This is a genomic window from Paenibacillus piri (genome assembly GCF_004354045.1).
GTDB lineage: Bacteria > Bacillota > Bacilli > Paenibacillales > NBRC-103111 > Paenibacillus_S > Paenibacillus_S piri.
Window position 1 is genome coordinate 346,028 of the sequence record NZ_SMRT01000004.1, and the last position, 56,353, is coordinate 402,380.

Here is a 56,353-nt window from a genome sequence, read left to right on the forward strand (position 1 = left end):
GTGATTGCGTCCGCGACCGAGCCGGCGAATCCCGCCACCACTTTACCACGGTAAAGCCTTCTCACTTTTTTGGCCTGCGCTTTCATCACCATACTGTTGCCGAACGTAACCTGACCGTCTCCGGCAATGGCGCCTTTGCCTTGATGGCGTATTGCAAAAATCGTCGTCGCGTGAAAAGTTTGCTCCATCCAATCTACCTCCAGAACGTACTTCGTTAAACAATCAGTCATTCAATAGAAAAACCTCGTTCGTGACGCACAACCGGGCAGCCGCGATGCAGAGGTTCGATAAAGAAGCTTTTATGAGGTTCAAAACATAATTATCGTATCACAGTACAGCTTTTACTTACAAGCGGAATTGTATTCGATTTGTGAAAAATTCTGAATTTTCTCAATTGCCCGCAAAGCAATCTTTTCATTTTTCAGTTTCTTGTTTTTTATTTTTTCATCCAGCGGCGGAAACAGTCCAAAATTGGCGTTCATCGGCTGGAAGTGCCTGAAATCGGCCGTAGTGATATAATGCGCCATGCTGCCCAGCGCCGTATCCTGCGGCAGGACGAGGCATTCCTGGCCTTTCGCAACCCGCGCCGCATTCAAGCCGGCAATCAACCCGGACGCAGCCGATTCCACGTAGCCTTCCACGCCTGTCATCTGACCGGCAAAAAACAAGCTGTCGCGATGAACAAATTGATAGGTCGGCTTCAGCAGCTTGGGCGAATTAATGAAGGTATTGCGGTGCATAACGCCATATCGGACGAATTCGGCATTTTCCAATCCGGGGATTAAGGAGAAGACACGCTTCTGCTCGCCCCATTTCAAATGCGTTTGAAAGCCGACCAGGTTATACAACGTCCCGGCCGCATTATCCTGACGAAGCTGTACGACTGCGTATGGCAGCTCGTTCGTATGCGGATTGATCAGGCCCACGGGCTTCATCGGACCGTAAAGGGCAGTCTGCTTGCCCCGCTTGGCCATCACTTCGATCGGCATGCAGCCTTCAAAATAAATTTCTTTCTCAAAATCTTTAATCGGCGCGACTTCAGCGGAAATGAGCGCTTCGTAAAACAGGTCGAACTCTTCCTCGGTCATCGGACAATTCAAATAGGCGGCCTCCCCTTTATCGTAACGGGAAGCCAAATACACCTTGCTCATATCGATCGAATCTTTCTCGATGATCGGCGCCGCGGCGTCGTAAAAGTACAAATATTCCTCACCCATCAATTCCTTCAAATGAGCGGAAAGCCCCGGCGAGGTTAACGGTCCGGTCGCAACGACCGTAATTCCCTCGGGAAGCGTCTCCAGCTCCTCGTTGCGCACCTCGATCAGCGGATGGCTGCGAAGCAGGGTGGTAACCTCCGCGGAAAAGCCGTCGCGGTCGACAGCCAGCGCTCCGCCGGCAGGGACGGCATGCTTGTCGGCGCTGCGCAGTATTAAAGAATTCAATATCCGCATTTCTTCCTTCAGAACGCCGACGGCATTCGTTAAGCCGTTGGCACGCAGCGAATTGCTGCAGACAAGCTCGGCAAATTTGTCCGAAATATGCGCCGGCGTCTTACGCACCGGACGCATTTCATATAAAATAACGGGCACGCCTTGGCTTGCAATTTGCCAGGCGGCTTCACTGCCGGCCAAGCCTGCCCCGATTACGGTTACTTTAGGCGTCTCTGACAAAATCTTATCCTCCTGATTCATCAACACGTACAAGCTAAAGCTTGCGGGCTATTCTTTTTCCTGCAGTTCTTCCTTGAAGTCGCAAGAAATGCATTGATGGAACGTACCGTTCTTGTTCCGCTTCTCGATCATCATCGAGCCGCATTTCGGACAAGGCTGCTCCACCGGCTTATCCCAGGACACAAATTCGCATTCCGGATAGCGGTCGCAGCCGTAAAAGATACGCCCTTTCTTGCTGCGGCGCTCGATGATCTTTCCTTCCTTGCAGCTCGGACAGGTTACTCCGATATCTTTGATGATCGGCTTCGTGTTGCGGCATTCCGGGAATCCGGAGCAAGCCAGAAACTTGCCGAATCTTCCCATTTTATAAACGAGATGGCGTCCGCATTTTTCACAAATTTCGTCCGATACCTCATCATGAATTTCGATTTTTTCCATTTCCTCTTCGGCAACTTCAAGCCGTTTTTCAAACGATTCGTAAAAGGAGCCGAGAACTTTGACCCAGTCTTCTTTTCCTTCCTCAACCTGGTCGAGCTCGCCTTCCATCTGCGCCGTAAACTCAACGTCCAAAATTTCCGGGAAATATTCGATCATTTGTTGAATGACCAGCTCGCCGAGCTCGGTAGGAACGAATTTTTTCTCTTCGATTGCTACATAGCCTCGCTTCTGTATCGTTTCCAGCGTAGGAGCGTAGGTGCTCGGTCGGCCGATGCCCATCTCCTCGAGCGCGCGAACCAGCCTTGCCTCGGTATACCGCGGAGGCGGCTGCGTGAAATGCTGCTTCGGATCGATCTGCTTTTTCTTTACTTTATCTCCCTGCTTCAGCGGCGGCAGCAGCTTATCCTCTTCCGTGGTGCCGTCGTCATTGCTTTCCACGTACACTTTCATGAAGCCGGGAAATTTCATTTTGGAGCCGACGGCGCGGAATACGGTATCGCCTGCCGCGATATCGACCGTCATCGTATCGAGCACGGCTGAAGCCATCTGACTCGCAACAAACCGTTCCCATACAAGCTTATATAAGCGGAATTGATCGCGGCTCAAATAATCCTTGATCGATTCCGGCTCTCTCATCACCGAGCTGGGGCGGATCGCCTCATGCGCATCCTGGGCATTTGCCGCTTTTTTCACATAGACGCGCGGCGTTTCCGGATAGAAGGCTTCTCCGTACTTTTGAACGATAAAATCTTTCGCTTCCTCTTGGGCAACCGGAGAGATGCGCGTCGAATCCGTACGCATATAGGTGATTAAACCTACCGTCCCCTCACTTCCGAGATCGATGCCTTCGTACAGCTGCTGGGCAACGGACATCGTCTTGGAGGCACGGAAGTTCAGCTTGCGCGCGGCTTCCTGCTGCAGCGAGCTCGTAATGAACGGCGGCGAAGGATTACGCAGCCGCTCTTTTTCTCTTACTTCATTAATAATAAACTCGGCTTTGTCCAAACCGGCAAGCACCGCATTGACTTCCTGCTCGTTGCCAAGCTCCTTTTTCTCGCCCTTCAGGCTGTAAAACTTGGCTTCGAACTCGGTTTTTCCTGCCAGCAGTTTGGCCGTAATGGACCAATATTCCTCGGGCACGAACGCTTTAATTTCGTTCTCGCGGTCGTAAATCAATTTGACCGCTACCGATTGTACGCGTCCTGCAGACAAGCCCTTCTTTACCTTTTTCCAGAGCAGCGGGCTTATTTTATAACCGACCAACCGGTCGAGAATACGGCGCGCCTGCTGCGCGTTGACAAGATCCAAATTGATTTTGCGCGGCGTTTTAAAAGCGTCCTTGACCGCCTGCTTCGTAATTTCGTTAAATACGACGCGGCATGTTTCCGTTTCATCCAGCTCCAAATAATGAGCCAGATGCCAGGCTATTGCCTCGCCTTCGCGATCCGGGTCAGCCGCCAGATAAACTTTTTTCACTTTTTTGCGGGCATCCTTCAATTCCTTCAGTACGGAACCTTTGCCGCGAATCGTAATATACTTGGGCTCGAAGTTCTTTTTAATTTCAACACCGATTTGGCTCTTCGGAAGATCGCGAATATGGCCCATCGATGCTTTGACAATGAACTTGTTGCCCAAATATTTGCCGATGGTTTTTGCTTTTGCGGGTGACTCTACAATGACTAAGGAATCCGCCATAGCCGTCCTCCCTCCCTTGGGTAATGGATAGATCGTACAATCGCGGCTGCTGAGAAGCAAGCCGGTTGTACGGATTTGTATTCGCTGCTTATTGCGAAACAGCCGGTTCGCAAGCTTCGCGCAACCGCTGCTCAAATTAATTAATCGCATAAATAGAACCCGGTAACTGTTCCACACGCTTTGTCAATAGTAAATTTAACAGAACTGAGTGCAAATGTCCAAAGTTAAATTGGGTTCGGGCAAGCAGCTCGTCGACAGACATCGGCTGATCCAGCAGTAAATCGACGACGATTTTCTCATCCGGCGACAATTGTGGCGCATTCTGCCTTATAGAATTACTATTTGCCGAATGGCTCCCCGGTATCCGGTACGGATATTCCTCCAGAATGTCCTGAACACTGCAAACGAGCTTTGCCCCCTGCTTGATCAACGCAAGCGCTCCCTGGCTTTTTGGCGAATTGATCGGTCCCGGTATGGCAAACACGTCGCGCGACTCCTCCAGCGCTTGATCGGCTGTAATGAGCGAACCGCTTTGCAGCGCCGCTTCGACGACAAGCACGCCTAGGCTGAGCCCCGCAATAATGCGGTTGCGCTGCGGGAACAAACCCGGATGCGGCTTCGTATTCAAAGGATATTCGCTGAGCAGCAGGCCATTTGACGCAATCATGTCGTATAACGGCTTATTTTCAGGCGGGTACACTTGCTCGATGCTGCAGCCCAAAACTGCGATTGTACCGCCATCCGCCTTCAGCGCTCCGGCATGTGCCGCACTGTCGATGCCTCTGGCCAGTCCGCTGACTACGCAAACACCGGCGGTTGACAGCGCTTCCGAAATGTGCTCGGCCGTCTTCCGTCCATAAACGGTCGGGGTTCTGGTGCCCACAACCGCTATGCACGGCTGGTTCAATAACCGTACGTCGCCCCGATAATAAAGCACCCAGGGGGGCTGCGCCGTTTCCTTCAATAGATCGGGATACTCCTCATCGAAACGCGTAAGCATGCCGATTCCCAACCGCTCGTATCGCTCCAGCAGCTTTTGCATCGGCTCCTGCGCGGCAAGCCTTAGAGCTTGCGCAAGGGCCTCGGCCCGGGACGGCGTCAAGCCGCGCGCCTGCCAGTCGGAAGCTTGAAGGGCAAGCGTCTCCGACAAGTCCGGAAACAACCCTAGTATAAGCTGAATCGTCCTCCAGCCGATCTTATCGGCGTGGTGCATGGCAATCAAAATGGTTCTATTGTTCATATAGTATATTACACTCCTTCTTTGAGAACAACTTTTGAAAGGGTCCCCCGCATTGACGTGAAGCTCTGAAGCCGATTCCGCCACCCCGTGTTCACCGGGTTTCATCAACAATGCAAGCAACTCTTGATATTACTTTTGGGGATACCCCCGCCTAAGACTCCCGGTTATCCAACGAAATATGCCGCGCACAATTTCTTAAACGAAAAAAAGCCCTCCGTTCCTTTAAGGAACAGAAGGCTGCTTGCCTATCGTATCGTTTATTTTTTAGTGATGCATTTGTCAAGAAGGCCTTTTTCTTCCAATACGCTGACGAGCGTGGAGCCCATCTCGGAAGGTGTCGGAGCTACTTTAATGCCGCAGCGTTCCATCGTCGCCACCTTCTCGGCAGCCGTACCTTTACCGCCGGAAATGATCGCGCCGGCATGGCCCATCCGTTTGCCCGGAGGCGCCGTTTGGCCGCCGATGAAGCCGACAACCGGCTTCTTCATGTTGGCCGCGATCCACTCGGCTGCTTCCTCTTCGGCCGTTCCGCCGATTTCACCGATCATAATGACCGCATACGTGTCCGGATCGTCGTTAAACAGCTTCAAAATATCGATAAACTCGGAGCCTTTGACCGGGTCGCCGCCAATCCCTACGGCGGACGATTGTCCGATGCCGCGGGTCGACAGCTGATGAACCGCTTCGTAGGTCAAAGTTCCGCTGCGGGAAACGACGCCGACGTGACCAGGCGTATGAATATAGCCCGGCATAATGCCGATTTTAATTTCGCCCGGCGTAATAAGTCCCGGACAGTTAGGTCCGATCAAGCGGGTTTTCTTGCCTTCCATATAACGGGATACTTTGACCATATCCAATACCGGAATGCCTTCCGTGATGCAAATGGCAAGATCAAGCTCGGCATCGACGGCCTCCATAATGGCATCCGCCGCAAAAGCAGGCGGTACGTAAATAACGGAAACCGTTGCGCCTGTCGCCGCTTTCGCTTGAGCGACCGTGTTGTACACAGGCAGCGAAACGACTTTGCCGTTTTCCAGCGTAATGTCGACGTTGGTGCCGCCCTTGCCCGGCGTCACGCCGCCGACCATTTGCGTGCCGTAATCAAGCGCGCCTTTCGTATGGAACATACCTACGGAGCCCGTGATCCCTTGCGTAATAACTTTCGTATCTTTATTGATTAAAATACTCATTTGATTAGGTCACATCCCTTGATTTTTTTCACGAAGAAACGCAGTTCAACAGCGTAAAGAATTAATTAAGAAACGAGAGCGACGATTTTTTGCGCTCCGTCCGCCATCGAATCCGCCGCTACGATATTCAAGCCGGATTCGTTCAAAATTTTCTTGCCGAGGTCAACGTTCGTACCTTCCAGACGGACAACGAGCGGACGGCTCAAGCCTACCTGCTTCGCCGCTTCCACAACGCCGTTTGCGATAACGTCGCACTTCATGATGCCGCCGAAAATGTTGACGAAAATTCCTTTAACCGCATCGTCGGAAAGAATGATTTTAAACGCTTCGGTTACTTTCTCCGCTGTAGCGCCGCCCCCTACATCAAGGAAGTTGGCCGGCTCGCCGCCGTAATATTTAATTATATCCATCGTCGCCATAGCAAGACCCGCGCCGTTTACGAGGCAGCCGATGTTGCCGTCAAGCGCGATGTAGCTCAAGTCGAATTTGGAAGCCTGGATTTCTTTCTCGTCTTCTTCCTCCAAGTCGCGAAGCTCGAGAATATCCTTATGACGGTACAAAGCGTTGGAGTCAAAGTTCAATTTGGCGTCCAAAGCCATCACATCGCCGCCGCCGGTTACAACGAGCGGGTTGATCTCTGCAATCGAGCAATCTTTATCGACAAAGGCCGCGTAAAGAGCCGTCATAAATTTAACCGCTTTGTTAACCAATTCACCAGGAATGTTAATCGCGTAAGCCAATTTGCGCGCCTGGAAAGCTTGCAATCCGATCGCCGGATCGATCACTTCCTTGAAAATTTTCTCCGGAGTGTGAGCAGCGACTTCCTCGATCTCGGTGCCGCCCTCTTCCGAAGCCATCATAACGACGCGTCCCGTACCGCGGTCCACAACGACGCCGACGTAATATTCTTTCTTAATATCGCAGCCTTGCTCGATCAACAGACGCTTCACTTCTTTGCCTTCTGGACCGGTCTGATGGGTGACGAGCACCTTGCCTAAAATTTCTTGAGCGTATGTACGAACCTCGTCCAAGTTTTTGGCAACTTTAACGCCGCCCGCTTTTCCGCGTCCGCCCGCATGAATTTGCGCTTTAACTACAACTACGGAAGTTCCGAGCTGCTTTGCCGCTTCCACGGCTTCGTCCACCGTAAAAGCGACTTTCCCTTCGGGAACGGCAACCCCATACTGTTTCAGTACTTGTTTGCCCTGGTACTCATGGATATTCATTTAGCAAAATCCTCCTATCAGTTATAGCTTGCTATAAAGAAATCAGAACCTGCGGCTTGTGCGCAAGCTCCGCATCAACACTTAGGAATCCTTTCGCTATTACGCATGCGGAATCCTGCCTGCTGCAGATAATGCAACAAAACCTTCATAATTGTACCACTTTTTTTCGACAGTTTCCTTAGTTTTTCAAGGAAAGCCGACTTTTTTCAATTAAACTTTTTTATGCCTCTGAAAAAATTCACGTATTATATCATTCCCAAGGAAATAAAAAGCAAAACACGCAGACCCAAAAGCGACGAGATGCTGCAAAGCTGATTCCGGGTACACAAAAACAAAAACGCATCTTTCCGAATAAACCAGAAACATGCGCCATGGAAAACGATTATATTTTTCGTTACGAATAGCTCGGATCGGTCGGGGTCACGCTTCTCGGTTCCCGCTCCGCCTGCTTAATAAACCGCATTTCGTTGCCCGTAAAGCTGCATACAAGACACTGGATCGTCGGCTCTGTATCTTGAATTTGCTGCGGCTCGGTTACCTCCTGAACGGTACCTGTTAAAGCGTCCTTCATGAAACGCTGCGAGAAACTTGAAATCATGCTGAATTTGACCCGGTTTGATCTACAGTTTGGACAAAAATAAGGCTTGTCCTGCATGGTTATCACCTCTTTACCTTGTATATCCAGTTTTGTTCGGGTTTAACCGTCTGAAAAGAGAATTGCCAAAACAGCGGACGGAAGGTACAATAAAAGCAATCATAGGACGGTAAGGAAGCACCTTTTGCCCATGAATCAATTTGGGGGAAGGTGCCTTTTTGTCATGTACGGTAAAGTGATGAGCGCATGCCTGCACGGCGTGGAAGGAAAGCTGGTCGAGGTGGAGGTCGATTTAAGCAACGGATTGCCGCAGATGAATATCGTCGGCCTGCCCGACAGCGCCGTTAAAGAATCGATGGAACGCGTTCGCGCCGCGATAAAAAATTGCGGATATTCATTTCCGCTGCAGAGAATTACGGTCAATCTGGCGCCTGCGGATATCCGGAAGGAAGGCGCATTCGACCTGGCCATCGCCCTCGGCATTTTATCGGCAAGCGGACAGCTGCAATTGGAGCGGACGGAACAGACGCTCATCCTGGGCGAGCTGGCTTTGGAAGGCTCCGTCCGACCGGTGCCGGGCGTTCTTTCCATGATGGCGAGCGCCAAGGAAATGGGAATTCGGCGCGTCATCGTTCCCGGTCACAATGCGGCCGAAGCGTCGCTTATAGCCGGTATGGATGTAGCCTCGCTCAACCATCTGAGCGAGCTGCGGCAAAGCGGCGGCGAGTTGTCAATTAACCACATTAATGTTTTAGAACATATACTAAACTCGGGCCAAAGCAACGAAACCTTTTACTCCGAAGACTACAGCGATGTTTCAGGACAGCTGCATGTCAAGCGCGCCTTGATGATATGTGCCGCCGGCATGCACAATATTTTACTGGTAGGTCCGCCGGGCACCGGGAAAACGATGCTGGTGAAACGGCTGCCCACCATTCTTCCCGATATGTCCGAGCAGGAAGCGCTCGATGTGACCAAAATTTACAGCGCCTCGGGAAAATTCGCCGACCGCAGCAGCCTGATCAGCAAGCGCCCGTTCCGTATGCCTCATCATACGATATCGGCTGCCGGGCTGGTCGGCGGAGGGACGGTTCCGAAGCCGGGAGAAATCAGTCTCGCACATCGGGGCGTGCTGTTTCTCGACGAGCTGCCCGAGTTTTCAAGGGCCGTGCTGGAGGTGCTGCGACAGCCGCTGGAGGATCGGCATGTCACGATCGGACGGGCCCGTGCCGTGTACCGGTTCCCGGCTCATTTTATAATGGCCGCATCCATGAACCCGTGCCCTTGCGGATTCCTCGGTGCGGAGACTGCTTCGCATGCTTGCACATGCAGTCCGTTAAAAATCGAACACTATCGTTCGAAAATATCGGGCCCGCTGCTGGACCGTATCGACCTGCAGGTAGAGGTGCCGCGCATCGACTTTGCGCAAATCGCAGATACGCAGCCCCAGCTTTCCTCGCGGCAGATGAAGGAGCAGGTAGACCGCGTCCGCCGTATCCAGCTTGAGCGGTATGCGCATTCTGGTATCCTGTTTAACGGCGAGCTGTCCGGCAAGCTGCTCAAAATGCACTGCAGGCTGCAGCCCGACGCGGAGCGGCTGCTTCGGCAATCGTTCGAGGTGCTCGGGTTAAGCGTCCGGGCCTACGATCGGATATTGAAAATTGCCCGCACCATTGCCGATCTCGAAGGCGATGAGCAGCTGAACGACAACCATGTGGCGGAAGCGCTGCAGTACCGCAGCCTGGACAAGAAAGTCACGCATATTTGACGAGCTCAGATGCGAATTCAGATGAATTGCGAAGCCTCCAACCAGTCTCGTCAACGTGCAGCTGTTCATTTTCGGGCAACAAAAAACGCATTCCCCGATGAAGGTTCGGAGAATGCGCAAGGCTCGGTCAGCCTGAGGCCGTGTCCTGTTCGGCATCGTCGGCCGCAGTGTCGGCAATTTCGGTCTCGCGGTAATAATAGGCAAAAATCCCGTCTTCCGTCGGGTAGTAAACATAATCCGTCTGCTGTTCCGGTATAAAATAATCTTTCAGAAACGTTCTCATTTTGGCAAACACATGTTTCACTCCTTCTTCGCGGCATCATTAATATATAAGTGTGCACAACTGTTCAGCCGAATATGCACGCATCAATGGCCGGGAAGAAGGATGGAGCGCAACAGGACGATCGAAAACGAAATCGCATTTGCGTATTTCAAGCGCCAATCCCGTTCACAGAAAATAAGACTGTCTCATAATACGAACAGCGAGATAAATTTTATTGGGATTCGGGAAAAAGGAGCGCGTAATTAATCAGTATCGTTGCAAGTCCCAAAACTTCAAGCACAACGATCTGCAGCAAGGGCAAATTAAAAGCGTTAGGAAAAATAATAAACCAGATGCCGATGAACAGCGGCAGCCCGTTCAGCCAGCTTTTACCTCCCGGAAACGATATCGCAAGCAATGAAAATAAACATTGGATTCCGCCAAGAATGAAGCATAAATACGTCTCCAAACCGCTCGCCGTCAATCCGAACATCCAAGGTGTAAGCAAAAACCATACGCCAATAAAGGAAGAGATCGCGTTTTTGACAATCATGGCCGGACACACCTCCATCATTTGCTCTCCTATTATATTTATATGCAAGCGATTTCATAGATGTGATTTTTATTATAAAAACAGGCTTCCGGCTGACCCAATCACGAAAAAGACATGGCTTGGGCCATGTCTTTTAGTAGCAATCCTATAAGTTTAATGCATGGAGAGAGCAATCCGCAGCCGCTTAAAATGCGTTGGTAAAATGCTCCAAAGCTTGCAGATGCCCTTCCGGATCCGTCATGACGGAGATCACGTCGAACCTCTGTTGGCGGTCAAGCAGCTGGTGCCGGTGCGCGTAATACTGCGCCGTCTCCGTTACCTTGCGCTGTTTCAAGGCATCGACCGATTCCTGAGGCGTGCCGAATTGCCGCGTCCCCGAACGGGTGCGCACCTCGATAAATACCAATAACGGCCCGTCCATGGCAATCAGATCAATTTCGCCGGTCCGGCAGCGCCAGTTTTGGGCCAATATCTCGTAATGCAACGAACGCAAGTGCTCCGATGCGAAATGTTCCCCGACGGCGCCAAGCTGTTTCCGGGTAAGCTTCCCCGTATTCATCGATATCAGGCCTCGTTTCTGATCTGCTGTCGTGCCCTGCCGTCCGAACGATAAATAAAGCTTAAAATTTCAGCCACCAGCTGATACAGCTCGGAAGGTATTTCCTGATCCAAATCCAGCTTGGATAAAACCTCCACCAGCGAGGAATCCTCTTGAATCGGAACGCCGTTGTCTTTCGCTTTCTTCATAATCGCATCGGCCAAATGACCCTTCCCTTTGGCGACCAATACCGGCGCTTTTTGATCGGGCGCATATTTTAGGGCGACAGCTTTTTTGATCGGGCTCGGATTGCCTTCCTTCATACGCGAACATCCATTCCTCTGTAAGGTTTCGTGCCGTAAACCGCCTTCACATGCGACGCGGCTGGATCCTTCCCCCCGCTTTCCGTCCCGGTCCCCTGCATGTGCTGGCCTTTTTCCGGATAAGGGCTGCATTTCAATGAAATAAACTGATAACCGATACCTGCAAGTCCGGCCATAATTTCTTCCCGCTGCGCTTCGAGCAGCTCCCGGATAAACGGCTGATCGTTCATGACGCGCAGGCTGACAATTTTATCCACAACCTGCACGTCGACCATCGTATCCCCGAGCGTTTTCATCTGCAGATCAAATACGAGGCGGCAGTTTTGCGCATCGATCATTCCGCGCGGCCCTTTGCGCGATTGAATATGAATCGCAGCCGTCTGTTCTCCATTGGCATTCATCAAGGGAACAAACAAGGTCATATGCGTAAACATGGATGTTTTATCGGAATTCAGCAGCAGCTGCTGACCTGTAATTTGCTGAACCGTCTGCTGCGCCGCATCTTTCACCGCGGCCGGCACGTCATCGGCCTGCAGCAGCTGGAGCAGCGCGCCTTTTAACGTCTCGGCCGACTTCTGCTGTTCCATGGACAAGGCGGCAGCAGCATCCTGGCCTGCAGCTGCCGGCGCCCCAATATCGGCCGACCTGCCATGCCCCGGATGATCGGGCAATTTGCCGATATGCAGCTCGTGCTCGACCCCCAAAGCTTTCATCATTCGCGAAATCCAATGCTCGCCGGTTCCTGCAGACTGGGGGGCGGAACCCGGCTGCTGCGGCAGCTCGCGTGCGAAGAGCGCGGGGCTGCCGCCATTGCTGTCCGACGCGTCCGGGACAGCGGCTGCCGCTCCGGCGCTCGTCGCTGGAGCGCCGCCAACGCTTGCAGCAGCGGGCGCCGGCTGCTGCAGCTGCTGCGCCGCGTCGGCTGCGGGGAGGACAATTCCCTGTCCTCCCGGGCTTGCCGCGGCGGCAGCGGCTCCGGCGGCGGCTTGTCCCGCCGCCGTTTGCGCAGCTGCGGGCGGACTCGCCGCAGCTGCGCCGGGCGCGCCGGGCGAAGCCGCCGGCGCCGCAGTGCCGGCAGCGCTTGCGCCGCTGCCGGAAGCATCCGGCGGCGCGGGCATGCCGCCGCCTGTATTTGCGGCGGCAGCCGGACCGCTGCCGCCCGGCGCTGCCGGCGCGCCCGCTAGCGGCGCGCCCTGGTCCGGCAAGCCGGCTGCGCCGCCGGCTTGCGCCGCTCCTTGGCCGGCGGCCTGGCTGCCGGCCGGTCCTGTCGCCGGCTGCGCGCCGCCGGCGGCAGCCGCAGGCTCCGGCGGGGGCAGCAGCAGCCCCGCCGATTTCCGCAGCAGCGCGATGACCTGCTTCGCGCTGTTCAAGGCCGTCCGTGTTGACTCGGACAACACGGGGCTATCGCCCAGCAGCTTGCTCATCTGCGAATCGAGCTGCTGCAGCGATTCATGAAAGGCCGGCCCGGCAACGGCCTGTTTAACCGCTTGGACGGTATCCGGAGTCAGCGGCAGCCCCTTCTGAAAAGCGACGACAGCAGCCGGCACCCAATCGTCCGTCTGCTGCGAAGCGGCCGGCAGCTGGGCCTGGAGATGCGTAAAAGCGTGCATCGATTCCTTGGTTAACGGAACGCCCGCTTGATGAAGCGTCTGGACCATTTGCCGGTTTGTCCCGTTGTCCGGCATGCCGATATTTTTCAGCACCTCGCCCAGCGAATCGTCGGCGATCTGTACCGCTGACGCCTCCAGCGGCTTTAAAAGCACTTGACCGGTCGCCGTCGTCTCCGGCTGCACCTGCAGCAGCGCAATTTGTCCCGGCTTCAGCGGCGTTTCCAGACGGGCGCGAACCTGCACGCCTCCGATATTCATCAGCGCCTCCTGATCGGCGATCAGCTGCAGCACCAATCCTTTGACGACTTCCCCCGCTTTAAGCTCCAACGTCTTCGGCTCTGCCGCCTGGACATCGCCGATGAAGCTGCGTATGAGCCCGCTAATATTCAACAACGCACACCTCCGATCTATTCGATAAGTTTATTATCGGCAGTATGAGTGCTACATTTCAGTGCCGCCGCAGGTTAAAACAGCTCCTGCTGTACGGCCTCGACAACTATGTTTTTTAAAAAAGTTTTGCGGTGAAGCGGCGTAGCCCCGAATTGCTGAATTCGTTCGCGGTGAAGCTTCGTGGCGTAGCCTTTATGTAAAGCAATTCCGTATTCCGGGTAATCCAGTTCCCACTGCAGGCACATGCGGTCGCGGGTTACTTTTGCGACAATGGAAGCGGCGGCTATCGATTGGCTCAATGCATCGCCGTGTATAACGGCCATCTGCTCGATAGGCATGTCCACTTTCTCCGCATCGACCAGCAAATAATCGGGAACGGGTTCCAGCCCCTCCACAGCCCGCTTCATAGCCAGCCGCGCCGCCTGTTTAATATTGATCCGCTCAATTGTCGGCACGTCCGCAATGCCAATACCGATAGCGACGGCTTCATCGGATATAAGCTCGAATAATTGCTCCCGCTTTTTCGGGCTAAGCTTTTTCGAATCGTTCACTTCTTCCAGTACAAGACCGGGCGGTAAAATAACGGCCGCCGCGACCACATCGCCGAACAGGCAGCCCCGTCCCACTTCGTCCACGCCAGCGATGCAGCGCTTTCCTTGGTCCCAAATTGACTGCTCGTATTCCAACAGCATACATATGACTTCCTTTCTTAGCCAAAACAGCCTGCACTGCCCATTATACTAGAAACGGCCGACGCCGAATACGGCCTTGTGCAAAATTGATCCCGAATCCCTCTGCGCAAAGATCGACATATCGTTTGATTGCGGTAGAGGCTGAAGGAGTCGGGTCTGTTATGAGGAGTCGGCTTTATCGAAGATGGCGTTGAGGTGACGAAGAAAGCTTTTGAGCCGCAGGCGATCATCCCGTTGCAAGGTCGACCGAATTAACAAAAAAAGCCACCCCGCAATGGAGTGACCGAATTATTGGGTTGTCGTTTCATCGGGAGCTTCCAGACTGATTCTCCCCATCTTGCCTGCGCGCAGCTCGCGCAAAATGGTCAAAGACGCCTTATCCAGATCGACGCGCCCGCCGCTCAGCAGAGCGCCTCTTTTACGTCCTATCGCTTCCATGACCTCGATCACGGCTTCGGTATCGCCCGGATCTTCCGGCAGCTTCTCGACGCCAAATCGTTCCTGTAGAGACGTTCCATAGTGAGCGCACAAGTAGCGTATCGCATACAATGCAATATCGGCCGTATACAACAGCTCTTCTTTTATTGCGCCGGTTACGGCAAGCCGCATCCCGACCTCCTGATCCTCGAACTTGGGCCATAAAATACCCGGCGTATCAAGCAGCTCCATCTCGCTTCCCACTTTAATCCACTGCTGTCCTTTCGTCACTCCGGGCTTATCTCCGGTGGCCGCAATTTTCCGGCCTGCCAGCCGGTTAATGAGCGTCGATTTGCCGACATTCGGAATTCCGACAATAAGCGCCCGGACTGCCCGCGGTTTAATCCCTTTGCGCAGCTGCGTTTCAAATTTGGCCGCCATCAGCTGCTTGCAGCGAGCCATAATCTCCTTCATCTGATTGCCGTTGGCCGCATCGACCGGCAGCGCCTGCAGTCCTTGTCCGGCGAAGTAGGCGACCCACTGTGCCGTTACCTCGGGATCGGCCAAATCATTTTTGTTCAGCAGCACGAGACGCGGTTTATTTTGCAAAATTTCATCGATCATCGGATTTCTGCTGGAAAGCGGTATTCGTGCATCCAACAGCTCGATCACGACATCGATCAGTTTCAGCTTGGCCTCAATCTGACGCCTTGCCCTTGTCATGTGACCAGGAAACCATTGAATCGTCATTGCGGTCACCTCAATTTTTCAATCTGTCAAAACTTTGTCTTACATATGTATAAAGCTGATTTTATTAAACGGCCAAAAAATCAAATCGGCCCTGCCCACAATTTTATCATATTCGATAAACCCGATATCCCGGCTGTCCGCGCTGTTCGAGCGGTTGTCCCCCATGACGAATACCGTTCCGTCGGCAACCGTTTTTTCCGGATAATTTCTTGTATTATAAGGTACCCCTTTTTTGGCGGCATCCTCCAGCGCTTGCTTCAGGTAAGGCTCGTCCAGCACTTTGCCGTTCACATACACTTTATCGCCGTCCACCTTCACGGTTTCGCCCGGCATCGCAATGACGCGCTTTATGTAATCTTTTTCCTTGGTGGCGTGAAACACGACCACTTCCCCGCGTTCCGGCTTATGCAGCGCATAAATGATCTTATTGACTATCAGACGTTCGCCGGTATGAAAATTCGGCTCCATGGACGGCCCTTCCACAATAAACGGGGCAAAAATCAACCAGCGAATAAAAAATACAAGAGCCGCGGCAATCAGCAGCGCTTTGACCCATTCCCATGCTTCATTTTTGAGCGGATTCGATTTCTCCATGGTTTGTTCCTGCTCCATATCAGACCTGCCCTTTCATCGGGATTAGTTGCCCAGGATAAACGGCTTCGCCGTCCTTACGGGACGGACGCGTTCGTCACGGTTGGCACAGCAAAGTATTTTTTTCAACCGAAAAAAAAACGAAAGGGAGCTTGCTAAACAAGCCCCCGTTTGTTTTCGTCTTAGCGAATCTCTTGAATTCTAGCTGCTTTACCGCGAAGACCGCGCAAGTAATATAGCTTCGCACGACGAACTTTACCACGGCGAGCCACCTCGAGCTTGTCAATCTTCGGGGAATTTACCGGAAACGTTCTTTCTACGCCTACACCGTAAGAAATTTTTCTAACGGTAAAGGTTTCGCTGATTCCGCCTCCGCGGCGTTTGATCACAACACCCTCGAATAGCTGGATCCGTTCACGGGAACCCTCGATAACTTTCACGTGAACCTTCACCGTATCGCCCGGACGAAACTTAGGCAGATCTTGGCGAAGCTGTTCCTTTGTAATTTCTTGAATTAAACTCATGTATGACTTCCTCCTTCCACTCAGGTGTTCATTCCGCCCTATGCTGTCAATTCTGCTGATGTTTATGCGTAGAGGACCACCGTAATCGGGCAAAAATGCCACAACGTTGTATATAATACCATAAAGGAGGGGCAAATACAACATCATTTCCCCCCTCCCAAACACCTCGGGGCTTCCCCACCCAAACCCTCAGGACTTCCCCTCCCAAACCCTCCCCGCCGGGAGGGCTCCAAAGGGCTGTGCCCTCTGGACTCCCCAGGTTCTCCCTTGATTCGGTTGAGCAGGGAACGCTTTCGTCCCTATGGGACACGCTTGGACTTTCCCCACCCAAACCCTCCCCGCCGGGAGGGCTCCAAAGGGCTGTGCCCTCTGGACTCCCATGGTTCTCCCATGATCTGGTTGAGCGGGGAACGCTTTCGTCCCTGCGGGACACGCTTTACGGTTGATCTCCCTGCTGGTGGAGCGCTTTCGTCCCGTTGGGACACGCTTCACTTTACATCTCCTGTACGTTGGAGCGCTTTCGTCCCGTTGGGACACGCTTGGATTTTCCCCTCCCAAACCCTCCCCAACGGGAGGGCTCCAAAGGGCTGTGCCCTCTGGACTCCCCTGTTCTCCCTTGGCCAGGTTGAGCGGGGACCGCTTTCGTCCCTGCGGGACACGCTTTACGGTTGATCTCCCTGCTGGTGGAGCGCTTTCGTCCCGTTGGGACACGCTTTACGTTAGATGGGAGCCCGTGCTTTTCGATTAAGGAGGTGGGCTATAAACAAGCTTATGGTACAGAAATAGTAAGGCTTGCAACTGCGGTTTAAGACGGCTGGGGCCATGTATTTGATTTTGTTTCGTACCTTCGATCTCAGATACTTTTACATATAGGGTAGTCACAAATGGGTCAAACCATACACTGTTATTCGGTCGTATCGGATAAAAGCTCGATTTGTTCCTCCAGCCATCGCTTTTCCTTATCGGACAGGGACACATGCTCCAGCAACTCGGGGCGTTTTCGCCACGTGCGCCAAATGGCTTGACGTCTGCGCCACTGTTCAATATTGGCGTGGTGGCCGGATAATAAAATTTCGGGCACTTCCCAACCGCGGAATTCCACGGGTCTCGTATAATGCGGGTACTCCAGCAGTCCCGTGCTGAATGAATCGGTCACGGCCGACGTTTCGTTGCCGAGCACTCCCGGCAGCAAGCGTACGACGCTATCGATCACGACCATCGCAGGCAGCTCGCCGCCGGTCAGCACATAATCGCCGATCGACAGCTCATCCGTTACCAAATGCTCGCGTATACGCTCGTCGTAGCCCTCGTAATGGCCGCAAATAAAGATAAGATGGTCTTCCTGCGACAGCTCCTCCGCCTTGCGCTGCGAAAACGGCTCGCCCTGCGGGCACATCAATATAATGCGCGGCTTGCGGCTCGCGGATAAAGCGCCGGTCAACTCCTCTACCGCCAGAAAAATCGGCTCCGCCTGCAGTACCATGCCGCCTCCGCCGCCGTAAGGGTAATCGTCAACCGTGTTGTGCTTATTACGGGCAAAGTCGCGGAAATTGACGGTATTCAGCTCGACGAGTCCTTTATCTCGTGCTTTTCCCAAAATACTGGCCGAAAATACGCCGTCAAACATCGCCGGAAACAACGTCAGGACATCCACCCGCATCAGTCGATTAAACCTTCCATAATATGTACCTTAACTCTTTTCTCCGCGACATCGACCTCCAGCACAACTTCGTCGATATAAGGAAGGAGGACGGGCCTTCCTTTTTCACGCTCGACAACCCACACATCGTTTGCGCCGGGAGATAAAATTTCGCTGATCGTACCGAGCTCTTCCCCTTCGTCCGTTATAACGGTACAGCCGATAATTTCATGATGATAAAATTCGTCCTCCGGCAGCTCGAATACGTATTTCTCTTCGACCTTCAACAGCCACCCTTTATATTTTTCCACATCATTGATATTATCGAAGCCTTTAAATTTAATGATAAACAGCTTTTTGTGCTCGCGCGCCGATTCGACAACGACAGGTAAGGTCGCATGCTTCTGAGGATCATAAAAAACGAGCGCACTTCCTTTTGCGAACCGTTCATCGGGAAAATCCGTTTCCGGAAAAATTTTCAACTCGCCGCGAATGCCTTGGGTATTGACAATTTTACCAACTGTAAACAGTTTATCGCTCATAAAAGCACCTCCGGCCATTTGAAAATAGTGAAACGCAGTACAGACAAGGACAAACGGCTCCGCCGTCCTCATGAATGGCGTGTTTGTCAAGGTTGTGCGAAGCCAGGTATATACCGTTATACTTTGAACTGAAGAAAAGAGCTAGGATTTCTCCTAACTCCCATCTTCTTCGTTATGAAACAATTTCAACCGAAACCCGTTTGCTTTCTTTCACTGCAGCCGAGGTGACGACGGTACGAAGCGCTTTGGCAATCCGTCCCTGCTTGCCGATCACTTTCCCGATATCTTCGGGATGAACCGACAGCTTATACGTAATGTCACGCTCGTTCTCGTCTACCAAAACATTCACTTCATCGGGATGATCAACCAACGCCTTAGCGATAACGGTTATAAGATCTTTCATAATGCCCTCCGAATCGGCAGATTACTTTTGCAGCTTGGACTCGTGAAACTTTTTCATGATGCCTGCTTGACTGAACAGATTACGTACGGTATCCGAAGCTTGAGCGCCGGTTTGAAGCCATTTCAGCGCCTTTTCCTCATCAATATTTACAGCGGCTGGTTGAGCAACCGGGTTGTAAGTACCAATCTCTTCGATAAAGCGACCGTCACGCGGGGAACGGGAATCCGAAACCACCACACGGTAAAAAGGAGCTTTGTGAGCACCGATACGCTTAAGACGAATGCGTGTTGCCATTGAAAATCACCTCCCACATAGAATAAACTGCTCTATTATTCGTTCCAGTCCGGGATCAGCCGAACGGGAACTTCATGCCTTTGCCCAGCTTGCCTTTCAAGCCTTTCATTCCTTTAGGCCCTTTCGGACCCATCATGCTGGAAAACTGCTTCATCATTTTGCGCATGTCGTCAAACTGCTTGATAAAACGGTTAACGTCCTGAATGGAGTTGCCGCTTCCCGCAGCAAGCCGCTTTCGCCGGCTCGGGCTCAGCATATCCGGATTTTGCCGTTCTTCTTTGGTCATCGATTTGACGATTGCAGCAACCCGCGCCATCTGCTTGTCGTCCACCTTAATATCTTTCATGCCCTTCATTTTTCCTGCTCCGGGCAGCATATCGAGTATTTGATCAAGCGGTCCGAGCTTCTTCACCTGCTCCATCTGGTCGAGGAAGTCGTCGAACGTAAATTCCGCGGTGCGCATTTTGCGCTCCATTTCTTTCGCCTTATCCGCATCGATGCCGGCCTGCGCTTTCTCGATCAGGGTCAGCATATCGCCCATGCCGAGAATCCGTGAAGCCATCCGGTCCGGATGGAACGGCTCGAGCGCATCCATCTTCTCGCCGACTCCGGCGAACTTGATCGGAAGACCGGTTACGGCTTTGACCGAGATCGCGGCACCGCCGCGCGTATCGCTGTCGAGCTTCGTCATAACCACGCCCGTCAGCTCCAGCAGCTTATGGAAGCTTTCCGCCACGTTCACGGCTTCCTGACCGGTCATCGCATCGACGACGAGCAAAATTTCGTCAGGCTTGATCGCCTCGACGATCTGCTTCAGCTCATCCATCAAGGCCTCGTCAATATGCAAGCGGCCTGCCGTATCGACGATCAAATAATCGTTGCCATTATCCTTGGCATGCTGCAGCGCGTTTTTGGCGATTTCCACCGGGCTGATCTGATCGCCCATCGAGAACACCGGCGCTTTGATCTGTTCGCCCAGCACCTGCAGCTGCTTGATCGCAGCCGGCCGGTAAATATCTCCGGCAGCAAGCAGCGGACGATGGTTTTGCTGAAGCAGCATTTTGGCCAGCTTGCCGGAAGCCGTCGTTTTACCCGCGCCCTGCAAGCCGACCATCATAATGACGGTAGGCGGGCGGTTCGAGCGCGCCAGCTTGCTCTGCGTTCCGCCCATCAGCTCGGTTAATTCTTTATTTACGATATCGACGACAACCATCGCAGGGGTGAAGCTTTGCAGCACTTCCTGCCCGATGGCGCGTTCTTTCACCTTGGCAATGAATTCTTTGACAACTTTAAAATTGACATCCGCTTCCAGAAGGGCGAGTCGAACCTCGCGAAGCGCTTCGTTCACATCGTCTTCCGTCAGCTTCCCTTTGCCTCTCAGCTTGCTGAATACATTTTGCAACCGGCCCGCTAATCCTTCGAATGCCATCCGAATTCACCCCTCGAGCGTTACTTTGAACCTTAATCTATAAGCATCGGCCATCAGTCTGCGAGATCAATCCATTCAAGCTCAATCTAAGCTGATCAACCGTTCCATCAACGGCTGCAATTGCAGCCGGCTTTCCGGATTCAGCTCGGAGAGCATCGACCGAAGCTGCTCGACCAGCTGCTGTCTTTGCTCATGCTTCGCCAACAGCTGCAGCTTGGCTTCATAGTCTTCCAACGCGGCTTCCGCCCGTTTTATATGCTCGTACACCGCTTGCCGGCTGATCTGAAATTCAGCCGCGATTTCGCCAAGCGAGTAATCGTCATAAAAATAGCATTTCAAAAACGTTTGCTGCTTCTCGGTCAAAAGCTTCTCGTAAAAATCAACCAGCATGTTCATGCGGTTCGTTTTGGCAAGCATATTGTCTTCCGTCACAGTGCCCCGCCTCCGTTAAGGTAAAACACTTTACAGCAACAGTACCTATCATACTCAAAACAGGGAACGATGTCAAGCGTCAAAGGTTGACAGTTGTATCGCACCCATGTTACGCCTTTTCGGTCTCGGTATCCTGCTCGCTTTCCGCCGCGATCCATTTGCTGAACAGCGCGTTGACGAACTGATCCGAGTCGAACGGCTGCAGGTCGTCCATTTTCTCCCCAAGCCCGACGAATTTTACGGGCAGCTTCAGCTCCTGGCGAATGGCGATGACGATGCCGCCCTTGGCCGTGCTGTCCAGCTTCGTCAGGACAAGTCCGGTCAATCCCGATTTTTCGTCGAACAATTTGGCCTGACTTAGCGCATTTTGACCGGTCGTGGCGTCAAGCACGAGCAGCACCTCATGCGGCGCATCCGGCACCTCGCGGCTGATGACGCGGTATATCTTGTTCAGCTCCTCCATCAGGTTCACTTTATTTTGGAGGCGGCCTGCCGTATCGCACAGCAGCACATCCACGCCGCGGCTTTTGGCCGCATGCAGCGCATCGTACATGACGGCTGCCGGATCCGAGCCCGCCTGCTGCTTGATGACATCGACTCCCGCGCGCTGCCCCCATACCTCAAGCTGCTCGATCGCTCCGGCGCGGAACGTATCTCCGGCGGCCAGCATGACCTTCTTTCCCTGCGATTTCAGATGGTGCGCCAGCTTGCCGATCGTCGTCGTTTTGCCTACGCCGTTCACGCCGACGACCAGAATGACCGTTAATCCCGACGGTGCCATGCACAGGCCGGGATTCTCCTCGCCCTTCAAGAGCGAGATCAGCATTTCCGATAGAATCGGCTGCAGGTCGCTCGGCTCCTCGATTTTCCGCTTGCGCACTTCGGCGCGCAGATCGTCGATCAGCTTCAGCACCGTATTGACGCCTACGTCGGCCCCGATCAATATTTCTTCCAGCTCCTCGTAAAAATCTTCGTCGATTTTTTTACGGCGGCTGAACAGATCCTCGACCCGCTCGACAAACACATCCCGCGTCTTCGTCAAGCCTTCTTTAAATTTATTGGTCACAGCCTCGGCTTTAGTCGAGATGCTTTCCTTCAATCGTTTAAAAAAACTCATCCGAGTCAAACTCCCTTGCTTCTGAATGTACGATGCATATTTTCCAAATTAGCGGGCCGGCCGATAACATGATGTTCCGCGTCAGCTCGCAATGATTGCCTCGTCCTCTTCCAGCCGGACGGACACAAGCTTCGATACGCCGCCCTCCTCCATCGTGACCCCGTACAGCACATCCGCTTCTTCCATCGTTCCTTTACGGTGCGTGACGACGATGAATTGGGTTTGCTGCGAAAACTCGCGCAAATATTCGGCAAACCGGGCGACGTTCGCTTCATCCAGCGCCGCCTCGACCTCATCGAGCACGCAGAACGGCACGGGCTTCACGCGAATGATCGAGAACAGCAAGGCGATGGCGGTCAGCGCCCGTTCGCCGCCGGACAGCAGCTGCAGATTTTGCAGCTTTTTGCCGGGCGGCTGCGCCACAATCTCAATTCCCGTATCGAGAAGGTTGTCCGGCTCGGATAAAATCAAGTCGGCGCGTCCGCCGCCGAACAGCTTGGCGAACACGACCACGAAGTGCGAGCGGATGGCATCGAACGTCACGCGGAACCGTTTCGCCATTTCCTCGTCCATTTCGCGGATCACCTGATACAGCGTCGTTTTGGCTTCGACCAGGTCGTCCTTTTGTTCGCTTAAAAACTGGAAGCGTTCGTTGACCCGTTGGAACTCGTCGATCGCGCCGAGGTTCACGTCGCCCAAAATAGCGATCTCGCGCTTCAGCTCGCGTACCCGGTTTTGCGTGCCCAGCACGTCTTCGGGTACCGGATAGCGTTCCTTCGCCAGCTCAAAGCTCAGCTCGTAATCGTCGGCCAGCTTTTTCAGGAAGTTTTCCAGCTCCACATCAAGTCGGGTGACTCGCACCTCGGTTTGATGCAGCTGCTCCTCAACCTGCTTGAGCTGCGCCCGCTCCTCGCGGGTTTTGTTTTCTTCCTGCTCCAGCTTCGCCAGCCATCCGGCACGCTCCGCCCGCTTCAGCTCCAGACCGTCGGAGCATTGCTGCTTCATCAGCTTCAGTCCGTTCAGCTGTTCGATCTGCAGAACGGATTCCTCCTGATGTCTCGCAATATCCTGCTCCAGCTGCTGAACCATGCTGCGGTTCAGATCAAGCTCGGTCTGCATAGCAGACAGCTCCGCATTGAAGCGGCGTTCCTGCTCCTGCAGCGACTGCTTCTCCTGCGTCTGCGAGGCGACCTTGATCTTCAGATCGGTCAGCTGCGACTGCAGCTCTTCCTTCTGCAGTTCGCCCGCCTTGCGCGCCAGCTCCGCCTCGCGGATTGCCCGCTGCATGACCGCTTCTTCCTCCTGCAGCCGCTCCAGCGACTGCAAAGCGGCTTCGCGGCGCGCAGCCAGCTCGCGGCGTTCCGTTTCGAGCGTGTCTCCGTCCTGGCTGTACAGTGCGAGCTGCTCCGCGACCTGCTTCGCTTCCTGCTCCAGCGGCTCCAGACCGGCGCGGATTTGCTGCTCCTCGATCCGCAGCGTTTCGCCGGCGGCGCGCAGCTCCTCCAGCTTGCCGGATTCGGCGCCAATCTCCTTGCGGAGCTGCTCCGATTTTCCCCGCAGCTGATGCAGCTGCTTGTCGGAATCGGCGATCTCCTTGTCCATCTCCTCTATTTGCCGCTGGCGGCTCAGCAGACTCGTCGTTTTCTTCTGCTGGCTGCCGCCTGTCATGGAACCGCCGGGGTTGACCACATCGCCTTCAAGCGTGACGATGCGGTAGCGGTACTGCACTCTCGCCGCAATCCGGTTCGCCACCTCAAGCTGGCTGGCAATGATGACATTGCCCAGCAGGCTGCCGATAATATTGCGGTATGTATCTTCGTAGTGAACCAGCTCGGCGCCAATGCCCACAAAGCCTTCCATCCCTTCGATCGAACGCTTCTCGGTCTCCGGAATCGAACGGCTGCGTATGACATCGAGCGGCAAAAACGTCGCCCGGCCCAGCTGCCGCCGCTTCAAAAAAGCGATCGCTTCACGGCCGTTGGACTCGCTGTCGACGACGATATGCTGCAGCGCCCCGCCGAGCGCGGTTTCCATCGCCACCTCGACATGCGCCGGCACCTTCACCAGCTCGGCGACGGCGCCCTTGATGCCCCGCAGCTCGTGACGGTCCTTCGCTTTCAGCACTTCCTTGACACCGTGCATAAAGCCGTCGTAATCGTTGGCCATTTCGCGCATCGTATCGCGGCGCGATACAAGCGCATCGAGCTTCTGCTCCCACTTGCGCAAAGCGGACTGCGCTTCTTCAGACAGCTGCTGCTTCGATTTGAGTCCATTCGTAATTTCCATATATTGATTGCGCACCTCGGCAATCCGCTGAACGACCGCCTCGAGTCGCTCCTCGAAGCCGCGCTTGCGCTCGGCAATTCGCTCCTGCTGCTCGTTCCATTTGCGGTGTTCGTCGCTGAGCCGGTCGAGCCGCTTGCCCAAGCCCTCCGTCTGCTGCTCCGCATAGCGCAGCTCGTTGCGCGCATTGGCCATCTGGTTCAGCGTCTCCAGCATTTCGCCCTTCAGCCGATCCTCTTCGCTGCTGCTGATGCCGCCGGCTACGCCCAACAGCCTGTCCTCCTCGGCTTTGAGCTTCGCCTGAAAAACAATCAATTGTTCCGAGATCGCCGCAATTTTATTGCGAAACGAAGCCAGATCCGCTTCCCGCTCGCCCATGCGCTGCTCCTGCTGCGTCACCGCCTGGGTCAGCTGCGTCTGATTGGAAACGTAATTTTTTTTCCGCTCCTTCAGCACCTCGCCCTGGCCCTCGCATTTCTCGAATTCCTCGCTCAGCTGCAGCAAATGCTCCTGCAGCTTCTCGATTTCTTCCTCCAGCCTGCGCGTTTCCCAGCGGTGCTTCTCCAAATGGGCGTCATGCTGGCCGACAACTGCGGACAGCGCGAGCTGCTCTTTTCTCAGCTTTTCCAAGCTGGCGTTCGTTTCCGTCCAGGAAGCGTAAATTTGCTCGATCTGATACACATACATCGCGATTTCGCTGCTTTTCAGCTGTTCCTTCAGCTCTTTAAAACGAATCGCTTTTTCCGACTGCATACGAAGCGGCTCGATTTGGTCTTCCAGCTCGGTCACCAAATCGTGGATCCGCAGCAAATTTTGCTCGGTTTCCTGCAGCTTCTTTTCAGTTTCCCGCTTGCGCGATTTATATTTGACAATCCCCGAAGCTTCTTCGAAAATACCCCGGCGATCCTCCGATTTCGTACTTAAAATTTCTTCGATACGGCCCTGCCCGATGATGGAATACGCTTCCTTCCCAATCCCGGTGTCCATAAAAAGCTCGGTAATATCTCTCAGCCTGCACGGCTGCTTGTTGATCAAATATTCGCTGTCGCCGCTGCGGTGTACGCGGCGCGTTACCGTGACCTCGTTGTATTCGAGCGACAGCGATTGATCGCTGTTGTCCAGCGTGAGCGACACTTCTCCGTAATTGACCGCCTTCCGCGCATCGCTGCCGGCAAAAATAATATCCTCCATCTTGCCGCCGCGCAGGCTTCGCGCACTTTGTTCCCCTAATACCCAACGAATCCCGTCGGAAATATTGCTTTTCCCGCTGCCGTTCGGACCGACCACCGCAGTGATGCCCTGGACGAACTCCAGCTCCGTTTTATCGGCAAAAGATTTGAATCCGGCCAGCTCGATACGTTTTAAAAACAAAGGTCTCACCTCCCCGCTATTGTACCACACATTTTCCAAACGTAGAACCTTGTCTGTCAGCGCCCCGCCCCGGTTCGCAGCCGTTCGGACACGATCTGCCGCCCGTAACCGGAGCATACGTTCAACACCGTCCCTTCAGAGGTCCGGCGAGTGCATTCCGCTATACGGGAATACGGTAACGACCGCTGTCGTTCCTCATTTCATTATACAAAAATGCACCGGCGTCAGCTCATTGCTCGTAAGCTGTCCCGATGCACCTTCGTTGCCTATGCATTCCTTACTGTATTTCAACCTTGAGAGCTTCCAGCGCCTGGGCGGCCGCCTGCTGCTCCGCCTCTTTCTTGGAGCGGCCCGAGCCTTGTCCCAGCAGCGTCTCGTTGACCTGCACCTGGGCGACAAACTCGCGCTCATGCGCCGGTCCCCGCTCATCGACAATTTTATATTCCAACATTCCCATATTATGCTGCTGCGTATATTCCTGCAGGTGCGTTTTAAAATCGACCGTCAGCAGCTTTCCTTGGTGCGGCAAATTCGGAATCAAATGCTTGCGCAGGAAAGCTTTCACCACATCAAGCCCCTGATCCAAATACAAAGCACCGATGAACGCCTCGAATACGTCGGCAAGCAGCGCGGGACGCGTTCTGCCGCCCGTCAGCTCCTCGCCCTTGCCCAGCAGCACATAAGAGCCGAAAGACAGCTCCTCGGCAAAGTTAACCAAAGACGGTTCGCATACAATGGACGCCCTCAGTTTCGTAAGCTCGCCTTCCGAACGTTCGGGATACGTATCGAACAAATATTCGGAAACGGTCAGCTCCAGAACCGCATCGCCCAAGTACTCCAAGCGTTCGTTGTCCTTAAAATTGCTGACACGGTGCTCATTGACGTAAGAAGAGTGCGTAAACGCTTGTCTCAGCAGCTCGGGCTTGCGAAAAGTTATATTTAACGCGGCTTGGAGCTGCTTCAGGTTTCGATGCATACCTTCACCACCTACTCGAACATTCGGTTACCGTCCCCGGTTCTATCGTTTCCACCACGATGTGATCGATTATTGTTCGTATTTTTTTAAGATGATCGTCGCATTATGCCCGCCAAAACCGAACGAGTTCGACATGACCACGTTCAAATCGGCTTGACGCGCCTGGTTCGGCACATAGTCGAGATCGCATTCCGGATCCTGATTTTCCAGGTTGATGGTCGGCGGAATATATCCGTGTTTCAACGCCAATGCGCAGATCAGCGCCTCCACGCCGCCGGCTGCTCCGAGCAAATGACCGGTCATCGATTTGGTCGAGCTGACGGCGACCTTGAACGCATGATCTCCGAGCGCCTGTTTAATCGCGATTGTCTCGGAACGGTCGCCCACAGGCGTCGATGTACCGTGCGCATTGATGTAGTCGATCGTATCCGGCGAAATTCCGGCGTCTTTAATCGCTTTCGCCATGCAGCGGGCTGCGCCGTCCGGATCGGGATCGGTCATATGGTAGGCGTCGCCGCTCATGCCATAGCCGATCACTTCGCCGTAGATGCGGGCGCCGCGCTTCCGGGCATGCTCCAGCGACTCCAGAATGAGAATGCCCGAGCCTTCGCCCATGACGAATCCGTCGCGGTCCGTATCGAACGGACGGCTGGCGCGAGCCGGTTCCTCATTGCGGGTGGACATCGCCCGCAGCGCGCAAAATCCCGCTACGCCGGTCGGACTAATCGTAGCTTCGGCGCCGCCGCAAATCATGACATCCGCATCGCCGCGTTCGATCATTTTGTAAGAATCGCCGATCGAATGCGTACCGGTCGCACAAGCGGTAACCGCCGTGCTGTTCGGCCCCTTCGCCCCGGTAATCATCGAGATTTGGCCTGATCCCATATTGGCGATCATCATCGGGATAAAGAACGGACTGACCCGCTTCGGACCTTTTTCCAGCAAAATTTTATGCTGCTCCTCCCAGGTGGACAAGCCGCCGATTCCGGAACCGACGCTCACGCCGACCCGCTCCGGATCGGTATCTTCCTTCACGTCCAAGTTCGCATCCTTTAGCGCCAACAAGGAGGCGGCAGTGGCAAACTGCACAAAGCGGTCCATCCGGCGCGCTTCCTTGCGGTCGATAAACTGCTCGGGATTAAAATCTTTAATTTCGGCGGCAATGCGTGTCGGGTATTCGCTAACGTCGAACAGTTCAATCATGCCAACGCCGGATTTTCCTGCCATCATATTGCCCCAAAATGTTTCGAGATCATGACCCAAGGAGGTCATGACGCCCAATCCGGTAATGACAACTCTTTGCTTCACTTTACCCACCTCTATCTAAAATAACAATGTTATGTATTTATATTTATAAACATTCATCGCATTCAGGTGCTGCAGTGCCTGATTCTGAATGGAGATAAGTCCCGTCTAATAGAAAAACGGGACTTATACCAACTAAGTATGAGATTTTATGTACTCAACTACTTGACCTACTGTAGTTATTGTCTCTGCATCTTCATCAGAGATTTCCATATCAAACTCATCTTCGAGCTCCATGACCAATTCTACTACATCTAGAGAATCAGCGCCTAAATCATCTTTAAAAGATGCTTCGAGGGTTACTTCAGCCTCATCTACACCAAGACGATCGATGACGATACGTTTTACACGATCCAAAACATCGGACATCCGGTTCACCTCCTCCTTTGGTATTATACTGGAGTTATGGACAAATTGCCATAGTCAGCATAAGCTCCACAGAAAAAAACAAATATTGCGAAAATTCGGTTGTATCCGCGTTTCAATCCGCTTACATGTACATGCCGCCATCCACATGAATGGTTTGACCGGTCATGTAGGAAGCGTCGTCCGAAGCCAGGAAACGAACCGCCTTGGCAATATCCTCGGGCTGGCCGAGCCGGGCAAGCGGAATTTGCTGCAGCAGTGCGGCGCGCGTTTCCTCCGGCAGACTGTCGGTCATATCCGTCTCGATAAAGCCCGGCGCGACCGCATTGACCGTAATGTTGCGGGAGCTCAGCTCCTTGGCAGCCGACTTGGTCATGCCGATGACGCCCGCTTTGGCCGCCACATAATTGATCTGCCCCGGATTGCCAAGCGCCCCTACCACCGATGAAATGTTGATGATCCGCCCGGAACGCTGCTTCATCATCGGGCGCGTAGCCGCTTTGACGCAGTTGAACACGCCTTTCAAATTCGTCGCGATGACCTGGTCGAACTCTTCTTCCTTCATCCGCATAATCAAATTGTCCCTCGTGATGCCTGCGTTATTCACCAGAATATCCAGCTTGCCGAATGATTCCAGCACGTTCTTGAACATTTCATCGACCTGCTGCGAGGAACTGACATCGGCTTTAACTTTAATCGCTTTGCGGCCCATCGCTTCGATCAGATCGACGACTTCCGCGGCCGCCGCCTCGCTCCCCGAATAATTGACGGCAACGTCGGCTCCCGCCTCCGCAAGCGACAGCGCAATGGCGCGGCCGATGCCCCGGGAAGCCCCGGTCACCAACGCCGCTTTTCCAGCCAACATACTGCTCCTCCTCCCTTTATAACCAATGATGGATTCAATTAAACCGTAGGCTCAAGCTGAAATTGATCGATCGCTTCCTTGCTGTTTATGGAATACACTTTGACGGCGCGGTCGATTTTCTTGATGAGTCCGGCCAATACCGTGCCGGACCCGATCTCGACGAACGTATCGACGCCTTGTCCGATCAACCACGCGACGCTATCCTCCCAAAGCACGGAGGAATGCACCTGCTCCACGAGCAGGCTGCGGATTTCGTCGGGCTGCTGCACCGGCCGCGCGGTTACGTTCGCGACGACAGGCACCGTCGCTGTCCGCATCGGCAAATCCGAAAGCGCCGCAGCCAACCGCCCGGAAGCGGGCTTCATCAAGGAAGAATGAAAGGGACCGCTTACTTCGAGCGGGATGACCCGCTTCGCTCCGGCCTCTTTCCCGCGATCCGCCAAAGCCTGAACGCCCGCTTTGCTGCCGGAAACGACAATTTGGCCGGGACAGTTCAGATTCGCGAGCTCGACGATTCCCGCGCTGGCGCTGATGTCCGCGCACAGCGTCTGCAGCGCCTCGCGCTCCGCGCCGAGCACGGCCGCCATGGCGCCCTGCCCGCTCGGTACAGCCTGCTCCATAAATTCGCCCCGGGCGCGAACGGTCCGCACCGCATCCTCGAAGCCCAGAACGCCGGCGGCGACAAGCGCGCTGTATTCGCCCAGGCTGTGCCCGGCGACGTAATCGGGCTGAACGCCTTTCGCCTTAAACTGCTCCAAATAGGCGATGCTGGTTGCAAGTAAAGCAGGCTGCGTATTATACGTCAACTTCAGCTCCGCTTCCGGTCCTTCGAAGATGATCGAGGATAACGAGAATCTCAAAGCTTGATCCGCACGCTCGAACAGCTGTCTGGACGCCGGATCGGCATCATAAATATCCCGTCCCATGCCAACGGCTTGCGCCCCCTGGCCCGGGAATACAAATGCCACTTTTCCCATTGTAACCGCTCCTTTTTTTGAAAGCTTCCGCTGCGCGGTTACCAGACGATAACCGACGCTCCCCATGTCAAACCGCCGCCGAAGCCGACAAGCACGATGCAATCGCCTTCGTTCACGCGGCCTTCTTCCACGGCTTCCGCCAATGCGATCGGAATGGAAGCTGCCGACACGTTGCCGTATTTGTGCAGATTGATCATACATTTGTCTTCGCTCAGCTCAAGCCGGTTCAACGCCGATTGAATAATCCGGATGTTCGCCTGGTGCGGTACCAGCAGATCGATATCGCTTTTTTGCAAGCCGGCTTTGCGCAGCGCCTCCTCGGCCGCATTTCCCATAATGCGCACCGCGAACTTGAATACCTCGCTGCCCGCCATATAAATAAAATGCTGCTTGTTTTCCAGCGTTTGGGGCGATACCGGGCAGCGCGAGCCGCCGCCGGACACCTTCAGCAGCTCACCGCCGGAGCCGTCGGCTCCGAGCTCGAACGACTTGAAGCCGCGGCCTTCCGGAACTTCGCCCAGCACGACGGCGCCCGCTCCGTCGCCGAATAAAATGCATGTATTGCGGTCGGTATAATCCGTTATTTTCGACAAACATTCCGCGCCAACGACCAGAACATATTTATAAATACCCAAAGCGATAAAATTGGACGCGTTTGCCAACCCGTATATAAAGCCCGAGCATGCGGCGGACAAATCGAAAGCTGCCGCTTTTTTGGCGCCCAGCCGGTCCTGCAGCAAACAAGCCGTAGACGGAAACGCCATATCCGGCGTAATTGTAGCGACTACAATCAGGTCCAACTGCTCGGCCGTAATCCCGGCAGCCCGCAGCGCTTTGAGCGACGCTTCGTAGGCGAGATCCGACGAGGCCTGCTCCGGACTCGTCAGCCTGCGCTCGCGGATTCCGGTACGGGTTACGATCCATTCGTCGTTCGTCTCAACCATTTGCTCCAAATCTTTATTCGTCAAGACCCGATCGGGCACATATTTTCCTGTTCCGATAATGCCTACCGGCAGTAAGCTCATAGATTACAACTCTCTTCCGTTACTGATTTCCGTCGAAATACTTTTTACCAAGTCGTTTTGCACAGCAATCCGCGCCTGTCGAACCGCATTTTTTATCGCTTTCGCGTCGGACGAGCCGTGGCTTTTCAGCAGCAGCCCGTTAATGCCGAGCAGCGGCGCGGCGCCATGCTCCGAATAATCGAAGCTGTGGCGAAAACGGGTCAGGCCCGGCTTCAGCACCAGCGCGGCCAGCTTCGTTGCAAGATTGCGCATAAACTCCGTTTTCATCGCGGAAAAAATGACCGAGGCCGCGCCCTCAACCGATTTCAGCATAATGTTGCCGGCAAAGCCGTCGCACACAAGCACATCGCATGGCCCGCGCAGCACATCCCTGGACTCCACATTGCCGATAAAATGAATCGGCGCTTGCTCGAGCAGCGGAAAAGCGGCCTTCGTCAGTTCGTTGCCCTTCATTGCTTCGGTTCCTACGTTAAGCAGGCCCACACTCGGCTTTTCGATACCGTGTACTTTTTTTCTGTAAATGCTGCCCATGATCGCATACTGCAGCAGTTGTTCGGCCGTTGCATCCATGTTGGCACCCAAATCGAGCGCCAGCATCCCTTTCCCATCGATCGATGGAATCATGGGCGCCAGCGCCGGTCTTTCGATCCCTTTAATCCGGCCTACAACCAGCAGGCCCGTCGTCATTAATGCCCCGGTATTGCCCGCCGAAATCATGGCGTCCGCTTCTTGTTCGTGCACCATGCGCCCTGCGACAACCATGGATGCGTCCTTTTTGCGACGGACGGCCTTCACAGGCTCGTCGTCGGCTTCGATGATCTCGGCTGCGTGGCGAATTTCCAGATTAGCCGGCTTCGCCCCGGCCTGTGCGATAAGCGGTTCGATCCGCGATGCGTCCCCGATCAGGATGACCTTCGTGTCGCTCCATTCGCGCGCCGCTTCCAGCGCGCCGGCTACGACTACATCGGGAGCGTGGTCCCCGCCCATAGCATCAATCGCTATCCGCATCAGGCTCTCCTCCCTCTGTACGGTCTTTCGTTGAGTGATAAATGATGAAATTTCCTTGAAAAACCACTTCGTCGCCGACGTATGTGAATACTTCCACCTTGGCTTTGCCTTTTGAAATCGAGCGCACATACGCTTTGGCAATGCATTTCTCGCCGAGCTTCACCGGTCTTACAAACCGGATATCCGCCGCAGCCGTCAAAGCGATCTGATCGTTGATCAGGGCGACGGCCAATGAATTGGCCTGCGAAAAAATATGATGCCCGCGGGCAATTTTCGTTCTTGAAAAGACGTGCTCGTCCGCGATTTCAAACATCGAAATCCCGGACTTATCCAGCTGCAGATCAATGACGTCGCCGATAACCTCATGCAAAGGCAGCGAACGAACCTGGTCGTACGATTGTTCCGCCATCAGCTTTATTCGTTCGCGCAGCTCAGGGATGCCAAGCTCCAGCCGGTCCAACCGGATCGTTTGAATACTGACCTGAAACGTTCGCATCAAATCGTCATCCGTAATAAACGGATTTTCCTCGATGGCTTTGGCCAGCTGCTGCTGACGCTGACGTTTAGGAAGGCGTTCGATTTCAAACACCACCTTATCTACATTCTTTGTTTCTAAAGATACAAGTATCCGTTCATATGGGATATTACTATCTCTTATGACCAAGTAATAAGAGATAGTATAATGGATTGCCGTGGAAAAGGGAAGCAAAATAAATGTTTGCGGCCATACCCCGGACAAACGGTTCCGCCGTCTCCGGGGCGAGCGCGTTTGTCATGGTTGCGCGATGCTAAGTATATACTGTTATACTTTCTGTTCAACCCGGAACAAACGGTTCCGCCGTCTCCAAGATGAGCGCGTTTGTCAAGGTTGTGCAAAGCCGAGTATTATACTTATACTGTATATTCACCAAAAAAATAGTACCTCACCCAAGGATGAAGTACTATCGTTTTTTGATGCGTCCGCTATTATTGCTTGATAATTTCTCTTTTTTTGTACGAACCACACACTTTGCAAACGCGGTGAGCCAACTTCAATTCACCACAATTGTCACATTTTACCATACCTGGTACTTCCAATTTAAAGTGAGTACGGCGCTTGTCGCGGCGTGTTTTGGACGTTCTTCTTTGAGGTACTGCCATAGATCCCACCTCCTTCAACGAATTCATAGCTGGTACCCGAATTATGATTTAAAAAAATCGGCCAATCCGGCAAGCCTCGGATCCGTCTTGTCCTGCTTGCAGCCGCAAGCCTGCTCATTGCGGTTTTTGCCACATACCGGACACAGTCCCTGGCAATCTTCAACGCAGAGCGGGACGAACGGCAATGCGAGTACAACATTTTCAATGACATAGGGCAACAACTCTATCTTCTCATCCGTGACGTAATGGATGTCTTCATCTTCACGAGAAACATAGCCATCTTCATCTTCCGGCTTCGACCCATCTGCAGCACGCGCAAACGTTTCGTGAAAAGGAATGTCGAGCTTTTGCTTTACCGGAGTTAAACAACGCGAGCAAGGCTGCTCCGCTTCAATGTTCAATTCCCCGGTCACTTCAGCCGCTCCGTCATGATAGCGGGCCTGCAGCTTCACATGCAGCGGACCAAAGCCCAGCAAATCGTTACGTTGCTTGAAAACATCGGTCAAATCGACGACTTCATCAATATGTACCGTGTTAGCTTTCCGTGCCAACTCTTTCAAACGAATGATCATGGGTATCACTCCAAACAGACAAAGTTTATTATAGCTACATTCCTTATATTTTGTCAACATTTTCAGATCATGCTATAGTGAAAATTATTCCAGCTTATTATACGAAAAATGTACGCGCCCCTTCTTCCGGGCCGTCAATGACATTGGCAAAGCAAAGGAGCGTTCCATGAAAACCGTCGGCTTGATCGTCGAATACAATCCGTTGCATAACGGACATGAATATCATTACCGGCATTCGAAAAAAAGCTCGGGCGCCGATGCTTCGGTTGCCGTGATGAGCGGACATTTCCTGCAGCGCGGCGAGCCTGCGATCGTCGGCAAATGGGCCCGGGCCGAAATGGCGCTGCGCATGGGCGTCGATCTCGTGCTCGAGCTGCCCGTTGCCTACTCCGCGCAGCCGGCCGAATGGTTCGCCTACGGAGCGGTATCCGCGCTTGCGGCAACGGGCGTCGTCGACTGCCTGTGCTTCGGCAGCGAAAGCGGCGACATCGCTTGGCTCCATGCGGTCGCCGATGCCGTCAGCGAGGAACCGGGGGAGCTTCACGCCCTGCTGCAGCGGGAGCTGAAAACAGGGCTGCCGTACCCCGCCGCCTACGGTAAAGCGGTGGCGGCTTACTTGCCCGGGACCGACGCCGCCGAGCTGGCCAAGCCCAACAATACGCTCGGGCTGCATTATTTGATCGCGCTGCGCAGGCTGCAAAGCCGCATCGTCCCGCTTACCGTCACCCGCCAAAAGGCGGGTTACAGCCAGCAGGATATTACGGATGCGGCCATTGCCAGCGCTACGGCGCTGCGGCATATACTGTTCGAGCGGCAGGAGCTGGAAGCCATCGGCTCCTATGTGCCCGCGAGCACGATGGATGTACTGCGCCGCGAATGGGAGGCCGGGCGCGCGCCGGTCAGCTGGGAGCGCTATGCCAAGCCATTGCTGCTGCAGCTGCTCCATCGCAGCCCGGCCCAGCTGGCCGGCATCCACGAGGTGACCGAAGGGCTGGAGCACCGCATCAAGCAATCGCTCCCTCTTCTCACGGATGCCGGCGCCCCCGGTACGGTGGAACGGCTGATTGAGCTGCTCAAAACGAAGCGGTACACACGGACCAAGCTGCAGCGACTGCTGCTGCGGGTGCTGCTGGGCCATACGAAGGAGCAGCTGTCCGCGGAAGTGCTTCGCCAAGGCGTTCCTTACCTGCGAGTGCTCGGATTCAGCGCCAAAGGACGCGAACTGCTGAAGCGGATGAAAACTTCCGCCAGCGTCCCTGTCGTCACCAAAGTGACCGGCCAGGAGGAAAGCTTCCCGCTGTTAAAGCTGGATCTTCAGGCCACCTCCGTTTTCGCGCTGGGCTATTCGTCCGCTTCCGGTCGCGAGCTGTACCGCGATTATTACGAGCCGCCGGTCCAGGTTGAACGATAGGCCCAGGCAGGCCGATTCGTTAATCGGCAGATTCGGATCGCCAGCATGCGGTGTTTCAACCCGGATCGACCCCCGGGCAAAGGTACGATGTCACATATGCATTCCGCCATTGTGCTATGCTGTCGACCCGGCATCGGTCCGATCAGCTCGGGACGAGCCATTCGCTCCGACCCGTCAGCGGTCCGATCAGCTCGCCGCCGTCCACGCAATTATCGGCGGTCCGATCCCTCGGCTTCCCAATGAATCAGCTTGCCGCCTGCTTGGGCGGCATCGTTTTTAAATATTGCAGCGCATCGTTCATCGTGGCGACGGGTACGATTTTCATCGAAGTCTTAATATCTTTGGCCCGCTTCACTGCATCGGAATAATTCGGGATTTTATCCCCTGTCGGAGCGACGTAATCTTTGGGCGCGAAGAACAGCTCCGCTCCCGCCTTATCCGCGGCGATGATTTTATGCTGAATTCCGCCGATGACGCCAACGACGCCTTTCTCGTCGATCGTTCCGGTGCCCGCGATTTTATAGCCCTTTGTAATATCCTCGGCGCTCAGCCGGTTCACAATCTCCAGCGAAAACATGAGACCTGCCGAAGGCCCGCCGATTTCGCCCGCTTTAATCGTAACCTGCTTATCCTCGACATCCGATTTGACGCTTTGCACATTGGCCGGCACGATGCCTAGCCCGGCCCGCCGATCCTCCTCCTTGACGGGAGCCGCGCCATTATCGGCCGGGAGGAGCGCCAGCTTAACTTGTGCGGTCCGCACAATATTTTTGCGTTTGTAGGCAACGGTTACGGTATCGCCTGCCTTTTTGCCCTTGAGCAGCTTTTGCAGCTCCTCATTTTGACGGATCCGCATATCATCCACCTTGACAATGTAATCGCCCGCTTTCAGCACGCCGGCTGCCGGAAAATCTTTGAATACCTGCACGACCACAACGCCGTCGCTGCTGATGTGATAAGGAATGCCAAGCTCATCATAAGCCGCCTGAATTGCGCTGGACTGCGAAGTCAGCATGCTGACTTCCTGACGCTGCGTATACTCCTGCTCCGATTCATTGTCGCGAAGCAGTTCCTTTTTTCGGCGCAGCTCGTCGTACGGGCGAACAAACGAGAGCAAGTAGCTGAATACCGAGGCATCGCTCACCCTCACGGTCGTGAGCATGAAAGCCCCCTGTTTTTCCGGTGCGCTCTGCTTTACCTGCACCATAGGCTGAATGACCTCGGCTGTACCGGCTGAAAAAATAAACAGAGGCAGCGGCATAAAATATACGGTATACACCAACGCAATTGCAATAAATACGGATAAGACAATCCTTGAAGCGCGCTTCAATTCTCTCGCTTCTCCCATATGTATATTTCCCCCTCAACCGCTGGAGCCGCAGGTCGGCATGCGGTCGGACCGGCAAGGCCCGTTCCATTGTCTGGTCTAAACTATTCGGACAAAGCGTAAACATGTACCATCCTGTCATTCGGAGTTGGTCCCATGTTTCGCTTGAGAACGATTTCTTCGCAGCAAGCAAGCACCTTGATTTTAGGATGCTTGGCCCTGCTGCTGGTCATTAGTATTATAGTATTCCCCGATCAGGCCTTCCAATCATCTTTAAAAGGATTGTCAGTTTGGTGGAAGCTTGTTTTTCCCGCACTGCTGCCGTTTCTGATCATGACGGAAATCGCGCGAGGCACGGGTGTTTTGCACGGCTTGGGCGCGTTGCTGGAGCCTTTGCTGCGGCTGCTGTTCCGGCTGCCCGGCGTCGGCGGTTGGGCGGTCGCCCTAGGCTTGACGGCAGGCAACCCGGCCGGAGCTATTGCTGTCGGCGGACTTCGACGCGACAAACTGATTACCCGGGATGAAGCCGAACGGCTGCTCACGCTGAGCCATTTGCTCAGCCCTGTCTTTTTAATTACCGTTGTCGGCGTCGGTTTCCTGCAAAATGCAAAGACCGGTCTGGCGCTCACCCTGCTGCATTACGGCTCCGCGATCGTATTGGCGCTCCTGCAGCGTTTCACCCACGTTCGTACGGTGGCCGAGCCTGAGGTAGTCGCCAACCGGCGCGCCGAAGCGAGGTCGCTGCCTTCGTCGGCAGGACTATTCGGCAAGTGCATTGCTGCATGGCGCAACGCCCACGCCGCAGACGGACGCACCTTCGGCAAGCTGCTCGGAGATTCCGTCAGCCGCTCCATCCAGCAGTTGATGACTGTCGGAGGATTTATGATGATCTTCTCCGTACTGATTCAAGCCGTTTCATTGAGCCCCGTTATTCCCTACGTCAGCCGGCTGTCAGCCGTTCTGGGTCTTGGCTCAGCCGCCGATGCGGAGCAGCTGTTGTCCTCCGTGCTGCCCGGACTGTTCGAGGCGCATCTCGGCGCTTACGCAATGGGACAAAGCCAGCTGCTCACCGGCTCATGGCCTTATGCCTTATTGAGCGCCTTGTTCGCTTGGGGCGGTCTGTCTACTCACGCCCAGGTCAAAAGCTTCATCCTGGGCACCGATATCCGTTATGCCGTCTTTTTGCGCAGCCGGCTGCTCCATGCGGCCGCTGCCTTCGTCTCGACAGGCTTGCTATGGCAGCCACTGAACGGTTGGCTTGCACGGTCCGAGGCGCCGGCCTACTTGCCCGCACAAGCTTTGCCTGCTCCCGCAGCCGGCGGCTGGAGCCTCGGCGGCGTCAATCTGTGGTCCTTGACCGGCCCGACACTGCTGTCATTCGGCTTCATTATGCTTCTTATGCTCTGCTTATCCGTCCTGGCGGCTGCCGTTGTGATGAAGCGGCACTTATCTCCGCCGGCACAACGCTAGCTCAATGAATGAGGCTTTATGCAAGACCCGGACTATATTTGCGCTGCAGCGCCTTTTCCACCTCAATCGGCACCAAATCGCTCACAGGGCCGTGAAAACGGGCGACCTCCTTGACGATGCTGGAGCTGAGATAGGAATATTTCGGCGTCGACGTCATGAAAAAGGTTTCAATGTTTTCATCAAGCTTCTGATTGGTCGAAGCCATCTGCAATTCGTATTCAAAATCCGAAACAGCCCGCAAGCCGCGCACAATCAAGTGCGCGTTTTTATTTTTCATATAATTGATGAGCAGATCGCGAAAGCTGTCGATCTCCACATTGGGCAAATCGCTCGTCACCTGCCGCAGCAATTCCGTTCGTTCTTCCACGGAAAACAGCGGATTTTTGCTTGTATTGTTCAAAACGGCAACAACCAGCTTGTCGAAAACCTTGGCTGAACGGCGAATAATGTCCACATGTCCGTTCGTGACAGGATCAAAGCTCCCCGGGTAAACCGCAATCTTCATTCCGAAATGTTCTTTAGTCGTCGCTTCATTCGTCATGTGTACCAACTCTCCCTTTGCATGGCCTATCCAATCTAAAAAACGTCCGGCAGCTTACCGCTCGGGGCAGATGCGTTCCCCGCGGCAAATAATACCGGATTCCAGCTTATGTATTTTTGTAAATCGTAACTGCCGTATCCCCGTATTCCGCCCGTCGTATCCACTGCAGCCGGCCGATCGGCTCCCGATACACATCGTCGGTATCATGCTCCAGCACGATTGTAGCATCCGGGCTCAGCAAATCAGCCTCGTCCAGTTGCTCGACCAGACTTTGCACCACCTTTAACCTATAAGGCGGATCCAAAAAAACGAGATCGAATTTCGCCGCCCGTTTCGTTAACGCCTTAATCGCGCGAAGCGCATCGTTGCGGTAAAGCTCCGCCCGCTCCGCAAAGCCCGCAGCCTGCAAATTTTGTCGGATCGTCTCGATGCTCTTCTTGTCGATATCCGTTAAGACCGCGCGCTCCATTCCTCTGCTCAATGCTTCTATGCTTAACCCGCCGGTGCCGGCGAATAAATCGAGCACATGCCCTCCGTCGAAATAAGGGCCGATCATGCTAAAAATCGCCTCCTTCACCTTATCGGTCGTCGGACGCGTCCCAATGCCGGGTACAGCCTTCAGCGGCCTTCCCTTGGCAGTGCCTGAAATGACTCTCATGCGTTTCACCTTCTACTGGATAGTGATACTATCGTACCATAAACAGAAAGTTTTGCACAAAACTTTGTCGCCTCCATGTATACTTTTACAGAAATGTGATCATCCTTGTAGTATCGACATCCGAAAATGTCGTAGACAACCGCGGAGAAGACTTACGTTCCCCATAAGTTCTTCGTCCGGTTTCTCCTCTCCCATGAAGGGGCCCCGAAAGGGGCCCCGATTTATTTTACCCTAAATTCCCTTATATGACGTGGTTTTTACGACGTTATCTTTCGTCCAATTTTTCGTGATTTCAGCTATTGTGCACCGATTGTGAACCAAATTCATAGCCCGAGTCCGAACTCTCGAGACCAGTCCGGCCCTCCCAAACGAAAGAGGGCAGCCTGCTTGTCAGGTATTGGGTGTTTATAAACGGCACTGAGGAAAATTGTCGTTCCACTATTGATTTGATTTTCATAAGATGTGATCAGGGTTACCCTTCAAATGACCTTTTCCCTCTTTATTCCCTCTGAGTAGACGGTTGCATTCATTGAGCCGTCTATTTGGCATCCTGATCAAAACAAAAAGGGTATTCGGATTTTGTGGTGGAATAAACAAGAGCCTTAAATTAAGGAGTTGTATAAATGTTCATTACGATGAATGTTAATACCTTTTTCGAAGGGATTCTCCTTTAACAAACCCATATGATAGCAATAGAAGCTGAGGACAAATCTACTTAATTTTGTTTGATAACCCCCGGAGGATCCAGGCGACAACATGTTGCGCAAGTATATACTTGCGCGTGATCCGCTGATGTGGTATGCTTCAAATGCGCAAGTATATACTTGCACGTTTAGAACTCAAGAAGGAGTGATACAAATGACAGTAGATCGCATTGAGAAAGACATTCGTGTCGCTGCATCGGTAGAGCAGGTATGGGCAGTGATTACCGAACGCAAGCACATGGAGGAGTGGCTTTCCCGTGGTTTCATAGTGAAAGAACTCGATCTGCGCCCGGGAGGGCTGCTCCTGCTTAACCAGGAATCCAAAAACGCTACGCTACTTGCCCGTATAGTTACGGTAGACCCGCCGCATGTTTTTTCCTATCGATGGGCGGAAGCTTACCCGGGGGCCGAACCGACGGAAGAAAACTCTACTTTGGTCGAGTTCCGCCTCACCAGAGACGGAGATGCTACCGTATTGCAGGTTACAGAAAGCGGATACGCGAACTTGGCCATTCCGGCGGGACGGGAGTACGTCGGTTTCGAATCTCACTCCCGAGGTTGGCCTGTTTTCCTCGATGAGATTCGCACTCGCACCGAGGAGCTCGCCTTGAAGTGAGTGGTAACACCGAGGATCTACCGGCAGAAGTCGTCCTGGGTGCCTTGGCAGATACCACTCGCCGACAAATCCTCAACCGGTTGGCAAGGATCGGCGAGGCGACGGCGACGACGCTGGCCGCCGAGATGTCAGTAACTCGACAGGCCGTAGTGCAACATCTCTCTATACTTGAAACCGCCTGCTTGGTGAAAGGTCAGCGTATCGGACGGGAGCGACGTTTCGTCGTGTGTCCGCAGCGGCTGACCGAAACAGCTCGATGGATGGATAGCTTGGCCGCCCAATGGGATTCACGGCTCGGAGCGATCAAACGTATTGCGGAGCAAGCACACCTAGAGGGTGTGGGACCACCAGGGCAACAAACGGCAACCGAACAGGAAGAGACAGACGATTCGTAGTCCACTGAGGTACTTTCACGAAATTGTTGGTACAGGATCGGAGCGACGGTTGTGTGCTTAGTGGCACCGACGTCGCTCTGATGTTAACACAATAGGTATATGTTATAACACATAACTGTCCAATAACGACATTACTGGTGTCGTCATAAAACTGTATATTTATGCGAAAATGAATTATAGCAGTATTTCTTATTCCACCACAAAATCAGAAGACCCAACAAAAAAAGCCCTCGATCCCAAAGGAAAGAGGGCTTTTGAAATTCCAAGTGCTTGGTAATTTGCTAAGAAAAATTTACCTGACCTATTCCCGCGATAATCCCGCAGCATCCCGCAGGCTGTTTGCTAAGATGGGTTGCCAATCGCGCAGTTGCATCCATGCGTCTGCGTCGCTGGCGCGACCCTCCTGCTCCGCCTTCTTTCGCTCCGATTCGAATCTCTCCCAGTGTGGTTTGAGATACGAGTCAATAATATTGGTCGCCAAATCCGCGCTAAGCGCCGGAGCCGTTGGTTTAATTGCCATGTTGATCATCCACCCTCCCGCATCGCCGTTGGACTCGCAATGGTCGATGCGATGCCCGTTTTCGGGGACGTCATTTTTGAATTGATAAATGCTGTTATGCTCGTAAACTGCGCCGCCGCGGCGCATAGGTTTGCATCAGCTTGGTGGATACGCCGCGCTCTTGCATCTCTTTGACTACGCTACCATCACTCAGTACGGATGATCGAGAAAGAAGCGGAGACCTGGTTTGTCCTGAAAGATGTTTGCGATGTGTTGGAATTAAGCAACCCGCGCATGGTTAAAGATCGGTTGAGCGATGATGTAAGTTCAACTTACCCCATCCCCGACACTCTCGGCAGGATGCAAGAGACAACCATCATCAACGAAGATGGCCTGTAAGACGTCATCCTTGATACTACGCCTGCTGAAACAAGGCTACTTATTTCCGAACATCAAACACGCCATCGCCAAAGGAGAAAGTGAAACTCTTGTCAAATGACGAATCTATTGATCCGATTTTCCAACGAAGGCAGCCAGTTCGCCGGTTCCCCCTCTCACGTATTGATACGTATATATTGTACGTGTTTTAAATTGACACGTGCTATTCATACGTGTTATAATAAGGACAGAAAGGAGATGATAAATACGAAATGACTTCCCGAGAAATGATCAAACTAATAGAAGACGACGGTTGGCGACTAGTCGCTGTAGTGGGAAGTCATCACCAGTTCAAACATCCAACCAAACCGGGAAAGGTAACAATCCCTCACCCGAAGAAAGACCTCGCAACCAAGACAATCAAGAACATACTCAAACAGGCAGGACTCCGATAAGGAGCCCGCCAAAAGGAGGAACATAGATGGCAAAATATATTTACCCGGCAGTCTTTGACCCGAACGAGAACGGAGGATTTACCGTCACGTTCCCCGACCTTCCCGGCTGCATCACGGAAGGCGACGACATGGACGATGCCTTACGGATGGCATCGGAAGCGCTGGCCCTTCATCTGTATGGGATGGAACGCGATGGCGATCTGATTCCATCCCCTTCGAAACCGGCCGACATCCAATTCACCGAAGATGCGGACGCGAACGCCTTTGTTTCATTGGTTCAAGCTCGGACAGAGCCGATTCGTGATGAGCTACAGAATCGAGCCGTCAAGAAGACGCTCACCATCCCACAATGGCTGAACGAAGAAGCTGAATCAGCCGGTATTAACTTTTCCCAACTGTTACAGTATGCTTTAAAAGAAAAGCTCGGCATCATTGAAAAGCGGCCCTGACCGGCCGCTTTTCCACTTGTTATGCATTCAACGTCTTTCTAGCATCACATAGATATGATAATGCTGGCCGCCTCGGCAACCAACCAAAGCGGCCAGTATGTTGTTAGGCATACTATTCATAGAATTCTCTATCACGTTCGGGAACGTTGCAGAGCTCCCGATAAATTAACTCCGAAAAGCTTTGTAGTATGCCGAGTAATCGTCTGCAATCTCCCAAGTCAACGACTATAGCGTTAATGTAGTCTGAGAAGTAAACCCCTGAATTTTGAATATGCTCAAAATCGCTATTTTTATCTGTTGAACTATCTTGATGGACGAGCATATTTCTCACCTTATTCCAACTAAATACCTTATCGTATAACTTCATATCACATTCTTTCAACTTTAGAGCTAGTAATTTATCCAAATATGTTACTGCATTAACGAATTCACCTTTAGTGTTTATCAAGTCGAGGCCAATACCGGTTCCAATGCCGCGTTGGACAACTATGCATAATAGCTTTAAGCTTTATTCGAAATCCCCAAATATCCCGGTAATCAGACCCCTGCTTAAATTCGAAATAACTTCAGATTTTGAAACATTATACCCAGGCAAATTTTCAGAATAGTCACCAAGAGTAAAGTTCCTAGCTGAGTAACCCTCACCATTGAAATGACTGCTCCAATATTCAATTAGCGCCAAGTTTTTTCCAACAAATGAGAAGAATTCATCTTTGAAGTTTTCAATTGATGAGAAGTATTCATCTTTGTCGTAGTACACTTTTAAGTCCCCTTTCAATGCAGATGTACAAAGAAAAAGCACCGGTTAAGGTGCTTAGAGGCTATGTCTTTTCCGAGTTTATATATATAGCAGGCCTATAATCGTTATCGTCTGTCGCACTCCCGGAAATCGTTAATGAGTTCGATTCCACAACTTCCGGCGTATTATCCACTTTCAGAGAAGGGCCGCCGATTTGGTATGTAATTTGTTTGTTTACGGTTGATGATTCGCTATTAAGCTTTGCAATGATACTAATTTCATAGGAACCTTCTTTATCCAGCTTATACCCTTCTGTGACATACTCCCACCACCTACGCTAACGCTTAGAGGTGGGGGCTTCTTGGGACGTACCAGCTAACGCCAGCATAATGACCAAGCTATCCCCGGTTGCCCAACGGTTCTCTATAACTGACTAAGCTATACCAAGCATTCGGCAACCTTCATTTTGGATATTGATCGCAGCATTGATATCTCGATCCAACACAGCACCGCAACAACAGTTCCAAACCCTGGCTGACAATGCCAGTTCGCTTTGGACTGTTTGACAAAAGCGACAAAGTTTACTGGATGGAAACCATCTATCCATGACGACTAATGACTTTCACAAGCATTTGATTATAGACAAATCGTACACAGCCAAAGGTTTTATTAATGAGAATTTCCTGTTCCGTACTGGGATAGATACGATATTTGAATGCTTTGTTCATATCTTCTCACCTTGACTTTCGATATAACGTCTCACCACTTCAATCGGCGCACCGCCTGTTGTTAGCAGACAGAAGCTTCTCGACCAGAAATATTCTTTCCATAGAGATTTTCTGAACGATATAGAATTTATAAAATTTTCAGCGAAGCTGAACAAATTCTATATCACAAGAGAAACTTCCGCTAAATCGCGGTCGCTCATCCATGAATAGACTTCGGTAGAAGTTTTTCTTATGATGGAATATTCTTTCTTGATCAGACATGATGATGCGCTTTTAAATTATTCTACCCGAATCACGTCGTCAAATTGAAAAACTTCCCATGCAGCGCCTTTCTCCACCTTGATCAGGTTGTAACGCGGATCAAAAGCCGTTACGATTCCGGCAACCTGCCGGTCCTCGTGTTCCCTGAACAAGGTGACAGTGACAGGCAGAGCCTTGGATCGGGATGCTTTTAATTTGCCGAACAGCTCTTGCTGCTGCGCTTCCGTCAGCACCGGCTTCATTCTATTCGTCTGCCGCTTTACCGGGTCTGTGGTATCGCTGCGCTCCGGCCGCATCATGACGGGTGATTCCCGTGAGCTGTTCTTTTCGGGCTCCTTATATAATGCTTTACGATTCATACTGGCAACCGCCTCCACAATAATACGAACTTATGTTCCTATTTTATACGAACGACCTCATATTATGCAAGAGAAGATTTTCATGCTTCAAACGAATTGCAGTTATCGCCAAAACAGGGCTGCTGTAGTAGAATAAAGCCGAATGGAACATGCAAGCAAATACTCCAGCCGATGGGGAAAAATCACGGGGGATGGCAATGGGACTTTTTGATGCGATAATGGGCAACGCCTCTGAGGTAAAAATCGAAGAGGTTCAAGCGGAATTTTCGAACTTATTAGGAGATTCGGAAAGAATAGAACGGGCCTACAAGCTAATTCGCGATTTATTTATTTTTACGAACAAACGACTTATTTTGGTGGATAAGCAAGGAATTACAGGCAAGAAAATTGAATATCACTCCTACCCTTACAAAAGTATCTCTCATTTCAGTATTGAAACGGCGGGACATTTCGATCTGGATGCGGAATTGAAGATATGGACTTCAGGAAGCTCGACTCCGGTCCAAAAGCAGTTCAACAGACAGCTGAACATTTACGAAATTCAAAAGATACTTTCCGAATACATTTTAAAATAAATACGGAAAACAAAGCAGCCCAAGAATCGTCTTGGACTGCTTTTTTAGGCGTGTTTTCGCTGCTTACCGTACTAAAATGATGAATTATGGCTTAACCAGCAGCGTTTGAAAATAATCGTCCTGCTTGAATTTGCGGTTCAGCTCAGGACAGTTGCTTTGCTGCGATTCGATCGTCCAGCCCGCAACCTTGGTGCCGCATACAACGGCTTCCTTCAGCGGCAAGCCCCTGACAAGCCCCATAACCGTTCCGGAAAAATAAGCGTCGCCCGCGCCGCTCGAATCAACCAATTGTACAGGCATGACCGGTTGATAGCCGGATTCCTTCGTTCTGCGGTCATAATAAATCGAGCCCTTCTCGCCTAATGTAATCACCATCGAACGCAGTCCGTTGGCATCGACGTACGCGATTAAATGCTGCAGCATCGCATCCTGCCCCAAGTCGGCAAACGGCTTGCCCAGCAAGCGCCCGGCTTCGATCTCATTGCAGATGAAACATTCAAGCTGGCGCAGCAGCGACGGATTGCCCAGGATGACGTCCAGATTGCCCGGAATGCCGTACACCGGCTTGTTATGCTCGGCGGCCAGCTCGACAATGCTTTTGGAAATGCGCTCGTTCAGATCCAGCTCCAGCACGATATGCGACGATTGGCTGACCATATGGGAGCCGGAAGTCTGAATAATTCGCTCCAGCTCGGTCAGCCGCGGCATTTGCGATATGGAGCCTGCCAGATTGCCGGCCTGATCCAAAACCGCGAGCCACATTCCCATCCCCTGCTCGGCCTTGCCGATATAAGCGGTATGCAGTTTCAAAGCGGCCAGCCGCTGAATAATTTCGTCGCCGAGCCCGGTATTGTCCACCGTGGACACAAACGAAGTATTCAGCTCGAGATTGGCCAAATTTTCAGCTACGTTGCGGCCGACGCCTCCGTGAACAAATTGGATCGTGCCCAGATTTCTGCCGGCAGGCACGTACTGATTGTGAGAAAAGCCTTTGCAATCGACAAACACGGTACCGATAACGGTTACAAACGATGACATGAATGAAAATTCCCCTTAACAAAATAATAGTTTCTTCTATTATTATATTTGAATTCGGGGAGAAAAAGAAACTATATGTTTACATCTCCTTAAAAAATGTATCTCGTTTCATTTGCCGTCGCTTTTTTCCTTCAGCTGCTCCAAAAATTTTTGATTTGCGGTGGAAGCGGTACGCCGATAACGCCCAAATTTTCAATGACGGACAGCTCTTCCCGTCCCGAGTAAAAATAAAGCGCCAACGTGCGAAAAACCGGCCTCATTCGGAACGCATTTACCAAACTTAACCGATAATAATTTTTCCTTCCGGATAGCGGAACAGCTCTTTTTTCTGCTTCGGCTGAACGGCGAACGCCAGTGTCAATAAGCCGATCCGGCCGACAAACATAAGAATGATGATGATGATTTTTCCAGAAAACGTTAAATCCTCGGTCAAACCCATGCTTAACCCGACCGTTCCGAATGCGGAGGCTATTTCAAACAAGATCATGAGCAAGTCCTGCCTTTGAATGACGGATAACAGCATCGTAAAGCCGACAACGATAAAAACGGAAATAACCGTCAACGTCACAGCCTTATAAATGTCCTTTTCCGGCAGACGATGGCGAAACATGACGACCTGCTCCTTGCCGCGGATCATCGAAAAGAGCGCCCCGACCAGTACCGCAAAGGTCGTCAGCTTGATTCCGCCTCCAGTCGAGCCGGGCGCTGCGCCGATAAACATCATAATAATCATAAGAAACTGGGTCGCTTCGCGCAAACTGCCGATATCGACGGTGTTGATTCCTGCGGAGCGCAAGGTGATCGCCTGGAACAAGGATGCCAATATTTGAGTCGTCCAGTGCTCCCCGCCCAGCGTACGCATATTCGTATATTCAAAAACAAATATACAAACCGCGCTGATCAGCGTCAGGATGGCTGTCGTCGCCAGCACCACTTTGGTGTGGATAGACAGTCTTTTCGTCTTGGGATAATCGAGCAAATCCGAAATGACGATAAAGCCGATTCCGCCTAGCAAAATAAGCAGCATCGATACCAGATTGATAAACGTATCGCCCACAAAGGGCGAGAAACCGCCTACCAGCTCAAAGCCTGCATTGTTAAATATGGAAACCGAATGAAATACGGCAAAATAAAGCGCGCGGCCCAAGGGCATTTCCTGCGCCCAACGGATCGTATACAGGATGGTTGCCACTCCTTCGATCGTGATCGAATAAAGAAGCACCTTCCTGATCAGCCGTACAATTCCTTCCATCGTGGTCTGGTTTAACGTTTCCGAAAGAATAAGCCTGTCGCTCAACGAAACCTGTTTTTTCAAAGCCAGAGCAAACCAGGTGGCGACGGTCATAAATCCGACTCCGCCGGCTTGTACCAGCACAAGTAAAATGATTTGCCCGAAAATGGAAAAATGCATTCCCGTATTGACAACGGTTAATCCGGTAACGCAGGTTGCCGATGTCGCCGTAAACAGAGCGTCGATAAACGACAGCCGTATCCCGGCCTGCACGGAAATCGGAAGCATCAATAACAGGGTGCCGATCCCGATAATGAGCGCGAAACCGCCTGCCAAAACGCGCGAAGGGGTCAGCTTAATAAATTTAGATAAAAACCGCAATCTGTACACCTCATTTATGTAGTTAGACCGCTTCTCATTTTACCATATTAGGCCGTTCCGTCCTAACCTTTGATGCCTAACTTTCCATTCCGGAAAGAAAAAACTGCCGGATTGTTCCGGCAGCCTTAAAGGTTCGCAGCTTTTTATTTTACTTTCCCTTCAAAAATCACTTCCGACAACGGACGCCGGCCATTCGGCACCTCGCGTTCCCTCAATCCTTCCGGCAGCAGTGACTTTTCCCCCATATAACCGAGAGCGATAACGGCATGCAGTTCAAACTGCTCCGGCACATTTAACAGCTGGCGCGCTTTTTCCCGGTCGAATCCGCCCATTGCGTGCGTCACCAGGCCAAGCAAGGTTGCCTGCAATGCTAGCATTCCCCAGGCAGTGCCGGCATCAAAGGAATGAGCCCCGTTCGGATCGCCGTTCGGTCTCAGTTTGTCGGAAGCGACAAGTACAAGAACAGGCGCCGATGACGCCCAGCTCAAATTGAATTCGCTTATAAACTGATGGAACACGCTGAGCTGCTCCTCCGTTCTGGCAACAAAAAACCGCCAAGGCTGGTCGTTAAACGACGATGGAGCCCAATGCGCCGCTTCAAGAACGGAGTATACATCCTGATCGCTCACTTTGCGGTTGGAATAAGCGCGCGGCGACCAACGATTCAAAAAAAGCGGACTGACCGGATATTCGGAACCGCGGTTTCCCTGAACCTCCCGCGAAATTTCGCTTACAACTGTTGTCGTAGTACTCATTATAAATACCGCCTTCCTAATCGTAATAAACTTATTTTAAAGTAGCATATATCCTTTTAATTGGCAACCCGCCGTTTGAAGCTCGCTGGCCTGTCCGTTTTGAAGCTGATACTATTTTTCACTTAACAAGAAGCCCCGTATACATCTATAAACTGCCAGCAGCGCAAGCTTTCAAACTCGCATAAAAGCTAAAAAACTTCCCGACGCGCTGACGGCAGCCGGGAAGCTCGCGATTTGTCATATGGAAATGGGATGATTGCATTACATAATATTAACCAATGCCGGTTCTCTCAGCATCCCGTGACGGGTAAACCCGCGGTACATTACGTTCGCTTTAATTCCGGGCTTTAAGTATACAAAGCGGTCGCTCTCGAACCAAATCTTTTTTTTGCTTTTGGATAACAGGATTCGCTCCTGCTTCGGACTTACTTGCTGCTTCAGCATTCCGGCAGGCCGCATAACGCCGTCAACCTTCGTTTGCAACAGCCATCCGAATTCATGCTTGCAGTAGCCGGCGAGCTCAACCTCCGTATACCGGCGGTTCAAAACGCTGATCCAGTCATGCGAGCTGCGGGAAACATACAGACTGTCTTTGCGCTTCGCCACAATTCCTTCCAGCGATTGCTCTACGGCTGTACGAAACAGCTCTTCGCCATTGTTCTCGACTTGCGGCACAAGACGAAACCGATCGTTAGGAACCAGCAGCGACTCCAATATGGAACGCCGTTTCACCAGCGGCAAATTTCGCAAATCTCTGCCCTTATAATATAAAATATCCCATACCGCAACATGCACCGGCCTTTGGCTGGCATAGGAGCGGATTTTCGTTTTCTGAGTCAAGCGGAGACGTTCCATCACCAGTTCATAATCCATGCTGCCTGTATCGGGGTTCATACAGCAGACTTCGCCATCCAGCACGACATCGTCTTGAAGCGGCACCTGTAACAGCTCGGGATACTGTTTCGTACAATCTTGCCGGCCGTGCGTAAACAGCCGCGTTTCTTTCGCGATAACCGACAGTATAATCCGGTGCCCGTCAAGTTTAGGTTCGAAAACAAAAGCCGGGTCTGAAAATGGCTCGTCTTTGGAATCCAGCAGCATCGGAGCAATAAACATATGCATCACCCCCTTCATTGTAACATGGACTTCTTCATGAATAATTAGGGAAAACATGGGGATGCTATGACTACTTTCAAATATAACCAGGAGGTACTTAAGATGGCAAATCAACAATCCAGATCCAGCAGCAATCAATTAATGGTTCAACAGGCAGCTTCTGCAATGGAGCGGCTGAAATACGAGGTTGCGCAGGAACTGGGCATACAAATTCCGCAGGACGGCTACTACGGTTATATGGCAACCCGCGATACCGGCGCCATTGGCGGCCATATGGTTCGGCGGCTCGTGCAAATTGCGGAGCAGCAGCTCAGCGGCGGCTCCGGCCTCAACCGTATGTCCTGATTTTCCGAGGCTACCCGTTAACTGCCGGGAAAGCTGCCGTTTACAACCTAGGATAAACGGATCCGCCGTCCATATCTACTTTCGATTCAACGAAGAAAAAAGGGTTGGCCTCTTCTGGGGACCAACCCTTTAATTATGCGAAGCTATGATGTTTAATAACGCATCGGCGTATCCTGAAGCTCCGATCGTACCTGCAAAAACTTGTAAAAGGCCGTTGCCGCTTGAGCGCGTGTCACCTGCTCCTTCGGATTGAATTTACCGCCTTCGAGCGGCATAATAGACAAAGCATTGACCAGGGCGATCGAGCCTTTGGTGGACTCATCTCCCAAATCGGTAGCGTTCGCCGCAAAGAGGCCGTCAACCTGTACCAGCTTCCGGTAACCAAGCGCCCTGACGATCAGATCGGCCAGCTCCGACTTGCTTAGCGTTGCATCCGGTTTGAAGCTGTCGGAAGAGCGTTCAATCAAGTTAAGATCGAGCGCATTCTCGACGTAGGCAAAATATTTGGAATCTTTCGCAACGTCGCTGAAGCTTGCCGCGCGTTCGGCATATGCGCCCGCCGACATCGGGGAATAGCCGCCATTGACGGAAGCGATCAGCATTTTGACCATTTCTCCCCGTGTAATTAAGCCGTCCGGCTGCGTTTTGCCGTCGACGACGTCGAGCGCCTGATAATCCACCATCAGCTTTAATGCCTGCTCGGCCCAATGGCCTTCAATATCGGTAGGCGCGATATACTCCTTGACAATCTCGCCGGTATCTCTGCTCTTCCATTCCGCCGATACGGCGTCTAAAAAGACGGGATTTTGAAACTGGGATTTCGGCTTCAAGTTATAGACCAGCTTCGTTTCAGGTTTAGGCGCATCTTGACCGGGCTTGATTTCGCCGGCCGCAACCATGACATTATATTTTTCAATCGGGATGCCGTAAGGGATTGCTCCCGCCCCGTTTTTCGAAATAAGCACGTACTGCTGCTCGATATCGAACTGGGACAGCAGAGCCTGCTTCGCTTTATCCTCGGAAATGACCTGCGGCTTCTCCGACGGGTAAGGATAGGAAGTAAGATTGCTGTAATAGTCTTGTATATCGCCGGTTTTGCGATCCAGGTTGATCGATACGGATTCGTAATCGGTTTGGATGCCGTTGACAATACGCCGGAAGTTGAACGGATGCGTCGGCATCATTTGCATTTTGACGGCCGGTATGTCGGCCATTTGCTCAAGATACAGCTCATGCGCATACATCGGCAGCAGCTTCTGCACCGCGGCGATCGCCTTTTCCTTCAATTGATCGTAACCGAGCTTGCCGCTGTCATCGGTTTGACCCGCTCCGGCCTGAGCCGGCCGATAATCGTATTTGGAGTAGCGCAGCACGGCACCCGTATTGGCGTCGACAGCAGCATGAATCATCGGACCATCCTTGTCGCCGCTTGCAGACCAGCTGAGATCCCACTGAATCGACGTTTGGCCGGTCCGCGGATCGTGATTTTCCTGATAGGACGCATTCGCCAGCTTGGCATCCGCCGGAAGAGCGAGCAGCTTAACCGCCTTTTCCGCGGCCTGCTCCTTCGTGAGCTTAAGCGGCTCCTTCGGCTTCTCCGCGAGCGGTTTGTCGCTAGCCGGTACGTTAGGAGAGCGCGAGCTTCTCGGCTCCCCGTTAAAAAGCAGCGCCTCGCCGCTTACGGCATCGACCATAAACGTCTCCATCTGGTACGAGACGAGCAAATCCGTCTTTCCGGTTACCGAATAAGGAATCACATACTGCAGACGGGGCTCGGCCAGCTTCAGAAACTGCTCCTTGGCTTGCTCCGCATTGATCGGATTCGACGCTTTTTCGAAGGTCAGGTTCGGATCCCACTGCATATTGTAGGATATAATACGTCCGTCCTCATCGACGGTCACGGACAAGGCGTTGGCCGGAAACGGCACTCCGTTCACAACCCGTACATATTGCAGCGGGTACTGCACCGAGCCGGTAAGCGGCTTGCGGGACCATTGCGCGGTATCGTAGTAAGCCAGTTCATTCTTAATATCCGGATTCATCTTTGCGATAAAATCGAGTGCAATTCGTTTAGCTTGCTCCTGATCGGTTTTGGGCGGATAGACCGGTTTCTTGTCCGGATTGTTCTCGTTGATGTAAAAGGACTGCAATTTCCCCGTATCGGCATCTACGGATACGTGGATGCTGCCGTAATACCGCTTCTGATCCTGCTTGTTGAACGACATGCTCCATACGCCGCGCCCGCTGCCGTAGCCGTAGCCGATGACGGACGATTGATACCCGACGCCCTGCAGCACATAATCGTCCGGAACGTGAACATACTGCTTGGCTAACTCAATCGCCCGTTCCCGGTTAATTTTCGTATCGACGGGCGCTTCTTCCCCGCCAATAGCCTGAGCCGGATCAATGGCAGGTTGTACAGACGTGACAGCCGCGGCATCCATGATTTCCGGTTTCATTGCGGATACCGGCAGCGCGGAGCCTAACAGCATCACGCCGGCGATTCCGGCAATCCCTATTTTTCTTATCACCATAAGACGACCTCTCCCCAAGGATGATTTTGTCAATCATGGAATATAACGTTGAACAATTGGAAAAGGTTGCAGGCTGCTTGCGTCAAAATAAGAAAAAATCCCGTCCGGCAAGCGAACGGGAACGAGCGGTTTGATTTAACGTTTTGCAGGCTCGTACGAGCCGGGTACCACACCGGTAGAAATAGCTATCCGGTTCCAGCAGTTAATCGTATTAATCGCCATAATCAATGTTACGAATTGGGATTCGTTGAAATGGAGAAGCACCTTGTCATATACGTCCTGCGGCAATCCTGCATCGGCTATGCGGGTTACGGCTTCCGTCAGTTCCAACGCGGCGCGCTCGGCCTCGGTATAAAACGGAGCTTCCCGCCATGCGCTCAGCAAATAAATGCGCTGCTCCGACTCGCCCATCGCCCGCAGGTCTTTCGTATGCATATCAAGGCAAAATGCGCAGCCGTTCAGCTGCGAAGCTCTGATCTTGATCAGCTCGTATAAAGTAGCGTCAATTCCGCTGCTTTTCATATAAGCTTCCAGCTTGAGCATCGCCTGCAAAGCTTCCGGGTTGGCCGAGCGGTAATTCATTCGTTCTTTCATCGTAGTTTCCTCCGTTTGCGGCTTATTTTCGACTTACAACAATAAGACCGGTAACGGACCGATTTTGTGACAAATGAAATTAAAAAGTTTCGGAAAGCCGGAACGAGGGATCAGGCTTGCGGAGCGCGCGTTAGTTTATCCGGATTCAAAATAAAATATACAGCTTGTATACCCGGCTGGCGAGGATCGTTCCCGAAGCACACCGCTTTATGCAGATGGCCGTCGCGATACAGCAGCAGTCCCGGCTCGCCATTGATGTCAACCGGACGCAGCTCGTCCTCCATCGCCGCCTTTTTATGCAGCCCCTCCAAAAAAGCCCGAATTCGTTCCCGGCCGAATATCGGAAAGATCGCGGCTCTTCGTTTGCCTCCCCCGTCGCTGGTCAATACGGCCTCATCCGTCAGCAGTTGAATAAACGGAGCGAAGTCGCCCGTTCTCGATGCCTGCATAAAGCTTCGGACCACTGTCTCTTTATTTCCCGGCTCTGCGGGAGGAGGCGTTTGCGGATTAATTTTGGGCAGCACCCGGCTGTAAATTTTACGGCAGTTCGCCTCCGACTTATCGACGGTAGCGGCAATTTCCTTATAACTGTAGCCGAGAACCTCTTTCAGCAAAAAGACGGCGCGCTCGAGAGGAGCGAACTGCTGCATCAACACTAGCAGCGCATAGGATACCGATTCCTCAAGCACGATCCGCTCCTCCGGATTGTCCCCGTTTTCCCGGATATCCGGTTCAGGCAGCCAAGGCCCGGTATAAACTTCCCTCCGCTTATGCGACGAGCTCAGCTCGTTCAAGCATCGGTTCGTCGTCATTTTGACCAGGTACGCCTTTACATTATCGACCGTCTCCGTTTGAACCCGCTGCATGGATACGAACACATCCTGCACCATGTCCTCCGCATCGGACAGCGAGCCGAGCATACGGTAGGCGATCGAAATGAGCAGCGGCTTGTATTCCGTATACATCGTTTCCAATTCCATGTACGCTGCCTCTCCTTCAATGTGTCTCACATTTAATGGGGAGCGCTTTTTCGCATCCCGGCTTCGCTTCAATAACTGATCAATGAGGCCATGAGGATGCCGGTCACCAAACTTAATATGAACGAAAATTGGCCTACCGCCACGTTGCCATTCGGAATTTCCTTAACAACCTTGAACGGAGTCAGCAGCTCGAACAAGTAAAACACAATAATTTGAAACGCAATGCCTACCAGTCCCCACACGATCAAATCGAGCAATCCGACGGAGTGGTAGACGGCCGAAGCAAGCACCAGCGTCTGCCCGAGCATTTTACCGCCCAGGTCAAAAGCCGCCGCGCGGGCTGCCCCCGTTTTGACCGGATCATCCACCTGGCCCCCTTCCCGGATCAGTTGAAATTCGCTGTACGGCGTTGTAAAAATAAAAAACACGATGCCAACGCCAAGCAGCGGCACGGTTACAACCAAATAAATTAAAAAGTTGACAATCGAACTCATTTGCGCCACCTTATTTCCTCCCACTATATCAGTATGCCGGACGCATCACGATGAAAAGCCCACCGGCAAATAATACGACAGATTGCTTGTAATATGGCCGCCAACCCTCGGTATGACCGCGGATGCGCTGCCTCCGATCATAAAACAGCCCCAGAGCAGGCGGCCGCTTGCCATGCCTTTCAACGTTTCGATCTCGATCTGCGGCAACTCGGTATACTGCTGATACACCATCGGCTGGCTGCTATACTCCTCCTCGCCGCTCAGCTCAAGCGCCGAGCCGTCCGCTCCGTAAATCGAGACGCCGCTTCCTTCCCGGCCGAAAATCGGTTTTACGACGTGGGCAGTGCGGCCAGCGATGCCGGAAAACCGATTTTCCAAATATGTCGGCAGCATATACGCCCCGATGGCGGCATGCTCCTCCGGCGTATAAAATTGCCCCGCCTCATGCAAATTCCAGATCAATGCCTGCAGCGCTTTCGTCTGTGCCAAAAAGCCGGACGGCGGATTAATGACCGCCAGCTTCCCTTCGGCGATGAGCCGAAGCACATGCTCGCCGGTCGGGTAACCATCCTCGTCCCGGTCTTCGGCAAGCTTTTCCAGCGCATGCAAACGGTACAGCACATCGACCGGCTGCAGCAGCCCGTCCTCGCTGCTCAGCCAGAGCCGCTCGTCCAACACGCGAAGCTGCGACAAAGGCGCAAAATCCGCATGCAGGCCCGATTGCTCAAGCAAATAACGCGTCGTGCCCGCATCCTCTTCATGCCAATCCAGCGCGCTGAAATAAATATGGTCCGCCGGATAACCCGCTTGCCGGTAAACGTCAACGGCCTTACCGAATGCTTTCCGCAGCATCGCGTCGCAGTCCGCATTCGGGTTTTCCGCCTCATAGGCGCTGCAAACCCAGCCGTTTACATGGAACGCTTCGACAATGCCGGTCGGTGTGTCGCTGTTGAACTCCAGCATTTTGATGCTATCCCCGTTTACCGCAAAATCGAAACGGCCGATAACCGTCGGCAGCAGCTCTTCGAAGCCAAGCCGGACCGCTGCGAACGACGCCGGCGGCAAGCCGAGCTGCTCCAGCAATGTATCGTCCGCCTGCCGGGC

General features: G+C 52.8%; 61 protein-coding genes and 2 pseudogenes (2 of these 63 cut by a window edge). 10 read left to right on the forward strand and 53 right to left on the reverse strand.

Annotated elements, in window-relative coordinates; genetic code table 11:
• The 7 genes from hslV to E1757_RS12145 all read right to left on the reverse strand — a co-directional run.
• A protein-coding gene (gene hslV / locus E1757_RS12115) for an ATP-dependent protease subunit HslV (RefSeq protein ID WP_133228139.1) crosses the window boundary here: on the reverse strand, positions 1 to 188 show its 5' portion. Its footprint begins 358 nt before the window's first position; the window shows 188 of its 546 coding nt (coding positions 1-188); it begins with the start codon at positions 186 to 188; its stop codon lies off the left edge, out of view.
• A gap of 153 nt (positions 189 to 341) precedes the next feature.
• Positions 342 to 1,670, reverse strand: a complete 1,329-nt coding sequence (gene trmFO / locus E1757_RS12120; RefSeq protein ID WP_133228141.1) for an FADH(2)-oxidizing methylenetetrahydrofolate--tRNA-(uracil(54)-C(5))-methyltransferase TrmFO — start codon at positions 1,668 to 1,670, stop codon at positions 342 to 344.
• Positions 1,671 to 1,718: 48 nt separating this feature from the next.
• Positions 1,719 to 3,803 (reverse strand): type I DNA topoisomerase, encoded by a 2,085-nt coding sequence (gene topA, locus E1757_RS12125; protein ID WP_133228143.1) that lies wholly within the window; start codon positions 3,801 to 3,803, stop codon positions 1,719 to 1,721.
• Between the two features lie 136 nt (positions 3,804 to 3,939).
• Positions 3,940 to 5,043: a DNA-processing protein DprA gene (gene dprA / locus E1757_RS12130; protein ID WP_133228145.1), complete on the reverse strand. Its 1,104-nt coding sequence runs from the start codon at positions 5,041 to 5,043 to the stop codon at positions 3,940 to 3,942.
• A gap of 257 nt (positions 5,044 to 5,300) precedes the next feature.
• The gene (sucD, locus tag E1757_RS12135; protein ID WP_133228147.1) at positions 5,301 to 6,233 is read right to left on the reverse strand and encodes a succinate--CoA ligase subunit alpha; all 933 of its coding nucleotides are present in this window, start codon (positions 6,231 to 6,233) and stop codon (positions 5,301 to 5,303) included.
• A gap of 65 nt (positions 6,234 to 6,298) precedes the next feature.
• Positions 6,299 to 7,459 carry an ADP-forming succinate--CoA ligase subunit beta gene (sucC, locus tag E1757_RS12140; protein ID WP_133228149.1) on the reverse strand — a complete coding sequence of 387 codons (1,161 nt, stop codon included), beginning with the start codon at positions 7,457 to 7,459 and terminating at the stop codon, positions 6,299 to 6,301.
• A 394-nt stretch (positions 7,460 to 7,853) separates the two neighbouring features.
• Entirely contained in the window at positions 7,854 to 8,057 is a 204-nt protein-coding gene (locus E1757_RS12145) for a hypothetical protein (protein WP_246079159.1), read from the reverse strand.
• 220 nt (positions 8,058 to 8,277) lie between these two features.
• Here E1757_RS12145 and E1757_RS12150 point away from each other — a divergent pair, with 220 nt between their 5' ends.
• Positions 8,278 to 9,822 carry a YifB family Mg chelatase-like AAA ATPase gene (locus tag E1757_RS12150; protein WP_133228154.1) on the forward strand — a complete coding sequence of 515 codons (1,545 nt, stop codon included), beginning with the start codon at positions 8,278 to 8,280 and terminating at the stop codon, positions 9,820 to 9,822.
• A 127-nt stretch (positions 9,823 to 9,949) separates the two neighbouring features.
• On the opposite strand, the gene E1757_RS35765 is transcribed toward E1757_RS12150, so the two are convergent.
• From E1757_RS35765 to E1757_RS12280, 27 genes are all read right to left on the reverse strand, one after another.
• Positions 9,950 to 10,117, reverse strand: coding sequence for a hypothetical protein (locus E1757_RS35765; RefSeq protein ID WP_165972088.1), 168 nt, complete (start codon positions 10,115 to 10,117; stop codon positions 9,950 to 9,952).
• 199 nt (positions 10,118 to 10,316) lie between these two features.
• Positions 10,317 to 10,637: an SPW repeat domain-containing protein gene (locus tag E1757_RS12155; protein ID WP_133228156.1), complete on the reverse strand. Its 321-nt coding sequence runs from the start codon at positions 10,635 to 10,637 to the stop codon at positions 10,317 to 10,319.
• Between the two features lie 184 nt (positions 10,638 to 10,821).
• On the reverse strand, positions 10,822 to 11,196 hold the full coding sequence (locus E1757_RS12160) for a YraN family protein (RefSeq protein WP_133228158.1): 375 nt from the start codon (positions 11,194 to 11,196) through the stop codon (positions 10,822 to 10,824).
• Positions 11,197 to 11,201: 5 nt separating this feature from the next.
• Positions 11,202 to 11,498, reverse strand: a complete 297-nt coding sequence (locus tag E1757_RS12165) for an EscU/YscU/HrcU family type III secretion system export apparatus switch protein (protein WP_133228160.1) — start codon at positions 11,496 to 11,498, stop codon at positions 11,202 to 11,204.
• Positions 11,495 to 13,498 carry a hypothetical protein gene (locus E1757_RS12170; protein ID WP_133228162.1) on the reverse strand — a complete coding sequence of 668 codons (2,004 nt, stop codon included), beginning with the start codon at positions 13,496 to 13,498 and terminating at the stop codon, positions 11,495 to 11,497. Before E1757_RS12170 ends, E1757_RS12165 begins: the two co-directional genes overlap by 4 nt.
• Before the next feature lie 74 nt (positions 13,499 to 13,572).
• Positions 13,573 to 14,187 (reverse strand): ribonuclease HII, encoded by a 615-nt coding sequence (locus E1757_RS12175; protein ID WP_133228444.1) that lies wholly within the window; start codon positions 14,185 to 14,187, stop codon positions 13,573 to 13,575.
• A 291-nt stretch (positions 14,188 to 14,478) separates the two neighbouring features.
• Positions 14,479 to 15,357 carry a ribosome biogenesis GTPase YlqF gene (gene ylqF, locus E1757_RS12180; RefSeq protein ID WP_133228164.1) on the reverse strand — a complete coding sequence of 293 codons (879 nt, stop codon included), beginning with the start codon at positions 15,355 to 15,357 and terminating at the stop codon, positions 14,479 to 14,481.
• 39 nt (positions 15,358 to 15,396) lie between these two features.
• Positions 15,397 to 15,969, reverse strand: coding sequence for a signal peptidase I (gene lepB, locus E1757_RS12185; protein ID WP_133228166.1), 573 nt, complete (start codon positions 15,967 to 15,969; stop codon positions 15,397 to 15,399).
• Positions 15,970 to 16,130: 161 nt separating this feature from the next.
• Positions 16,131 to 16,472, reverse strand: a complete 342-nt coding sequence (rplS, locus tag E1757_RS12190; RefSeq protein WP_133228168.1) for a 50S ribosomal protein L19 — start codon at positions 16,470 to 16,472, stop codon at positions 16,131 to 16,133.
• Between the two features lie 904 nt (positions 16,473 to 17,376).
• Positions 17,377 to 18,132: a tRNA (guanosine(37)-N1)-methyltransferase TrmD gene (trmD, locus tag E1757_RS12195; protein WP_133228170.1), complete on the reverse strand. Its 756-nt coding sequence runs from the start codon at positions 18,130 to 18,132 to the stop codon at positions 17,377 to 17,379.
• A complete protein-coding gene (gene rimM, locus E1757_RS12200) occupies positions 18,132 to 18,653 on the reverse strand; it encodes a ribosome maturation factor RimM (protein WP_133228172.1) in 522 nt (173 codons plus the stop codon). Before rimM ends, trmD begins: the two co-directional genes overlap by 1 nt.
• 172 nt (positions 18,654 to 18,825) lie before the next feature.
• On the reverse strand, positions 18,826 to 19,056 hold the full coding sequence (locus tag E1757_RS12205) for a KH domain-containing protein (protein WP_133228174.1): 231 nt from the start codon (positions 19,054 to 19,056) through the stop codon (positions 18,826 to 18,828).
• A gap of 21 nt (positions 19,057 to 19,077) precedes the next feature.
• Positions 19,078 to 19,350, reverse strand: coding sequence for a 30S ribosomal protein S16 (gene rpsP, locus E1757_RS12210; RefSeq protein WP_133228176.1), 273 nt, complete (start codon positions 19,348 to 19,350; stop codon positions 19,078 to 19,080).
• A 55-nt stretch (positions 19,351 to 19,405) separates the two neighbouring features.
• Entirely contained in the window at positions 19,406 to 20,779 is a 1,374-nt protein-coding gene (ffh, locus tag E1757_RS12215) for a signal recognition particle protein (protein WP_133228178.1), read from the reverse strand.
• Between the two features lie 81 nt (positions 20,780 to 20,860).
• On the reverse strand, positions 20,861 to 21,211 hold the full coding sequence (locus E1757_RS12220; protein WP_133228181.1) for a putative DNA-binding protein: 351 nt from the start codon (positions 21,209 to 21,211) through the stop codon (positions 20,861 to 20,863).
• Positions 21,212 to 21,320: 109 nt separating this feature from the next.
• The gene (ftsY, locus tag E1757_RS12225) at positions 21,321 to 22,328 is read right to left on the reverse strand and encodes a signal recognition particle-docking protein FtsY (RefSeq protein ID WP_133228183.1); all 1,008 of its coding nucleotides are present in this window, start codon (positions 22,326 to 22,328) and stop codon (positions 21,321 to 21,323) included.
• Positions 22,329 to 22,409: 81 nt separating this feature from the next.
• On the reverse strand, positions 22,410 to 25,982 hold the full coding sequence (gene smc / locus E1757_RS12230; protein WP_133228185.1) for a chromosome segregation protein SMC: 3,573 nt from the start codon (positions 25,980 to 25,982) through the stop codon (positions 22,410 to 22,412).
• A 277-nt stretch (positions 25,983 to 26,259) separates the two neighbouring features.
• Positions 26,260 to 26,958: a ribonuclease III gene (gene rnc, locus E1757_RS12235; protein ID WP_133228187.1), complete on the reverse strand. Its 699-nt coding sequence runs from the start codon at positions 26,956 to 26,958 to the stop codon at positions 26,260 to 26,262.
• 69 nt (positions 26,959 to 27,027) lie between these two features.
• Positions 27,028 to 28,266: a beta-ketoacyl-ACP synthase II gene (gene fabF, locus E1757_RS12240; RefSeq protein WP_133228189.1), complete on the reverse strand. Its 1,239-nt coding sequence runs from the start codon at positions 28,264 to 28,266 to the stop codon at positions 27,028 to 27,030.
• 132 nt (positions 28,267 to 28,398) lie between these two features.
• The gene (locus E1757_RS12245) at positions 28,399 to 28,632 is read right to left on the reverse strand and encodes an acyl carrier protein (RefSeq protein ID WP_133228191.1); all 234 of its coding nucleotides are present in this window, start codon (positions 28,630 to 28,632) and stop codon (positions 28,399 to 28,401) included.
• Positions 28,633 to 28,753: 121 nt separating this feature from the next.
• Positions 28,754 to 29,494, reverse strand: coding sequence for a 3-oxoacyl-[acyl-carrier-protein] reductase (fabG, locus tag E1757_RS12250; protein WP_133228193.1), 741 nt, complete (start codon positions 29,492 to 29,494; stop codon positions 28,754 to 28,756).
• Positions 29,495 to 29,532: 38 nt separating this feature from the next.
• The gene (gene fabD / locus E1757_RS12255) at positions 29,533 to 30,471 is read right to left on the reverse strand and encodes an ACP S-malonyltransferase (RefSeq protein ID WP_133228195.1); all 939 of its coding nucleotides are present in this window, start codon (positions 30,469 to 30,471) and stop codon (positions 29,533 to 29,535) included.
• A gap of 38 nt (positions 30,472 to 30,509) precedes the next feature.
• A complete protein-coding gene (locus E1757_RS12260; RefSeq protein WP_133228197.1) occupies positions 30,510 to 31,496 on the reverse strand; it encodes a beta-ketoacyl-ACP synthase III in 987 nt (328 codons plus the stop codon).
• A gap of 3 nt (positions 31,497 to 31,499) precedes the next feature.
• Positions 31,500 to 32,504, reverse strand: a complete 1,005-nt coding sequence (gene plsX / locus E1757_RS12265; RefSeq protein WP_133228199.1) for a phosphate acyltransferase PlsX — start codon at positions 32,502 to 32,504, stop codon at positions 31,500 to 31,502.
• On the reverse strand, positions 32,488 to 33,096 hold the full coding sequence (fapR, locus tag E1757_RS12270; protein ID WP_133228201.1) for a transcription factor FapR: 609 nt from the start codon (positions 33,094 to 33,096) through the stop codon (positions 32,488 to 32,490). Before fapR ends, plsX begins: the two co-directional genes overlap by 17 nt.
• 374 nt (positions 33,097 to 33,470) lie before the next feature.
• A complete protein-coding gene (rpmF, locus tag E1757_RS12275) occupies positions 33,471 to 33,644 on the reverse strand; it encodes a 50S ribosomal protein L32 (RefSeq protein WP_133228203.1) in 174 nt (57 codons plus the stop codon).
• 41 nt (positions 33,645 to 33,685) lie between these two features.
• Positions 33,686 to 34,216 (reverse strand): YceD family protein, encoded by a 531-nt coding sequence (locus E1757_RS12280; protein ID WP_133228205.1) that lies wholly within the window; start codon positions 34,214 to 34,216, stop codon positions 33,686 to 33,688.
• Positions 34,217 to 34,382: 166 nt separating this feature from the next.
• On the opposite strand from E1757_RS12280, the gene E1757_RS12285 reads away from it, so the two are divergent.
• Positions 34,383 to 35,627: a nucleotidyltransferase gene (locus E1757_RS12285; RefSeq protein WP_133228207.1), complete on the forward strand. Its 1,245-nt coding sequence runs from the start codon at positions 34,383 to 34,385 to the stop codon at positions 35,625 to 35,627.
• Between the two features lie 244 nt (positions 35,628 to 35,871).
• Here E1757_RS12285 and E1757_RS12290 read toward each other — a convergent pair whose 3' ends face one another.
• Positions 35,872 to 36,975, reverse strand: a complete 1,104-nt coding sequence (locus tag E1757_RS12290) for a SepM family pheromone-processing serine protease (protein WP_133228209.1) — start codon at positions 36,973 to 36,975, stop codon at positions 35,872 to 35,874.
• Between the two features lie 135 nt (positions 36,976 to 37,110).
• Here E1757_RS12290 and E1757_RS12295 point away from each other — a divergent pair, with 135 nt between their 5' ends.
• Positions 37,111 to 38,424: a nucleoside recognition domain-containing protein gene (locus E1757_RS12295; RefSeq protein WP_133228211.1), complete on the forward strand. Its 1,314-nt coding sequence runs from the start codon at positions 37,111 to 37,113 to the stop codon at positions 38,422 to 38,424.
• A 16-nt stretch (positions 38,425 to 38,440) separates the two neighbouring features.
• Here the strand turns inward: E1757_RS12295 and coaD are convergent, their stop codons facing one another.
• Together coaD and rsmD are read right to left on the reverse strand one after the other, a co-directional pair.
• On the reverse strand, positions 38,441 to 38,965 hold the full coding sequence (coaD, locus tag E1757_RS12300; protein ID WP_220446496.1) for a pantetheine-phosphate adenylyltransferase: 525 nt from the start codon (positions 38,963 to 38,965) through the stop codon (positions 38,441 to 38,443).
• 106 nt (positions 38,966 to 39,071) lie between these two features.
• Positions 39,072 to 39,623 carry a 16S rRNA (guanine(966)-N(2))-methyltransferase RsmD gene (rsmD, locus tag E1757_RS12305; protein WP_133228213.1) on the reverse strand — a complete coding sequence of 184 codons (552 nt, stop codon included), beginning with the start codon at positions 39,621 to 39,623 and terminating at the stop codon, positions 39,072 to 39,074.
• 858 nt (positions 39,624 to 40,481) lie between these two features.
• Between rsmD and E1757_RS12310 the strand changes: the two genes are divergently transcribed.
• Entirely contained in the window at positions 40,482 to 40,943 is a 462-nt protein-coding gene (locus E1757_RS12310; RefSeq protein ID WP_133228215.1) for an SRPBCC domain-containing protein, read from the forward strand.
• Entirely contained in the window at positions 40,940 to 41,338 is a 399-nt protein-coding gene (locus E1757_RS12315; RefSeq protein WP_181956631.1) for an ArsR/SmtB family transcription factor, read from the forward strand. The genes E1757_RS12310 and E1757_RS12315 overlap by 4 nt, the downstream gene beginning before the upstream one ends.
• Positions 41,339 to 41,639: 301 nt before the next feature.
• Here E1757_RS12315 and E1757_RS12320 read toward each other — a convergent pair whose 3' ends face one another.
• Positions 41,640 to 41,984, reverse strand: a complete 345-nt coding sequence (locus tag E1757_RS12320) for a hypothetical protein (RefSeq protein WP_133228217.1) — start codon at positions 41,982 to 41,984, stop codon at positions 41,640 to 41,642.
• A gap of 72 nt (positions 41,985 to 42,056) precedes the next feature.
• Here E1757_RS12320 and E1757_RS12325 point away from each other — a divergent pair, with 72 nt between their 5' ends.
• The 3 genes from E1757_RS12325 to E1757_RS12335 all read left to right on the forward strand — a co-directional run bounded on the left by E1757_RS12325 (position 42,057) and on the right by E1757_RS12335 (position 43,119).
• Positions 42,057 to 42,236, forward strand: coding sequence for a BRO-N domain-containing protein (locus E1757_RS12325; protein WP_133228220.1), 180 nt, complete (start codon positions 42,057 to 42,059; stop codon positions 42,234 to 42,236).
• Between the two features lie 251 nt (positions 42,237 to 42,487).
• A complete protein-coding gene (locus E1757_RS12330; RefSeq protein ID WP_133228222.1) occupies positions 42,488 to 42,670 on the forward strand; it encodes a type II toxin-antitoxin system HicA family toxin in 183 nt (60 codons plus the stop codon).
• Positions 42,671 to 42,696: 26 nt separating this feature from the next.
• Entirely contained in the window at positions 42,697 to 43,119 is a 423-nt protein-coding gene (locus E1757_RS12335; protein WP_133228224.1) for a type II toxin-antitoxin system HicB family antitoxin, read from the forward strand.
• Between the two features lie 508 nt (positions 43,120 to 43,627).
• Here E1757_RS12335 and E1757_RS12340 read toward each other — a convergent pair.
• The 5 genes and pseudogenes from E1757_RS12340 to E1757_RS12360 all read right to left on the reverse strand — a co-directional run bounded on the left by E1757_RS12340 (position 43,628) and on the right by E1757_RS12360 (position 45,206).
• Complete coding sequence (locus E1757_RS12340) at positions 43,628 to 43,879, reverse strand: hypothetical protein (RefSeq protein ID WP_133228226.1); 252 nt, start codon at positions 43,877 to 43,879, stop codon at positions 43,628 to 43,630.
• Positions 43,880 to 44,291: 412 nt separating this feature from the next.
• A complete protein-coding gene (locus E1757_RS37185) occupies positions 44,292 to 44,465 on the reverse strand; it encodes a zinc ribbon domain-containing protein (RefSeq protein WP_133228228.1) in 174 nt (57 codons plus the stop codon).
• 13 nt (positions 44,466 to 44,478) lie between these two features.
• A pseudogene (locus tag E1757_RS12350) lies at positions 44,479 to 44,586 on the reverse strand (helix-turn-helix domain-containing protein); the annotation flags it as partial.
• Positions 44,583 to 44,699, reverse strand: a pseudogene (locus tag E1757_RS12355) (transposase); the annotation flags it as partial. The pseudogenes E1757_RS12355 and E1757_RS12350, both read right to left, overlap by 4 nt.
• A gap of 165 nt (positions 44,700 to 44,864) precedes the next feature.
• A complete protein-coding gene (locus E1757_RS12360; protein WP_133228230.1) occupies positions 44,865 to 45,206 on the reverse strand; it encodes a YolD-like family protein in 342 nt (113 codons plus the stop codon).
• A gap of 197 nt (positions 45,207 to 45,403) precedes the next feature.
• Between E1757_RS12360 and E1757_RS12365 the strand changes: the two genes are divergently transcribed.
• Positions 45,404 to 45,781: a PH domain-containing protein gene (locus E1757_RS12365; RefSeq protein ID WP_133228453.1), complete on the forward strand. Its 378-nt coding sequence runs from the start codon at positions 45,404 to 45,406 to the stop codon at positions 45,779 to 45,781.
• Between the two features lie 84 nt (positions 45,782 to 45,865).
• Here E1757_RS12365 and E1757_RS12370 read toward each other — a convergent pair whose 3' ends face one another.
• From E1757_RS12370 to E1757_RS12390, 5 genes are all read right to left on the reverse strand, one after another.
• Positions 45,866 to 46,819: a PfkB family carbohydrate kinase gene (locus E1757_RS12370; protein ID WP_133228232.1), complete on the reverse strand. Its 954-nt coding sequence runs from the start codon at positions 46,817 to 46,819 to the stop codon at positions 45,866 to 45,868.
• A 131-nt stretch (positions 46,820 to 46,950) separates the two neighbouring features.
• Positions 46,951 to 47,079: a phage holin family protein gene (locus E1757_RS12375; RefSeq protein WP_133228235.1), complete on the reverse strand. Its 129-nt coding sequence runs from the start codon at positions 47,077 to 47,079 to the stop codon at positions 46,951 to 46,953.
• A gap of 20 nt (positions 47,080 to 47,099) precedes the next feature.
• Entirely contained in the window at positions 47,100 to 48,431 is a 1,332-nt protein-coding gene (locus tag E1757_RS12380) for a TrkH family potassium uptake protein (RefSeq protein ID WP_181956632.1), read from the reverse strand.
• Between the two features lie 143 nt (positions 48,432 to 48,574).
• Positions 48,575 to 49,186, reverse strand: a complete 612-nt coding sequence (locus E1757_RS12385) for a nitroreductase family protein (protein WP_133228237.1) — start codon at positions 49,184 to 49,186, stop codon at positions 48,575 to 48,577.
• Between the two features lie 261 nt (positions 49,187 to 49,447).
• A complete protein-coding gene (locus E1757_RS12390) occupies positions 49,448 to 50,302 on the reverse strand; it encodes an ATP-dependent DNA ligase (protein WP_165972089.1) in 855 nt (284 codons plus the stop codon).
• A gap of 102 nt (positions 50,303 to 50,404) precedes the next feature.
• On the opposite strand from E1757_RS12390, the gene E1757_RS12395 reads away from it, so the two are divergent.
• The gene (locus E1757_RS12395) at positions 50,405 to 50,647 is read left to right on the forward strand and encodes an alpha/beta-type small acid-soluble spore protein (RefSeq protein WP_133228242.1); all 243 of its coding nucleotides are present in this window, start codon (positions 50,405 to 50,407) and stop codon (positions 50,645 to 50,647) included.
• A gap of 152 nt (positions 50,648 to 50,799) precedes the next feature.
• On the opposite strand, the gene E1757_RS12400 is transcribed toward E1757_RS12395, so the two are convergent.
• The 5 genes from E1757_RS12400 to E1757_RS12420 all read right to left on the reverse strand — a co-directional run.
• Positions 50,800 to 53,181 carry a YcdB/YcdC domain-containing protein gene (locus E1757_RS12400; RefSeq protein ID WP_133228244.1) on the reverse strand — a complete coding sequence of 794 codons (2,382 nt, stop codon included), beginning with the start codon at positions 53,179 to 53,181 and terminating at the stop codon, positions 50,800 to 50,802.
• A 135-nt stretch (positions 53,182 to 53,316) separates the two neighbouring features.
• Entirely contained in the window at positions 53,317 to 53,775 is a 459-nt protein-coding gene (locus E1757_RS12405; protein ID WP_133228246.1) for a carboxymuconolactone decarboxylase family protein, read from the reverse strand.
• 110 nt (positions 53,776 to 53,885) lie between these two features.
• Positions 53,886 to 54,755, reverse strand: coding sequence for an RNA polymerase sigma-70 factor (locus tag E1757_RS12410; RefSeq protein WP_133228248.1), 870 nt, complete (start codon positions 54,753 to 54,755; stop codon positions 53,886 to 53,888).
• A gap of 68 nt (positions 54,756 to 54,823) precedes the next feature.
• Complete coding sequence (locus tag E1757_RS12415) at positions 54,824 to 55,249, reverse strand: DUF350 domain-containing protein (protein WP_181956640.1); 426 nt, start codon at positions 55,247 to 55,249, stop codon at positions 54,824 to 54,826.
• 45 nt (positions 55,250 to 55,294) lie between these two features.
• Positions 55,295 to 56,353, reverse strand: the 3' portion of a protein-coding gene (locus tag E1757_RS12420) for a glutathionylspermidine synthase family protein (RefSeq protein WP_133228253.1). 219 nt of this gene lie beyond the right edge of the window; 1,059 of the gene's 1,278 nt are visible here — the last part of the coding sequence; the start codon falls outside the window, past its right edge — the gene reads right to left on this strand; its stop codon occupies positions 55,295 to 55,297.

Coding starts and splice junctions, on each gene's coding strand:
- topA (WP_133228143.1), bottom strand. CDS start 3,803: ATGGCGGATTCCTTAGTCATTGTAGAGTCACCCGCAAAAGCAAAAACC.
- dprA (WP_133228145.1), bottom strand. CDS start 5,043: ATGAACAATAGAACCATTTTGATTGCCATGCACCACGCCGATAAGATC.
- sucD (WP_133228147.1), bottom strand. CDS start 6,233: ATGAGTATTTTAATCAATAAAGATACGAAAGTTATTACGCAAGGGATC.
- sucC (WP_133228149.1), bottom strand. CDS start 7,459: ATGAATATCCATGAGTACCAGGGCAAACAAGTACTGAAACAGTATGGG.
- E1757_RS12145 (WP_246079159.1), bottom strand. CDS start 8,057: ATGATTTCAAGTTTCTCGCAGCGTTTCATGAAGGACGCTTTAACAGGT.
- E1757_RS12150 (WP_133228154.1), top strand. CDS start 8,278: ATGTACGGTAAAGTGATGAGCGCATGCCTGCACGGCGTGGAAGGAAAG.
- E1757_RS12155 (WP_133228156.1), bottom strand. CDS start 10,637: ATGATTGTCAAAAACGCGATCTCTTCCTTTATTGGCGTATGGTTTTTG.
- E1757_RS12160 (WP_133228158.1), bottom strand. CDS start 11,196: ATGAATACGGGGAAGCTTACCCGGAAACAGCTTGGCGCCGTCGGGGAA.
- E1757_RS12165 (WP_133228160.1), bottom strand. CDS start 11,498: ATGAAGGAAGGCAATCCGAGCCCGATCAAAAAAGCTGTCGCCCTAAAA.
- ylqF (WP_133228164.1), bottom strand. CDS start 15,357: ATGACGATTCAATGGTTTCCTGGTCACATGACAAGGGCAAGGCGTCAG.
- lepB (WP_133228166.1), bottom strand. CDS start 15,969: ATGGAGCAGGAACAAACCATGGAGAAATCGAATCCGCTCAAAAATGAA.
- rplS (WP_133228168.1), bottom strand. CDS start 16,472: ATGAGTTTAATTCAAGAAATTACAAAGGAACAGCTTCGCCAAGATCTG.
- trmD (WP_133228170.1), bottom strand. CDS start 18,132: ATGCGGGTGGATGTCCTGACGTTGTTTCCGGCGATGTTTGACGGCGTA.
- rimM (WP_133228172.1), bottom strand. CDS start 18,653: ATGAGCGATAAACTGTTTACAGTTGGTAAAATTGTCAATACCCAAGGC.
- E1757_RS12205 (WP_133228174.1), bottom strand. CDS start 19,056: ATGAAAGATCTTATAACCGTTATCGCTAAGGCGTTGGTTGATCATCCC.
- rpsP (WP_133228176.1), bottom strand. CDS start 19,350: ATGGCAACACGCATTCGTCTTAAGCGTATCGGTGCTCACAAAGCTCCT.
- ffh (WP_133228178.1), bottom strand. CDS start 20,779: ATGGCATTCGAAGGATTAGCGGGCCGGTTGCAAAATGTATTCAGCAAG.
- ftsY (WP_133228183.1), bottom strand. CDS start 22,328: ATGAGTTTTTTTAAACGATTGAAGGAAAGCATCTCGACTAAAGCCGAG.
- rnc (WP_133228187.1), bottom strand. CDS start 26,958: ATGCATCGAAACCTGAAGCAGCTCCAAGCCGCGTTAAATATAACTTTT.
- E1757_RS12245 (WP_133228191.1), bottom strand. CDS start 28,632: ATGTCCGATGTTTTGGATCGTGTAAAACGTATCGTCATCGATCGTCTT.
- fabG (WP_133228193.1), bottom strand. CDS start 29,494: ATGTTGGCTGGAAAAGCGGCGTTGGTGACCGGGGCTTCCCGGGGCATC.
- fabD (WP_133228195.1), bottom strand. CDS start 30,471: ATGGGAAAAGTGGCATTTGTATTCCCGGGCCAGGGGGCGCAAGCCGTT.
- E1757_RS12260 (WP_133228197.1), bottom strand. CDS start 31,496: ATGAGCTTACTGCCGGTAGGCATTATCGGAACAGGAAAATATGTGCCC.
- plsX (WP_133228199.1), bottom strand. CDS start 32,504: ATGCGGATAGCGATTGATGCTATGGGCGGGGACCACGCTCCCGATGTA.
- rpmF (WP_133228203.1), bottom strand. CDS start 33,644: ATGGCAGTACCTCAAAGAAGAACGTCCAAAACACGCCGCGACAAGCGC.
- E1757_RS12280 (WP_133228205.1), bottom strand. CDS start 34,216: ATGATCATTCGTTTGAAAGAGTTGGCACGGAAAGCTAACACGGTACAT.
- E1757_RS12285 (WP_133228207.1), top strand. CDS start 34,383: ATGAAAACCGTCGGCTTGATCGTCGAATACAATCCGTTGCATAACGGA.
- E1757_RS12290 (WP_133228209.1), bottom strand. CDS start 36,975: ATGGGAGAAGCGAGAGAATTGAAGCGCGCTTCAAGGATTGTCTTATCC.
- E1757_RS12295 (WP_133228211.1), top strand. CDS start 37,111: ATGTTTCGCTTGAGAACGATTTCTTCGCAGCAAGCAAGCACCTTGATT.
- coaD (WP_220446496.1), bottom strand. CDS start 38,965: ATGACGAATGAAGCGACGACTAAAGAACATTTCGGAATGAAGATTGCG.
- rsmD (WP_133228213.1), bottom strand. CDS start 39,623: ATGAGAGTCATTTCAGGCACTGCCAAGGGAAGGCCGCTGAAGGCTGTA.
- E1757_RS12310 (WP_133228215.1), top strand. CDS start 40,482: ATGACAGTAGATCGCATTGAGAAAGACATTCGTGTCGCTGCATCGGTA.
- E1757_RS12320 (WP_133228217.1), bottom strand. CDS start 41,984: ATGCGCCGCGGCGGCGCAGTTTACGAGCATAACAGCATTTATCAATTC.
- E1757_RS12325 (WP_133228220.1), top strand. CDS start 42,057: ATGATCGAGAAAGAAGCGGAGACCTGGTTTGTCCTGAAAGATGTTTGC.
- E1757_RS12330 (WP_133228222.1), top strand. CDS start 42,488: ATGACTTCCCGAGAAATGATCAAACTAATAGAAGACGACGGTTGGCGA.
- E1757_RS12335 (WP_133228224.1), top strand. CDS start 42,697: ATGGCAAAATATATTTACCCGGCAGTCTTTGACCCGAACGAGAACGGA.
- E1757_RS37185 (WP_133228228.1), bottom strand. CDS start 44,465: ATGGATAGATGGTTTCCATCCAGTAAACTTTGTCGCTTTTGTCAAACA.
- E1757_RS12360 (WP_133228230.1), bottom strand. CDS start 45,206: ATGAATCGTAAAGCATTATATAAGGAGCCCGAAAAGAACAGCTCACGG.
- E1757_RS12365 (WP_133228453.1), top strand. CDS start 45,404: ATGGGACTTTTTGATGCGATAATGGGCAACGCCTCTGAGGTAAAAATC.
- E1757_RS12370 (WP_133228232.1), bottom strand. CDS start 46,819: ATGTCATCGTTTGTAACCGTTATCGGTACCGTGTTTGTCGATTGCAAA.
- E1757_RS12375 (WP_133228235.1), bottom strand. CDS start 47,079: ATGAGGCCGGTTTTTCGCACGTTGGCGCTTTATTTTTACTCGGGACGG.
- E1757_RS12385 (WP_133228237.1), bottom strand. CDS start 49,186: ATGAGTACTACGACAACAGTTGTAAGCGAAATTTCGCGGGAGGTTCAG.
- E1757_RS12390 (WP_165972089.1), bottom strand. CDS start 50,302: ATGTTTATTGCTCCGATGCTGCTGGATTCCAAAGACGAGCCATTTTCA.
- E1757_RS12395 (WP_133228242.1), top strand. CDS start 50,405: ATGGCAAATCAACAATCCAGATCCAGCAGCAATCAATTAATGGTTCAA.
- E1757_RS12400 (WP_133228244.1), bottom strand. CDS start 53,181: ATGGTGATAAGAAAAATAGGGATTGCCGGAATCGCCGGCGTGATGCTG.
- E1757_RS12405 (WP_133228246.1), bottom strand. CDS start 53,775: ATGAAAGAACGAATGAATTACCGCTCGGCCAACCCGGAAGCTTTGCAG.
- E1757_RS12410 (WP_133228248.1), bottom strand. CDS start 54,755: ATGGAATTGGAAACGATGTATACGGAATACAAGCCGCTGCTCATTTCG.
- E1757_RS12415 (WP_181956640.1), bottom strand. CDS start 55,249: ATGAGTTCGATTGTCAACTTTTTAATTTATTTGGTTGTAACCGTGCCG.